The organism is Arthrobacter sp. 10T44, assembly GCF_056393885.1.
The window spans coordinates 731,872-787,479 of the sequence record NZ_JBFTGT010000001.1; the positions used below are offsets into that span (position 1 = coordinate 731,872).

At 67.5% G+C, this 55,608-nt stretch carries 55 protein-coding genes (1 of these 55 only partly in view); 30 read left to right on the forward strand and 25 right to left on the reverse strand.

Annotation, left to right across the window (positions count from 1 at the left end):
• The 4 genes from AC1DBL_RS03440 to AC1DBL_RS03455 all read left to right on the forward strand — a co-directional run.
• Nucleotides 1-944, forward strand: partial view of a CaiB/BaiF CoA transferase family protein gene (locus AC1DBL_RS03440; RefSeq protein WP_476925466.1) — the 3' portion only. The gene continues 298 nt to the left of window position 1, outside the view; 944 of the gene's 1,242 nt are visible here — the last part of the coding sequence; its start codon lies off the left edge, out of view; it ends in the stop codon at nt 942-944.
• Between the two features lies 1 nt (nt 945).
• Nucleotides 946-2,463, forward strand: coding sequence for a carboxyl transferase domain-containing protein (locus AC1DBL_RS03445; protein WP_476909307.1), 1,518 nt, complete (start codon nt 946-948; stop codon nt 2,461-2,463).
• Nucleotides 2,464-2,540: 77 nt separating this feature from the next.
• Nucleotides 2,541-3,512, forward strand: a complete 972-nt coding sequence (locus tag AC1DBL_RS03450) for a CapA family protein (protein WP_441416743.1) — start codon at nt 2,541-2,543, stop codon at nt 3,510-3,512.
• Nucleotides 3,513-3,631: 119 nt separating this feature from the next.
• Entirely contained in the window at nt 3,632-5,089 is a 1,458-nt protein-coding gene (locus AC1DBL_RS03455) for a S8 family peptidase (RefSeq protein ID WP_476909306.1), read from the forward strand.
• A gap of 112 nt (nt 5,090-5,201) precedes the next feature.
• Here AC1DBL_RS03455 and AC1DBL_RS03460 read toward each other — a convergent pair whose 3' ends face one another.
• Complete coding sequence (locus tag AC1DBL_RS03460) at nt 5,202-6,680, reverse strand: purine-cytosine permease family protein (RefSeq protein ID WP_476925467.1); 1,479 nt, start codon at nt 6,678-6,680, stop codon at nt 5,202-5,204.
• 424 nt (nt 6,681-7,104) lie between these two features.
• Here AC1DBL_RS03460 and AC1DBL_RS03465 point away from each other — a divergent pair, with 424 nt between their 5' ends.
• The 4 genes from AC1DBL_RS03465 to AC1DBL_RS03480 all read left to right on the forward strand — a co-directional run bounded on the left by AC1DBL_RS03465 (nt 7,105) and on the right by AC1DBL_RS03480 (nt 11,431).
• A complete protein-coding gene (locus AC1DBL_RS03465) occupies nt 7,105-8,433 on the forward strand; it encodes an ammonium transporter (protein WP_476925468.1) in 1,329 nt (442 codons plus the stop codon).
• A gap of 52 nt (nt 8,434-8,485) precedes the next feature.
• Nucleotides 8,486-10,360 (forward strand): Na+/H+ antiporter, encoded by a 1,875-nt coding sequence (locus AC1DBL_RS03470; protein WP_441416739.1) that lies wholly within the window; start codon nt 8,486-8,488, stop codon nt 10,358-10,360.
• Nucleotides 10,361-10,394: 34 nt separating this feature from the next.
• Nucleotides 10,395-10,712: a DUF6221 family protein gene (locus AC1DBL_RS03475; RefSeq protein WP_175323884.1), complete on the forward strand. Its 318-nt coding sequence runs from the start codon at nt 10,395-10,397 to the stop codon at nt 10,710-10,712.
• A gap of 68 nt (nt 10,713-10,780) precedes the next feature.
• Complete coding sequence (locus AC1DBL_RS03480; protein WP_441416738.1) at nt 10,781-11,431, forward strand: NADPH-dependent F420 reductase; 651 nt, start codon at nt 10,781-10,783, stop codon at nt 11,429-11,431.
• Between the two features lie 82 nt (nt 11,432-11,513).
• On the opposite strand, the gene AC1DBL_RS03485 is transcribed toward AC1DBL_RS03480, so the two are convergent.
• Complete coding sequence (locus AC1DBL_RS03485) at nt 11,514-12,281, reverse strand: hypothetical protein (RefSeq protein WP_476925469.1); 768 nt, start codon at nt 12,279-12,281, stop codon at nt 11,514-11,516.
• A 91-nt stretch (nt 12,282-12,372) separates the two neighbouring features.
• The gene (locus tag AC1DBL_RS03490; RefSeq protein ID WP_476925470.1) at nt 12,373-12,969 is read right to left on the reverse strand and encodes a DnaJ family domain-containing protein; all 597 of its coding nucleotides are present in this window, start codon (nt 12,967-12,969) and stop codon (nt 12,373-12,375) included.
• A 201-nt stretch (nt 12,970-13,170) separates the two neighbouring features.
• Here AC1DBL_RS03490 and AC1DBL_RS03495 point away from each other — a divergent pair, with 201 nt between their 5' ends.
• Both AC1DBL_RS03495 and AC1DBL_RS03500 read left to right on the forward strand, forming a co-directional pair.
• Nucleotides 13,171-13,404, forward strand: coding sequence for a hypothetical protein (locus AC1DBL_RS03495; protein ID WP_476909300.1), 234 nt, complete (start codon nt 13,171-13,173; stop codon nt 13,402-13,404).
• Nucleotides 13,405-13,566: 162 nt separating this feature from the next.
• Nucleotides 13,567-15,600 (forward strand): glycosyltransferase family 2 protein, encoded by a 2,034-nt coding sequence (locus tag AC1DBL_RS03500; protein WP_476925471.1) that lies wholly within the window; start codon nt 13,567-13,569, stop codon nt 15,598-15,600.
• A 97-nt stretch (nt 15,601-15,697) separates the two neighbouring features.
• Here the strand turns inward: AC1DBL_RS03500 and AC1DBL_RS03505 are convergent, their stop codons facing one another.
• The 3 genes from AC1DBL_RS03505 to AC1DBL_RS03515 form a co-directional block, all read right to left on the reverse strand.
• Nucleotides 15,698-16,609 (reverse strand): MBL fold metallo-hydrolase, encoded by a 912-nt coding sequence (locus AC1DBL_RS03505; protein WP_476925472.1) that lies wholly within the window; start codon nt 16,607-16,609, stop codon nt 15,698-15,700.
• Between the two features lie 2 nt (nt 16,610-16,611).
• The gene (locus tag AC1DBL_RS03510; protein WP_476925473.1) at nt 16,612-18,300 is read right to left on the reverse strand and encodes a long-chain-fatty-acid--CoA ligase; all 1,689 of its coding nucleotides are present in this window, start codon (nt 18,298-18,300) and stop codon (nt 16,612-16,614) included.
• A 123-nt stretch (nt 18,301-18,423) separates the two neighbouring features.
• Complete coding sequence (locus AC1DBL_RS03515) at nt 18,424-19,203, reverse strand: SDR family NAD(P)-dependent oxidoreductase (RefSeq protein ID WP_476925474.1); 780 nt, start codon at nt 19,201-19,203, stop codon at nt 18,424-18,426.
• A gap of 93 nt (nt 19,204-19,296) precedes the next feature.
• Between AC1DBL_RS03515 and AC1DBL_RS03520 the strand changes: the two genes are divergently transcribed.
• A complete protein-coding gene (locus AC1DBL_RS03520) occupies nt 19,297-19,836 on the forward strand; it encodes a TspO/MBR family protein (RefSeq protein ID WP_476925475.1) in 540 nt (179 codons plus the stop codon).
• Between the two features lie 78 nt (nt 19,837-19,914).
• Here the strand turns inward: AC1DBL_RS03520 and AC1DBL_RS03525 are convergent, their stop codons facing one another.
• From AC1DBL_RS03525 to AC1DBL_RS03540, 4 genes are all read right to left on the reverse strand, one after another.
• Complete coding sequence (locus tag AC1DBL_RS03525; RefSeq protein WP_441416729.1) at nt 19,915-20,412, reverse strand: SRPBCC family protein; 498 nt, start codon at nt 20,410-20,412, stop codon at nt 19,915-19,917.
• Nucleotides 20,413-20,424: 12 nt separating this feature from the next.
• Nucleotides 20,425-20,814: an ArsR/SmtB family transcription factor gene (locus AC1DBL_RS03530; RefSeq protein ID WP_476909295.1), complete on the reverse strand. Its 390-nt coding sequence runs from the start codon at nt 20,812-20,814 to the stop codon at nt 20,425-20,427.
• Nucleotides 20,815-20,867: 53 nt separating this feature from the next.
• On the reverse strand, nt 20,868-22,820 hold the full coding sequence (locus AC1DBL_RS03535; RefSeq protein WP_476925476.1) for an ATP-binding protein: 1,953 nt from the start codon (nt 22,818-22,820) through the stop codon (nt 20,868-20,870).
• Nucleotides 22,821-22,948: 128 nt separating this feature from the next.
• Entirely contained in the window at nt 22,949-23,380 is a 432-nt protein-coding gene (locus AC1DBL_RS03540; protein WP_441416726.1) for a DUF7793 family protein, read from the reverse strand.
• A gap of 196 nt (nt 23,381-23,576) precedes the next feature.
• Between AC1DBL_RS03540 and AC1DBL_RS03545 the strand changes: the two genes are divergently transcribed.
• From AC1DBL_RS03545 to AC1DBL_RS03555, 3 genes are all read left to right on the forward strand, one after another.
• Entirely contained in the window at nt 23,577-24,605 is a 1,029-nt protein-coding gene (locus AC1DBL_RS03545) for a DUF6454 family protein (RefSeq protein WP_476925477.1), read from the forward strand.
• A 28-nt stretch (nt 24,606-24,633) separates the two neighbouring features.
• Entirely contained in the window at nt 24,634-26,355 is a 1,722-nt protein-coding gene (locus AC1DBL_RS03550; protein WP_476925478.1) for a phospholipase C, read from the forward strand.
• Between the two features lie 133 nt (nt 26,356-26,488).
• Entirely contained in the window at nt 26,489-27,058 is a 570-nt protein-coding gene (locus AC1DBL_RS03555) for a hypothetical protein (protein WP_476925479.1), read from the forward strand.
• Between the two features lie 30 nt (nt 27,059-27,088).
• On the opposite strand, the gene AC1DBL_RS03560 is transcribed toward AC1DBL_RS03555, so the two are convergent.
• The 3 genes from AC1DBL_RS03560 to AC1DBL_RS03570 form a co-directional block, all read right to left on the reverse strand.
• The gene (locus AC1DBL_RS03560) at nt 27,089-27,469 is read right to left on the reverse strand and encodes a hypothetical protein (protein ID WP_476925480.1); all 381 of its coding nucleotides are present in this window, start codon (nt 27,467-27,469) and stop codon (nt 27,089-27,091) included.
• A gap of 74 nt (nt 27,470-27,543) precedes the next feature.
• Nucleotides 27,544-27,894 carry a DUF3846 domain-containing protein gene (locus tag AC1DBL_RS03565; protein WP_441416721.1) on the reverse strand — a complete coding sequence of 117 codons (351 nt, stop codon included), beginning with the start codon at nt 27,892-27,894 and terminating at the stop codon, nt 27,544-27,546.
• 166 nt (nt 27,895-28,060) lie between these two features.
• Nucleotides 28,061-29,404, reverse strand: coding sequence for an MFS transporter (locus AC1DBL_RS03570; RefSeq protein ID WP_441416720.1), 1,344 nt, complete (start codon nt 29,402-29,404; stop codon nt 28,061-28,063).
• A gap of 265 nt (nt 29,405-29,669) precedes the next feature.
• Here AC1DBL_RS03570 and AC1DBL_RS03575 point away from each other — a divergent pair, with 265 nt between their 5' ends.
• The 4 genes from AC1DBL_RS03575 to AC1DBL_RS03590 all read left to right on the forward strand — a co-directional run bounded on the left by AC1DBL_RS03575 (nt 29,670) and on the right by AC1DBL_RS03590 (nt 33,625).
• A complete protein-coding gene (locus tag AC1DBL_RS03575) occupies nt 29,670-30,251 on the forward strand; it encodes a PadR family transcriptional regulator (RefSeq protein WP_441416719.1) in 582 nt (193 codons plus the stop codon).
• A 154-nt stretch (nt 30,252-30,405) separates the two neighbouring features.
• Complete coding sequence (locus AC1DBL_RS03580; RefSeq protein WP_476925481.1) at nt 30,406-31,503, forward strand: aromatic ring-hydroxylating oxygenase subunit alpha; 1,098 nt, start codon at nt 30,406-30,408, stop codon at nt 31,501-31,503.
• A 60-nt stretch (nt 31,504-31,563) separates the two neighbouring features.
• Complete coding sequence (locus AC1DBL_RS03585) at nt 31,564-32,568, forward strand: PDR/VanB family oxidoreductase (protein WP_441416717.1); 1,005 nt, start codon at nt 31,564-31,566, stop codon at nt 32,566-32,568.
• A gap of 115 nt (nt 32,569-32,683) precedes the next feature.
• Nucleotides 32,684-33,625 (forward strand): alpha/beta fold hydrolase, encoded by a 942-nt coding sequence (locus AC1DBL_RS03590; protein ID WP_476925482.1) that lies wholly within the window; start codon nt 32,684-32,686, stop codon nt 33,623-33,625.
• Here the strand turns inward: AC1DBL_RS03590 and AC1DBL_RS03595 are convergent.
• Nucleotides 33,601-34,050: an RDD family protein gene (locus AC1DBL_RS03595; protein WP_476925483.1), complete on the reverse strand. Its 450-nt coding sequence runs from the start codon at nt 34,048-34,050 to the stop codon at nt 33,601-33,603. The genes AC1DBL_RS03590 and AC1DBL_RS03595 overlap by 25 nt on opposite strands.
• 394 nt (nt 34,051-34,444) lie before the next feature.
• On the opposite strand from AC1DBL_RS03595, the gene AC1DBL_RS03600 reads away from it, so the two are divergent.
• A complete protein-coding gene (locus AC1DBL_RS03600) occupies nt 34,445-34,648 on the forward strand; it encodes a hypothetical protein (protein ID WP_476925484.1) in 204 nt (67 codons plus the stop codon).
• Nucleotides 34,649-34,738: 90 nt separating this feature from the next.
• Here the strand turns inward: AC1DBL_RS03600 and AC1DBL_RS03605 are convergent, their stop codons facing one another.
• From AC1DBL_RS03605 to AC1DBL_RS03625, 5 genes are all read right to left on the reverse strand, one after another.
• A complete protein-coding gene (locus AC1DBL_RS03605) occupies nt 34,739-35,860 on the reverse strand; it encodes an NAD(P)/FAD-dependent oxidoreductase (RefSeq protein ID WP_476891968.1) in 1,122 nt (373 codons plus the stop codon).
• Between the two features lie 72 nt (nt 35,861-35,932).
• Nucleotides 35,933-36,973, reverse strand: coding sequence for a Gfo/Idh/MocA family protein (locus AC1DBL_RS03610; protein WP_476925485.1), 1,041 nt, complete (start codon nt 36,971-36,973; stop codon nt 35,933-35,935).
• Nucleotides 36,973-37,752: an amino acid ABC transporter ATP-binding protein gene (locus AC1DBL_RS03615; RefSeq protein ID WP_476925486.1), complete on the reverse strand. Its 780-nt coding sequence runs from the start codon at nt 37,750-37,752 to the stop codon at nt 36,973-36,975. Before AC1DBL_RS03615 ends, AC1DBL_RS03610 begins: the two co-directional genes overlap by 1 nt.
• Complete coding sequence (locus AC1DBL_RS03620; protein ID WP_175323740.1) at nt 37,749-38,537, reverse strand: amino acid ABC transporter permease; 789 nt, start codon at nt 38,535-38,537, stop codon at nt 37,749-37,751. The genes AC1DBL_RS03615 and AC1DBL_RS03620 overlap by 4 nt, the downstream gene beginning before the upstream one ends.
• Nucleotides 38,538-38,644: 107 nt before the next feature.
• The gene (locus AC1DBL_RS03625; protein ID WP_441416711.1) at nt 38,645-39,532 is read right to left on the reverse strand and encodes an ABC transporter substrate-binding protein; all 888 of its coding nucleotides are present in this window, start codon (nt 39,530-39,532) and stop codon (nt 38,645-38,647) included.
• A gap of 172 nt (nt 39,533-39,704) precedes the next feature.
• Here AC1DBL_RS03625 and AC1DBL_RS03630 point away from each other — a divergent pair, with 172 nt between their 5' ends.
• Nucleotides 39,705-40,775, forward strand: a complete 1,071-nt coding sequence (locus AC1DBL_RS03630) for a LacI family DNA-binding transcriptional regulator (RefSeq protein ID WP_441416710.1) — start codon at nt 39,705-39,707, stop codon at nt 40,773-40,775.
• Here AC1DBL_RS03630 and AC1DBL_RS03635 read toward each other — a convergent pair.
• Together AC1DBL_RS03635 and AC1DBL_RS03640 are read right to left on the reverse strand one after the other, a co-directional pair.
• A complete protein-coding gene (locus tag AC1DBL_RS03635) occupies nt 40,772-41,758 on the reverse strand; it encodes a diguanylate cyclase (RefSeq protein WP_476925487.1) in 987 nt (328 codons plus the stop codon). The genes AC1DBL_RS03630 and AC1DBL_RS03635 overlap by 4 nt on opposite strands.
• On the reverse strand, nt 41,755-42,540 hold the full coding sequence (locus tag AC1DBL_RS03640) for an alpha/beta fold hydrolase (protein ID WP_476925488.1): 786 nt from the start codon (nt 42,538-42,540) through the stop codon (nt 41,755-41,757). The genes AC1DBL_RS03635 and AC1DBL_RS03640 overlap by 4 nt, the downstream gene beginning before the upstream one ends.
• A gap of 307 nt (nt 42,541-42,847) precedes the next feature.
• On the opposite strand from AC1DBL_RS03640, the gene AC1DBL_RS03645 reads away from it, so the two are divergent.
• Nucleotides 42,848-43,744, forward strand: coding sequence for an NYN domain-containing protein (locus tag AC1DBL_RS03645; RefSeq protein ID WP_476925489.1), 897 nt, complete (start codon nt 42,848-42,850; stop codon nt 43,742-43,744).
• A 47-nt stretch (nt 43,745-43,791) separates the two neighbouring features.
• Here AC1DBL_RS03645 and AC1DBL_RS03650 read toward each other — a convergent pair whose 3' ends face one another.
• Nucleotides 43,792-44,091, reverse strand: a complete 300-nt coding sequence (locus AC1DBL_RS03650) for a hypothetical protein (RefSeq protein WP_476925490.1) — start codon at nt 44,089-44,091, stop codon at nt 43,792-43,794.
• Between the two features lie 217 nt (nt 44,092-44,308).
• Between AC1DBL_RS03650 and AC1DBL_RS03655 the strand changes: the two genes are divergently transcribed.
• Entirely contained in the window at nt 44,309-44,656 is a 348-nt protein-coding gene (locus tag AC1DBL_RS03655) for a cupin domain-containing protein (RefSeq protein WP_441416706.1), read from the forward strand.
• A 40-nt stretch (nt 44,657-44,696) separates the two neighbouring features.
• Here the strand turns inward: AC1DBL_RS03655 and AC1DBL_RS03660 are convergent, their stop codons facing one another.
• A complete protein-coding gene (locus AC1DBL_RS03660) occupies nt 44,697-45,536 on the reverse strand; it encodes a GOLPH3/VPS74 family protein (protein WP_476925491.1) in 840 nt (279 codons plus the stop codon).
• Between the two features lie 157 nt (nt 45,537-45,693).
• Here AC1DBL_RS03660 and AC1DBL_RS03665 point away from each other — a divergent pair, with 157 nt between their 5' ends.
• The 8 genes from AC1DBL_RS03665 to AC1DBL_RS03700 all read left to right on the forward strand — a co-directional run bounded on the left by AC1DBL_RS03665 (nt 45,694) and on the right by AC1DBL_RS03700 (nt 54,718).
• A complete protein-coding gene (locus tag AC1DBL_RS03665) occupies nt 45,694-46,341 on the forward strand; it encodes a M15 family metallopeptidase (RefSeq protein ID WP_476925492.1) in 648 nt (215 codons plus the stop codon).
• A gap of 43 nt (nt 46,342-46,384) precedes the next feature.
• Nucleotides 46,385-46,957, forward strand: coding sequence for an MOSC domain-containing protein (locus AC1DBL_RS03670; protein WP_441416703.1), 573 nt, complete (start codon nt 46,385-46,387; stop codon nt 46,955-46,957).
• A 211-nt stretch (nt 46,958-47,168) separates the two neighbouring features.
• Entirely contained in the window at nt 47,169-47,945 is a 777-nt protein-coding gene (locus AC1DBL_RS03675) for an electron transfer flavoprotein subunit beta/FixA family protein (RefSeq protein WP_441416702.1), read from the forward strand.
• 10 nt (nt 47,946-47,955) lie between these two features.
• On the forward strand, nt 47,956-48,939 hold the full coding sequence (locus AC1DBL_RS03680) for an electron transfer flavoprotein subunit alpha/FixB family protein (RefSeq protein ID WP_441416701.1): 984 nt from the start codon (nt 47,956-47,958) through the stop codon (nt 48,937-48,939).
• Nucleotides 48,940-48,941: 2 nt separating this feature from the next.
• On the forward strand, nt 48,942-50,600 hold the full coding sequence (locus AC1DBL_RS03685) for a cytochrome b/b6 domain-containing protein (protein ID WP_476925493.1): 1,659 nt from the start codon (nt 48,942-48,944) through the stop codon (nt 50,598-50,600).
• A 762-nt stretch (nt 50,601-51,362) separates the two neighbouring features.
• Nucleotides 51,363-52,175 carry an alpha/beta fold hydrolase gene (locus AC1DBL_RS03690; protein WP_441416699.1) on the forward strand — a complete coding sequence of 271 codons (813 nt, stop codon included), beginning with the start codon at nt 51,363-51,365 and terminating at the stop codon, nt 52,173-52,175.
• A gap of 109 nt (nt 52,176-52,284) precedes the next feature.
• The gene (locus tag AC1DBL_RS03695; RefSeq protein ID WP_441416698.1) at nt 52,285-53,229 is read left to right on the forward strand and encodes a hypothetical protein; all 945 of its coding nucleotides are present in this window, start codon (nt 52,285-52,287) and stop codon (nt 53,227-53,229) included.
• Between the two features lie 79 nt (nt 53,230-53,308).
• Nucleotides 53,309-54,718, forward strand: coding sequence for an MFS transporter (locus AC1DBL_RS03700; protein WP_441416697.1), 1,410 nt, complete (start codon nt 53,309-53,311; stop codon nt 54,716-54,718).
• On the opposite strand, the gene AC1DBL_RS03705 is transcribed toward AC1DBL_RS03700, so the two are convergent.
• Nucleotides 54,715-55,062, reverse strand: coding sequence for a YqfO family protein (locus tag AC1DBL_RS03705; RefSeq protein ID WP_441416696.1), 348 nt, complete (start codon nt 55,060-55,062; stop codon nt 54,715-54,717). The genes AC1DBL_RS03700 and AC1DBL_RS03705 overlap by 4 nt on opposite strands.
• A 53-nt stretch (nt 55,063-55,115) precedes the next feature.
• Nucleotides 55,116-55,457 carry a YciI family protein gene (locus AC1DBL_RS03710; RefSeq protein WP_441416695.1) on the reverse strand — a complete coding sequence of 114 codons (342 nt, stop codon included), beginning with the start codon at nt 55,455-55,457 and terminating at the stop codon, nt 55,116-55,118.
• Between the last annotated feature and the right edge of the window lie 151 nt (nt 55,458-55,608).

Consider the following 55,608-nt stretch of genomic DNA (forward strand, 5'->3'; position numbering starts at 1 on the left):
CGAAGGCCGACGTCGTGGTGGAGAACTTCCGCCCCGGCGTCCTGGACCGGCTCGGATTCTCGACGTCGGAAATGCATGCGTTGAACCCGGCACTCGTGATCCTGTCGATCACCGGCTTTGGGCATGACGGGCCGGAGGCCGCCCGCAGCGGCTACGACCAGATCCTGCAGGGTGAGGCCGGGCTGATGTCCCTCACCGGTTCCGGGCCTGACGATCCGCAGCGGGTGGGGGTGCCGATCGCCGACCTGCTCTCCGGGATGTACGGGGCCTTCGGCACCCTCGCCGCACTGCTGCAGCGCGAAAGGACGGGCAAGGGGCAGATCGTCCGGACCTCCCTGCTTTCGGCCCTGATCGGGGTGCATGCGTTCCAGGGCACGCGGCAGACCGTCGCCGGGGACTTGCCGCAGGCACAGGGTAACCACCACCCATCCATCGCCCCCTACGGGCTGTTCCATTGCCGCCAGGGCAAGGTGCAGATCAGTGTGGGCAGCGAGAAGCTGTGGAAGAGCTTCGCCGGCGCGTTCGGGATCGACACCACCCGGCCGGAGTTCGCCACCAACGCTGACCGGGTGCGCAACCGCGAAAAGGTCATTGACGCGGTCGAGGACGCCTTTGCCGGCTATGAAGCCGAGCCCCTGCTGGCCAGGCTGAACGAGGTGGGCATCCCGGCCGGAAAGGTACGGACCCTGGACGAGGTCTACCAGTGGGAGCAGGTCCACTCGCAGGGCCTGGTGATCGACGTCGACCACCAGGTCCTGGGAAAAATCAGCCTGCCCGGCCCCCCGCTGCGGTTCTTCGACCCGGGCGACGCACGGGAGACCACCCTGACATCGCACAGCGCCCCACCCCTGCTGGACCAGGACGGAGGCAACATCCGCCGCTGGCTGGACAGCGCTTCGGGCGTCCCGACGGCGGCCGGCGCCCAGGGCCGGGGCGGGCACTGACATGCTGGCAGAGCAGAAGGTCCGGCACCTCGATGCCACTGCGCTGATAGCCACGGTGCTGGACCCGGGCTCCTACCGCAGCTGGGACAAACCGGTGACTGACCCGGATCCAAGCCCCGCCTACCGGGCGGAGCTGGCGGCGGCCCGTGAGAAATCCGGCGTGGACGAATCAGTCCTCACCGGTGAAGGGTTGATCCGCGGCCGCCGGGTCGCCGTGATCGTCAGCGAATTCCGTTTCCTCGCGGGTTCGATCGGGGCCGCCGCGGCCGAACGAATCGTCCTGGCTGTCGAAAGGGCCACCGCGGAAGGCCTGCCTCTGCTGGCGGGACCTGCGTCCGGCGGCACGCGGATGCAGGAGGGGACGCTGGCGTTCCTGTCGATGATCAAGATCACCGCCGCCGTCCGCGCACACCGGCAGGCAGGCTTTCCCTACCTCGTGTATCTGCGCCACCCCACCACCGGCGGCGTGATGGCTTCCTGGGGTTCGCTCGGCCACATCACCGTGGCGGAACCAGCCGCGCTTCTGGGGTTTCTTGGCCCGCGGGTCTACGAGGCGCTGCACGGCACGCCCTTCCCGGAGAACGTCCAGGTGGCGGAGAACCTCTTCGACAAAGGACTCGTCGACGCGGTGGTTCCGCCGGGGCAACTGCCCGATATCGTCAACCGTGCGCTGGATATCCTCAGCCCCGGCTCCCCGGCGCCGGTGGGTCCGCCGCCGACTCTCAGCGTGGCCCCCTCGGACGCCGGGGCCTGGACCTCGATTGAGATTTCGCGGAATCCCCGCCGGCCCGACCTCCGCCAGCTCCTGGCCCACGGGGCACGGGACGTCCTGCCGCTCAACGGCACCGGCCAGGGCGAGAAGGACCCCGGGCTGCTGCTGGCCTTGGCCCGTTTTGGCGAGAGGTCCTGCGTCGTACTCGGCCACTCGCGGCCGAGGCCGTCGCAGCAGACGGCCATGGGACCGGCTTCCCTCCGTGAGGCGCGGCGCGGCATGCGGCTGGCGGAGGAGCTGGGCCTGCCCCTGCTGACGGTCATCGACACCGGCGGCGCGGCGCTGTCCAAGGAAGCCGAAGAAGGCGGCTTGGCCGGCGAAATTGCCCGGTCCCTCCATGACCTCATCGGCTTGCGGTCGCCCTCCGTCTCGGTGCTGCTGGGGCAGGGCGCCGGAGGCGGTGCGTTGGCGCTGCTGCCGGCCGACCGGACCGTGGCAGCCCAGCATGCCTGGCTGTCCCCGCTGCCGCCCGAGGGAGCAAGCGCCATCGTGCACCGCAGCACCGAGTTTGCGCCGGCGATGTCCGCATCCCAGGGCGTCAACGTCGCGGCCCTGCACGCCAACGGACTAATAGACCACATCGTTGACGAACGCCCCGACGCCGCGTTGGAGGCCCGGGCGTTCTGCCGGCGGATGGGACAGGCAATTGAATACGAGCTCTCCCTGGTCTCGGCCTCCGGGATCGGCGAACTCATTCCGCGCCGGCTCGAAAAGTACGCGAATCTGGGCCGCAGCCTCCGCGCCTAGGGCATCGCGAGGGGACGACGGGGGAATGTTCCGCCGTCGTCCTTTCGCTTGCCCGGCCGGCGGTCCATGCTGGTGCCATGCAGATCGCGTTCCTGGGCGACGTCATGCTCGGCCGGCTGGTCAACGACTACCTGAAGACCGCCGGTCCCGCCTATCCCTGGGGTGACACGCTGCCGGTCCTGCGGCGGGCGGACGTGAGGATCGCCAACCTGGAATGCGTGCTGGCCGACGGCGGCAGACCCGAGCCCGGCAAGGTCTTCACCTTCCGCAGCGACCTGAAGAACGTGCGCAGCCTGGTCTCCGCGCAGATCGACCTGGTGTCGCTCGCCAACAACCACGTCCTCGATTACGGTCCGGACGCCCTGCGGGAAATGCTGCCTGCACTGGACCGGCACGGGATCCTGCATGCGGGCGCTGGCACGGACCCGGCCTCGGCCCGGCGCCCGGCCGTCCGCAGGGTCGGCGGCACCGCCGTCGGGTTCGTGGCGTTTACGGACAACCAGCCGGACTGGGAGGCAGCGCCCGGGTCCCCAGGCGTGTACTACGTCCCTGTTGCAGACCGCGGGGAGCGGGTCGGGCAGCTGCTCGAGTTGGTGGAGCGGACCAAGTCGCGTGTCCAGCTGCTCGTCGTTTCGGCGCATTGGGGCGGCAACTGGGGCTCCGGCGCCCCGCCCGAGCATCGCGCACTGGCGCGGCAGCTGGTCGACGCGGGCGCCGACGTCGTGTTCGGGCATTCGCCGCATATCTTCCGCGGCGTCGAGGTGTACCGGAACCGGCCGATCATCTACGGCGCCGGGGACTTCGTCGATGACTATGCGGTGGACCCCGAGGAGCGCAACGACTTTTCCTTCATCTTCCTGCTGGAGGCCGACGGCGGGGCGCCGCGGCAGCTGCGCTTGTTTCCCACCCTCATCGCCGACTTCCAGGCCCGGTTGGCAGTCCGAGACGCCCGGGATGTCGCGGACCGGATGTCCCGGCTGTGCGGGGAGCTGGGCACCGGAAGCAGCTGGAATGCCGGCGAAAGGTGCCTGGAAATCCCTCTGGCGTAGCCGCCGCTGCCGCCGGCCGCCGGACGCGGAGTCCGATAGCCCCTGATTAATCCACGCTGCAGGGCCTACCATATGGACGGGGGGCACTCGAAAAGCACCATGCTTACTGGGAGGCCACGATGTTTACCACTATCCGCAATCTTTTCCCGCACGTGCAAAAAACATTCGTGGATCCCGGCTGGCGCCGTCCCCGGCCCGGCGCTGCTGCTCCCCCGCCGGACGGCACACGGCCGCGGCGCTTCGTGGGCGGCCTGGCAGCCCTCCTGCTGGTAACGGGCGGGGGCCTGGCGGCCGCTGCGCCTTCTGCCGCCGCCGAACCGGCACAAAGCTACATTGTCGTGCTCAAGGACGGCACCGGCGATGCCGGGGCCTTGGCCGCGGCCCAGCAGGCCAAGTTCGGTTTCAGTGGCTCCAACGTGTACCGGAGCGCTGTGAGCGGCTACGCCGGCACCATGACGGCCAGCCAGGCCAAGAACCTCGCCGCCGATCCCAGCGTCGATTTCGTCACGCTCGGCCGGCACTTCGAGGAGCCCGAAGAGCCCACCACACCCAACACCGAGATCGCTCCGTTGTGGTGGCAACGGATCGGCGGCGATCCGGAAGCGGCCAAGGACGCCGTACGTGCCGGCACTGGCAATGAAAATGGCTCCGCAGTCAATGTGGCGGTCATCGACAGCGGCATCGACGGCAAGCACCCCGACCTGAACGTCCAGGGAGGGATCGACTGCACCTCCGGGAAACCGGTCGAAGTGACGCCCATTGACGTGCTTGGCCACGGCACGTCGGTGGCCGGTGTCATCGGTGCCCGCAACAACGGCTCCGGCATCATCGGCGTGGCACCGGGCACCCCGCTCTGGTCCGTACGGGTCGTCTCCAACACCGGTTCCATCACCGAGGAGAGCCTGATCTGCGCCATTGACTGGGTGACCTCAACCCACAAGGACGACAACGAGGACAACGACATCGCCGTCGCCAATATCAGCATCGGCGGCCCGGGCTCCGACACCGCCAACTGCGGCAAGGGCACCGACCCGATGCACTACGCGATCTGCCGCTCGGTCAGGGCCGGCGTGGCGTACGCCGTCGCAGCCGGAAACTCGGCCGCGGACCTCGCCGGGACGGTCCCCGCGGCCTACCACGAGGTGCTGACCGCGACCGCCATGGCGGACTTCGACGGAAAGCCCGACGGACTCGCTGCCAGCCTGTGCGGCCGTGATGACTGGCGGCGCCTCGGACAGTTGGACGACCGGCCGGCGTTCTTCTCGAACTTCGCCGTCAACGCCAGGGACATGGAGCACACGGTCGCCGCGCCGGGTGTGTGCATCCTGTCCACCGTGCCCGGTGGCTACGGCGTGAACCATGGCACCAGCTTCGCCAGTCCGGCAGTGGCAGGCGCAGTGGCCCTGTGCATCGACCAGGGAGCCTGCCAAGGATCGGGCGCGGAGGTCACCCAGCAGTTCCTGGACACCGCCGAGTCGTACAACAGCCGGCACCCGGACTTCGGGTTCATTGGAGATCCGCTCCGGCCGGCCGGTGCGAAGTACTACGGCTATCTGACTCAAATCACCCGGCTCTGAGGCGCCGCCGCAGCCACGCTGTCCGTTTCGACGGTTCCCTGCCGAATCGACGTTTGGATACGTCGAGGGTGCACGGAACCGTCGAAACGGCGGAGCGGGAGCCGACGGCGGGTCAGGCCACCGGAGCGCCTGCGAGCCGTCCGGCCGGCGGCTCCGCCGCGACGCCGGCGTCGTTCGGATAGATCATCTCTGCGGGCGCGTTGGAGTTGCGCTTGGCCAGGGGGTAGAACACCAGGGCGGTGACCACAAGGCCCACCAGCCACGAGATGTCGGATCCACCCAGCACCTTGGTCATCGGGCCGGTGTAGAGCGTCTGCGCCAGGAACGGAATCTGGGCGGCGATGCCGATCGCGTAGGAGATCAGCGCCGTCTTGTTCCACCGCCCGTAGCGGCCGTTCGGGTCGTACAGGGCCGGGATGTCGACCTTTTCCTTGGAGATCAGGTAGTAATCCACGAGGTTGATGGAGCTCCAGGGGATGAAGACCATAAGCAGCAGCAGCACGAAGTTCTTGAAGTTGGCGAGGAAGTCCGGGGAGGCCAGCATGGCGATCAGCACGGTGAGTCCGATGAAGCCGATCACGTAGGCGAACCGGGTCCGCGACGGGGCGGCGGTCTTGCGGGTGAAGGCCGTGACGGACGTCAGCATGGTCATGTAGCCGCCGTAGGCGTTCAGGGTGTTGACTGTCAGCTTCCCGGTCACAATGACCAGGTAGATGACGACGGCGATCAGGCCGCCGCCGCTGAGGTTGCCCAGGAAGGCAACCTGGCCGTCCAGGAACCGCTGGCCCTTGGGCAGCGCCAGCGACGCGAACAGCGCGCCGAGCGTCATGGACCACTGGGAGCCCAGCACGGTGCCGAGGAAAGCGGCCAGGAAGGTCTTCCGTGCCGGGGTTTTCGAGGGCAGGTAGCGCGAGTAGTCCGCGACGTAGGGACCGTAGGTCAGCTGCCAGCCGGCGCCCAGCGAGATGGCGAGCAGAAAAGTGGGGAACTCGAAGGTGCCGGAGGCGAGAAGGGCCCCGACGTCCTGGCTCGCGAAGAGCCGGATGCCAAGGTAGGTGAAACCCAGTACGCCGATGACGGTCGAGATGCGGCCCAGCACGTGGATGTACTTGTAGCCCAGCGTGGCCACAAGCACCGTTAGCGCGCCGAAGATCACCATGCCCACGGCGGGGGTTCCGGTGCGGGTGATTTGATCAATGGCCTGGCCTGCGAGGACGGTACCGGTCGCCGCGAAGCCGAGGTACATGATGATGACGAGCACCAGCGGAATCACCGCCCCGAAGACGCCGAACTGAGCCCGGCTGGAGATCATCTGCGGCAGGCCGAGCTTCGGTCCCTGGGCCGCGTGCAGAGCCATCACCGCGCCGCCGAGCAGATTGCCGATCAGAAGCCCCAGAATTGCCCAGAGCGCATCGGCGCCGAACAGCACGGCAAGGGCGCCGTCGACGATCGCCGTAATCTGCATGTTCGCCCCGAACCACAGCGTGAACTGCTGCCCGGGAGATCCGTGGCGTTCATTTTCCGGAACGAAGTCGATGGAGCGGCGCTCGACGCGCCGCCCGGCGGTTTCCGTTCGTGTCGAAGCTTGCATGCTCGTCCTCACTAGAGATCTGGGTGGGTTTGTCCGTCCATCTGAGCACGTCCCGTGATCTGCATCACGGGGGTAGCCGGCGCTTGTGTCCGGGATTCCGGACAGTTGGCAGACTGATGCCCACGCTCCCGCCCGATTCTTCCGCAGCCGGCCGGCACCCGTTTCGACGGTTCCCTGCCGGTTCGACGCTAGGAAACGTCCGGTGTGCACGGAACCGTCGAAACGGCGGGGGAACCGCGCCGGATAGCCGCCGTTTACCTCCCGGAAACAAACCCGACACGCGCCCTTCACGAAGGGACGATTTCTGTAACTTCCCCGCAACGTTGCGCCCGACTGCCTGAAACACGCCGCCGGGAGGATTGAACCCGGTTGGGGACCGGCGGCGAGGTGTCCCGGTACGGCGATTTGTTGGAAGGGAACGCAGGTGGAACTCACCGCGGGAAACGTCTGGATCATGTTCTCGGCAGCCCTAGTGCTGCTGATGACCCCCGCCCTCGGGCTCTTTTACGGCGGCATGACCCGGGCCAAGGCCTCCCTGAACATGATCATGATGAGCTTCGTCTCGGCCGGCATCGTGGGTGTCGTTTGGGTACTCTGGGGCTACTCGATGACCACCGGCAAGGGCTTCCTGGGCATCTTCGGGGATCCCTTCGCCAACTTCGGGCTGGCCAGGCTCATGGGCTCCCCCGACCTCCTCAAGGCCGGCTTCAGCGCAACCTTCGCGATCATCACCGTCGCCCTGATCAGCGGCGCCATCGCCGACCGCGCCAAGTTCACCGCCTGGGCGCTCTTCGTTCCGGTTTGGATCACCGTCGTCTACTGCCCGCTGGCCTTCATGGTCTGGGGCGGCGGGCTGATGAGCGCCGGCGGTGCCGTGAGTTCCGTCTTCGGCCAGGTGATCGACTTCGCCGGCGGCACCGTGGTGGAAATCAGCTCCGGCACCGCCGCCCTGGTCCTGGTCCTGATCCTGGGCAACCGCCACGGCTTCGGCAAGGACCCGGCACACCGCCCGCACAACATCCCGTTCATCATGCTCGGCGCCGGGATCCTCTGGTTCGGCTGGTTCGGCTTCAACGCCGGTGCCGCGACGACGGTGGAACAGGCGGGCCTGATCTGGGTCAACACCCTCGCCGCCCCCGCGGCCGCCATGCTGAGCTGGCTCGTGGTCGAAAAGGTCCGCCACGGCCACCCCACCTCGCTCGGTGCGGCCTCCGGCGTGGTGGCCGGCCTCGTCGCGATCACTCCCTCCTGCGCCAACGTCAGCCCGCTCGCCGCCGTCGGACTGGGCCTGGTGGCCGGCGCCGCCTGCTGCGTGTTCGTGGACTTGAAGTACAAGTTCGGCTTCGATGACTCGCTCGACGTCGTCGGCGTCCACCTCGGCGGCGGGCTGATCGGCACGCTCGCGCTCGGCCTCATCGCCCTGCCGGCGGACGGACATGGCGGAGGGCTCTTCTACGGCGGCGGCCTGCACCAGCTGGTCGCCCAGACGGTCGCCGTGCTGATCACTTTCACGCTGTCCGGCCTGGCCACGGCGGTCATCGGGCTCGCGATCCACAAGGCCGTCGGTTTCCGTGTCAGCCACGAAGCCGAGGTGGCCGGCGTGGACCGCTCCGAGCACGCCGAAACCGCCTACGAATTCGACGGCCTGGCCCACAGCCGCTTCAACCCGTTCGGCCACCACGCCCAGGCGCACCACGCCGCCGCTGCACCGCACGGCCAGCAGGAGCGCGTCAAGGAAGACAGCCTCGCCTAAGCGCGGCCGGGCACGGAGCACGGCCGAATCAACCGCCTGACAGAATGGCCTCATGGAACTCGCCCTCGGACTGCTGGTTCTCGTGGCCGTTGTCTGTGCCGGCAGCGCACTGGGCCGGAAGCTCAACGTTTCCGTTCCCCTGCTGCTGGTGCTGGCCGGCGTCGCGGGGTCCTTCCTCCCCTTTGTCCCGCGCATTGAGCTGAACCCGGAGCTGGTCCTCGTCGGGCTGTTGCCCCCACTGCTTTACGCCGCCGCCTTGCGGACCTCGCTCTTCGATTTCGGTTCCAACCGCCGCGCCATCGCGCTGCTCTCGGTGGGCTACGTCATCTTCGGAACCCTCGCCGTCGGCTTCGTGGTCTGGTGGCTGTTCCCGGAAATCCCGCTGGCCGCCGCGATCGCCCTGGGCGCCGTCGTCGCACCGCCGGATGCCGTGGCCGCGACGGCCATCGCCCGGAAGGTGGGCATGCCCCGCCGGATTGTTACCATCCTGGAGGGCGAATCCCTGGTCAACGACGCCACCGCGCTGGTCTGCCTGCGCGCCGCCATCGCGGCGATCGCCGGGACCGTGTCCGCGGCCGGGATCGCCGGCGGCTTCCTGCTCGCGGCCGGCGGCGGGCTGGTGGTCGGCCTGGCTGCCGCCTACGTGCTGACCGAGCTCCGCAAGCGGATCCGCAACGTCGCGATCAACACCTCGACATCGCTGATGGCCCCGTTCGTCGCCTACCTTCCGGCCGAGGCGATCCACGCTTCCGGTGTCCTCGCCGTCGTCGTCACCGGGCTCGTAATGGGAACCAAAGCGCCGTCCATGCCCAACGGCGCGGCCCGGCTGAGCCAGCGAAGTAACTGGAACACGGTGCAGTTCCTGCTGGAAAACTCCGTGTTCCTGCTGATCGGACTGCAGGTCCGGACCATCATCGAGGGCATCCAGGACGACTCGCTTGGCGCCGGCCGGATCTGGGCGGGCTGCGCGGTGATTCTGCTGGCGGTGTTGCTGCTCCGGCCGGTGTGGGTCTTCCCGGCGACATACCTGCCCCGGCTGATTCCGAGCGTGCGGCGCGATGACCCGGCGCCGCCGTGGCAGTTCGCCGCGATCGTGTCCTGGGCCGGGATGCGCGGGGTGGTGACGCTGGCCGCGGTGCTGGTGCTGCCCGCGGACCTGGAGCACCGGTCCGTGCTGATCCTGGCCGCGATGGTGGTGGTCGGCGGGACGCTGGCGTTGCAGGGCTTCACCCTGCCGGCACTGGTCCGGCTGCTCCGGGTCCAGGGCCCGGACCAGCGCGAGGATGCCCTGAACCAGGCGTCCCTGATGCAGCTGGCTACCGCGGCCGGGGTGGAGCGGCTGCAGGAACTGCGCACCGACAACGACCCGCCGGAGGTGGTGGCCATGCTCAAGCGGCGCACCCAGGAGCGCGGGCTGGCGGCCTGGGAGCGGCTCGGCCGGCCGACCTCGGAGGCCGCAACCCCCAGCCAGCGCTATGCCCAGCTGCGGCTCGCCATGCTGGAAGCCGAACGGGCCAAGGTGCTGGAACTGCGGCGCGGCGGCGCCTACGCCCACGAGGTTCTCAGCGAGGTTCTGGACCGGCTGGACGTTGAGGAATCCATGCTGGACATCTCGCTTGAGGAGCTGGACACCCCCGCCGAGGGCGGCGGCGAAGGGATCGCGAGGCCCGGCGGGGTATGCGGCCACCTCGAGTCCGCACCCGACCCCGACGTTCCGCACGAGCCCTTCTGCGCGGACTGCCGCCGCGAAGGCACGACGCCGGTACACCTCAGGATGTGCCTGGCGTGCGGGAACGTGGGCTGCTGCGATTCCTCCCCCGGCACGCACGCCTCCCGGCACTTCGAAGCGACCGGCCACCCCGTCATGCGCAGCATCGAACCGGGCGAGGACTGGCGCTGGTGCTACGAGGACGACCTGCTCGGGTGATGCCAAGTCCGCCCGCCGCGCGTACCCTCGGTTTGTGGACATTGTTGAGTTTCTGTCCGAGCGCATTTCCGAGGACGAGGCGGCAGCCCGGACACTCCTCAGCGACCGGACCGTCTCCAAATCCGGCGAATGGTACGAACAACGGCTGCTGCTCGAATGCGAGGCAAAGCGGAGGCTGATCGGCGTCGTCGAAGCGGCTCGGCAGTCGGCGCTGGCCTCGATGGTCAGCGACTCACTCCAGGAGGCCCACTGGGCGCCGCGGTCGCTGGACTGGATGGAGCGCTCCCTGCAGGCCTTGGCGTTGCCCTATTACGACCACCCGGACTTCGAGCAAGGCTGGTTGCACCCCTGAACTGCGGCCCGCCACGCCCGGCCCGCGTCCCCTGAAATATCCGCGGCCGGGATGCCGTTAGCCCGGATATGACAACAATCGGAATCATCGGTGCAGGACACATTGGCAGCCAGCTCGCCCGGAAGGCGGTCCAGCTCGGCTACGACGTCGTGATCAGCAACTCCCGGGGGCCGGAAACCCTGGCGGAACTCGTCGCCGAACTGGGCCCGCATGCCCGCGCGGCAACCGCGGCGGAGGCTGCGGCGGCCGGCGATTTCGCCGTCGTCACGGTCCCGCTGAAGAACATCAAGGACATCCCGGCGGAACCGCTTGCGGGCAAGATCGTGGTCGACACGAACAACTACTACTGGGAGCGCGACGGACGGTTCCCGGCGCTCGACAACGGCGAGGCCACCACCTCGGGGCTGCTCCAGGAGCACTTGCCCAAATCCAAGGTCGCCAAGGGCTTCAACCACATCATGTCCACCCAGATCGCCACCGACGGCACCCCGGCCGGCACGGAGAACCGCCGCGCACTGGCCACCGCGAGCGACTTCCCGGAGGCGGCGGAGCTTGTGACGCGGCTCTACGACGAGTTCGGCTTCGACACCGTCAACATCGGCCCGCTCTCCGAAAGCTGGCGCGTGGAACGGGACCGCCCGGCCTACGTCGTCCGCCAGAATGCGGCCGAACTGCGGGAAAACCTGGCGAAGGCGCCGCGCACCGTCCGCGCGCACTAGCCCGCCGAGGTGACAGTTCACGGCAGTGTTCCGCCTGGACACTGCCGTGAACTGCCACTTCGCGCAGCCTGAACCGCCGGGTTCACCGTGGCGTGCGGCCGAGGGACGGCGCCCGCTTCGGCCAGGCAACAACCAGCAGCCACACGGACCACACCAGGATCAGGGCTATTCCTGCCAGCGTGGGAATGGTGTTTGCCGCCGAGAATCCCTCGGAGCCGATGATCCAGCCCTGGGCAAGGTAGGCCAGCCCGGAGACCGCCATCGGATATCCGGCCAGTCGCGCGGACCCGCCCGCGCCGACAACCACGGCGCCGGTCAGGACCAGCGCGGCGCCCAGCACATAGCTCTGGTAGCTCCGCATGCCCCACTCCAGCCACCGGACACCCTCGGCGGTCGCAAAGCGGGCTGCCTTCTCCGGTTCCGCCGCGGCAGCCCAGGCGTCCACGGCCTGCTTGAGGGCCACCCCGTCGACGGCCTGCAGCGCGGCGTACAGCGCCAGCGCGGTCACGGCCGCAACAGCACCGAACCGCGCCGCCCAGGCAATCGGCCCCTCCGGCGCCTTCAGCATCATCAGCAGGACCAGCAACCCGGCGACCAGAAGCGCCATACCGGCGAACTGACCCAGGTGGACCGCGGTCCAGATGCCGCTTCGGGCGTACTCGGCGAAGGTCGCCGGGTGGTCGTTCGCGCTGGCCGAATCGGCATGAAACAGCCCGGCAACCACGGAGACCGCGAAGCCGGCAAACGCCAAGGCGGAGCCCAGGCGCAACCGGGCAGGTGGCGGCTGCCCCGGTTCGGCCGAATCCGCCGGCCGCGGGCTTTGGCTGCCCTCGGTTCCCAACTTTTTCATGGGCATCGCCCGCCTCGTGCCGACGCGCAATTGCGCGATGGGTTCTTCTAATCGCAGGCTACGCTGGTTGGACGCTCGGGACCACAGCGTTCTAGCTGCGCTTCCAGAGCCGGCGCCACCAAGGCCGTTGCGGTTCCGGCTCGGCCGGGGCCACGACGGCGGCCCGGGCCGCCCGGCGGTCGCGCCAGCGGGCCACCTCGGCGTCGACGTCACGGGTCTTGGTGATGACCGGCGGCCCGCCTTGAAGCTGCCGGCGGGCGTCGACCACGCGGGCGTTGAAGTCGGCCAGGATATCGCGCACCTGTTTCTCCGTGAACTGGGCATCCAGGCGGGCGTCGAGTCCGGCGTCCTCCGTGCGGAGCAGGATCGCCGTCGGGCCCAGGCCGGTGATGTTCTCGCGCTGGAGCAAACCCTTCACCCACCAGTCCGGGTCGTAGACTTCGCCGAGGCCCGGGATGGGTTTGCCCGCGTACTTCAGGTTGTCGAACTTCCCCTGCGCCATGGCGTCGCGGATCAGGTATTCGGCCTTGGCCGCGTCGTCTACCTTTGCGCGTTTTTGCCTGAGTTCCTCCTCGGCGGCGCTCAACTCGTCGTTCTCCTGAACCGTGCTGCCGCTGGCCCGGATGGAGCGCAACTCGGCCGCCCGTTCCACCCGGCGCCGGAACGCCGAGCCTCCCCCGCCGCTCATGAGCCACCGTCCTTCCCGGCTGCCGGAATCCCAAATCTGGGTTCAAGTATGCGCAAATCAAGGCGGCGGCAAAAGGTGCGGCAGCGATGAGACGGGAACCTAACCCCCCGGTAACGCGGCGTTAATCCGCCCGTGCGAGGCTGGTGACTTCGGATTAGCACAGAACCCTTCCTGCACAGCAGATCCCAAGGAGTCTCAGCCGTGAACAGCCAAGAGCACAATCCGTCCGACAGCCCCCTGCCCTCCAGCGGCGGCGCTTCGCCCCACGAGCTGAGCAGCACGCACGTCACCCATGTCCGGGAAGACGTGGCCATGGCCGGCCGCTGCGCCAACGTCCATCTGCCCACCGGGCGCACCTGCACCCTGCCGGTCCGCCATCCGGGCGCGTGCAGCTTTGTCGAGCCCGAGGAAGCGGAGACCATCGCAGTTCACTAGGCTCGCAACCGCGCGGGCACCCCGCGAAAACGGCCCCGCAAAAACGGCCCGCCCGCGGCACAGCCGCAGTTTTCTGCAAGGAAAAACGGCACCCTCAGCCGGGCGCGCCGCCCCGCAGCTATGATCAGATTTTTAGCAGCCGATCTAGCTGAGGGAGATCAGGTGCCCCGTGAGGCCCTGCGGCTGCGCTCCGAAAGCGCGCCGTCTGAAGAACCACCCGCCGCCAACACCAGTGCGGCACCGCCATCCCGCCCTGCGCCACTCGACGCCACGTCGCTGACCCGAGCGGGTATTGCAGGCTGGGCCGCCCGGCTGGGACCCCCCGGGCCGGAGGCGCCCAGGTCCCGTCGGCTGGCCCACGTGGGCGGCATCGCCGCCATCGTTGCCCTGGTCCTGTACCTGGCCTGGCGCCTGCTGTTCACGCTGCCGTCTGGCGAGTGGAACCTGACCATCGCCTGGATTCTGTTGACCTTCGAGGCCCTGCCGCTGGCTGGCCTGATCCTGAAGGCGTGGTCCGTGTGGAACATCGACAGCCACCCGCCGGCCCCTGTGGCCGAAGCCCCCAACGGCATGCGGGTGGCAGTCCTGATCCCCACGTACAACGAGCCCATCGAAGTCCTAACGCCCACGGTGGCGGCGGCCTGTGAGCTTGCCCCGGCGCACGAAACGTGGGTTCTCGACGACGGTGACCGGCCCTGGGTGGAGGAAATGTGCGCGGCCTACGGCGCCCGGTATGTCCGCCGCGAGGTCCACGACCATGCCAAGGCCGGCAACATGAACCACGCCCTGGGCCTGATGGCCGCAGACCGTGCCGCGGGCGGCCCCGGCATAGACATCATTGCGGTGCTCGACTGCGATCATGTTCCGCTTCCGACTTTCCTCACCGCTACCCTGGGCTGGTTCGAGGACCCAGAGGTCGCCCTGATCCAGGGTCCGCAGTCGTTCTACAACGGCGGCGCGTTCGACGACGATGGCATCACCGGCGAGCAGGGCACTTTCTTCAACGTCCTCATGGCCTCCCGTAACGTCCTCGGCGCAGGACCGTTCTGGTGCGGGTCGACGTCGTTGTTGCGTGTGAGTGCGCTGGAAGAGGTGGGCGGCGTCGCCACCGAAACCATCACCGAGGACATGCACACCACGCTGAAACTCATCCGGCGCGGCTGGCGGACCGTCTACCACCACCAGACCCTCGCCGTCGGGCTTGCACCGGCGACGCCGGACCAGTACCTGCTGCAGCGCCGGCGCTGGGGCATGGGGGCGATGCAGATCCTCGTGCACGAGAAGTTGTGGGCTGCAAAGGGCTGGATGTCGTGGCGGAATTACCACGAGTACCTCAACGGCACGCTGTGGTGGCTGGAGGGCATCGCAACGCTTGTGGCCTTCCTGATTCCGGTCCTGATCATGGTTTCCGGGGCGCAGACCTCCACCGCCGGGCCCCTTTTGTTCCTCGGGGTCTTCCTGGTCATGTTCACAGTGCGGCTTTGGGGTTCGAAGCAACTCATGCGGAACGAAATCCACTGGCCCACAGCCTTCGCTTTGCGGATCTTCCGCGTACCGGTGGGCCTGGCATGTTTCTGGTGGCTTATGTCCCGCAACGTCCTCGAGTTCCAGGTCACACCTAAGGGAGCCGCGGATTCACGGCTCCGCGGCCGCACGCCACGCATCCTAATCGTGATGGTTGTCCTGATCACCGCAGTCATTCTCTACGCTGCGGCCGGGCTGGCCGGACTGGTTCCCTGGCGCACCACGGCAGGTTCCACGGTGGCGTCGGGCGCGTGGCTGGTGCTGGCCGGCGCTGTTCTGGTTCTGGGCACACGGCGGATCCGGGCCGTCGAATTCGCCACCTCCCGCCGCAACGCCTATCGCGTGGAAGTCGCGGCGCCGGTGGAGGCAGCGGGCACCAGGGGTGAACTTCTGGACATTTCAGTGGGTGGCGCGGCCGTCCGTTTCCCGCACGGAACACTTCCAGCGTCCGGCGTGATCATGCTCCGGCTGCCGGAGGCGGACCCGGTCCCGCTGCGGGTCGTCAGGCTCACGGAGCAACCGGACGGATCCCAGGTCGCCTCCCTGCGGGCAGCCGACGACGACTGGGCCGTCCACCGTGCGCTCTCGCTGTGGATCTTCCACACGCCCGCCGGGGCGCTGCCCGAATTCCCGCCCGGAGTACCCGCTGCCGCGTCCCTGCGGGGGCGCTGACAACAGGCCCCTTGGCCCCTCGCCGCGCGCAGCGAGATTACAGTTCGCGGCAGTGTTGCGCCCAAACATTGCCGCGAGGTGCCATCTCGGGGGCTTTTCAGTTGTTCAGGCAGAGCACGAAGCCGGGGAAGACATGGCGGCCGGGACGCCCGCCGACGACGTCGATCGCCCGGCCGAGCTCCTGTAGCTGCTCCACCGACATCTGCAGCGGCGGTTCGTCCGGCTGGTGGGTGGTGTAGATCGGGTAGTCGACGCCGGGTTCCCGAGACATTTCGATGTGGCAGCCGATGACATGGCTGACGGGGTGCGCGGCGCAGAACCGGATCAGCCGGTCGATCGTGTCCACAAACGCCGGCCAGTCGTGGATGTAGAGGCGCCCGGGGTAAACGGTGTCTCCGGTGAGCAGGATGCCGGTGTACGGGTCGTAGAACGTGACGGCGGCGCTGTGGTGTCCCGGGCTGGGCCAGCACTCCAGGACCCGGCCGCCCAGATCCACCCGGGACCGCCGGTCTGCGCGACCGCCTGTGGGACCGCCGGCGGGACCGCCGTCGTCGTCCTCAAATCCGAAGAACTCCCACGCGCTGCGCTGCTCAGCATCCACCACAAGGGTGCCCGGCCGGCCCGCGAACTGGGCATCGCCCGCAACATGGTCACCGTGCGGATGGGTGTGCAGGACCAGCAGCCCATAGTCCTCACGGGGGTGCTCGGCCAGCCAGGCGTCGATCAGTCCGTCGACGACGCGGCGCAGCGGGAAGAACTCCGCGGAGGCCGTGGCGCCGGTGTCGATCAGCACGGCCCGGGCGTCGCCGAACAGCAGGAACATGAACGGCGCCTCGTAGTTGACCGCCATGTTCTGGCGCAGCACGAAGGTGTGCTCGTCATAGGCGTGCACCTGGAGGTCGGGGTCCGTGTTGTGTTTCGCCGACTCCGAGCCGTGGATCCATGACACGTTGAGGTCACCGGGACGGGGCACTTCGGAGGTGAAGTCGATCGCTGCGGAGGCTCCCATGGCTACAGTCCCGGCACGACTTGTTCGCGGACCTGCTTGCGGAGGATTTTGCCGAGCATGGAGCGGGGAAGATCCGGCACCGGGACGATCCGGCGCGGGACCTTGTAGCCGGCGAGGTGCTCGCGGCAGTGGGCGCGGAGGGCGTCTTCGTCCAGTGCGGTGCCCGGTTCAAGTTCGACGGCGGCCACCACCATTTCTCCGCCGCGCTCCAGCGGCTTGCCCACGACGGCGGCGTCCCTGACATCCGGGTGCAGGCGCAGCACCGCTTCCACCTCGGTGGGCGACACGTTGAAACCGCCGGTGATGATGAGTTCCTTGGCCCGGTCCACCACGGTGGTGAAGCCGTCCGGGTCCACGGTCACGACGTCGCCGGTGCGCAGCCAGCCGTCGGCGGTGAGGGTTTTCGCGGTTTCCTCGGGGTTGTTCCAGTAGCCCTGGAAGACCTGTGGCCCCTTGATCAGCAGCTCGCCCGGCTGGCCCTGGGGGACCTCCACGGTCGGGTCGTCGACGTCGACGACCTTCATCAGGGTCGACGGGAACGGGACGCCGATGGTCCCGGTGCGGCGGGTGGGGTGGAAGGGGTTGCCGAGCGCCACGGGGGAGGATTCGGTCATGCCGTAGCCCTCCACCAGCAGGCCGCCGGAGACGGATTCCCAGAGCTCCACGACATGGTCCGGCAAGTTCATGGCGCCGGAGATGCAGTACTTGCAGGAGCGCAGCGAGACGCCCTTCTCCTTCGCGGCCATCGCGGTGCGCTCGTAGATCGGCGGGACCGCGCAGTACACGGTGGCGGGCGACTTCTTCATCGCGTCCAGCACCAGGTCCGGGTCGAACTTGGGGAACAGGACCAGCAGGCCCTGCTTGCGGATGCCGTAGGTCAGATACAGCGTCATGCCGAAGGCGTGGAACATCGGCAGGATCGCGTAGAACACTTCCTTGCGGTACTCCGCGCCGGCCATCCAGGCTTCCCCCTGCAGGGCGTTGGAGTACAGGTTGAAGTGAGTGAGCATCGCACCCTTGGGCCGCCCGGTGGTGCCCGAGGTGTACTGGATCGCGGCGAGGTCGTTCACCGAGGGACGCGGGTGCGCGGGGTCGATCCTGCCGTGGCCCAGGAGCTGCTTCCACGGCGTGGTTCCTGGCGCTGGGGCGGTCAGCGAGGCCCGCGCTTCGCGCAGCTTCTGGACCGGCAGGGCCAAGGCCAGGCGCTTAGCCGCAGGGAACGCCTCAAGCAGGTTGACCGAGACCACGTGGTCGATTTCGATGTCTGCGGGGAACTCGCGGATGGCGGCGGCGGCCTTGTCCCAGGCGATCACGACGCGGGCCTGGTGGTCCTCGAACTGGTGCCGCAGTTCGCGGGAGGTGTACAGCGGGTTATGTTCGACGACGACGGCGCCCAGGCGCAGCACCGCGTAAAAGGCGACGACGTGCTGTGGGCAGTTCGGCAGGATCAGCGCGACCCGGTCGCCGGCCCGGACACCAAGTCGGCGAAGCCCCTCGGCGGCCCGGTCCACCTGCTCGCCGAGCTCCGAGTAGCTGGTCCGGCGGCCGAAGAATTCCAGCGCGGGGGCGGTTCCGGCCTCGGCCACGGACCGCTCCAGCATCGCGACGAGCGACTCCGTGGGCAATTCGATCTCGGCCGGGACGCCCGGCTGGTAGTTCTTCACCCAGGGCTGCTGGTCGGTATGCTCCATGCCCACATCATTTCGCGAACTTCGGGCTGAGGGCGAATCCCGGGCCCCGCCCACCCAACTAGCTGGCAGTTGTTGTCGTTATGAGCCCTCAAAACGACAACTACTGCCAGTCAGTTGGGCGTCCTACAGCGCGGACCAGCCGCCGTCGGACGCAAGGATGGCACCGTTGACGTTGGTGCCGTCGTCGCCGAGCAGGAAGGTGATCGAGGCCGCCAGCTGCGCCGCTGTGGCCGGGGTCGGGATGTTGGCGCCCATCAGCGGGCCCAGCCGCTCGGCGGCCAGCTGGGAGCCCCAGTCGGCGACGATGTTGGTGATCGTTGCCCCGGGCGCCACCGCGTTGAAGCGCAGCCCCTTCGGCCCGTACATCACCGTGGAGTTCTTGGTCAGGCCGACGACGGCGTGCTTGGACGCGGTATAGGCGGCGCCGGCGGCGGACCCCCGCAGGCCGGCCTCGGAAGTCACATTGACCACGGAGCCGGTGCCGGCCTCGAGCATCAGCGGCACAACGGCGCGGGTCAGGCGCATCAGGGCGGTGACGTTGATCCGGAAGACCCGCTCCCAGACGGCGTCGTCCACCTCGTGGATCGGGGCGAAGTTGTCCATGATGCCTGCGACGTTCGCGAGCGCGTCCACGCGGCCGCCCGCGGCGGCCACGACGGCGGCGACCGTTTCCTCGGTGGAGATGTCGCCGGCCACCGGCACAAGATCCAGACCCGCGTTCCGGGTCACGAGGTCATCCAGACGTTCCTTGCTGATGTCCGCCGCGATGACCTTGCCGCCCTCCTTCGCGACGCGCAGCGCGGTGGCCAGGCCGATGCCGGAGCCGGCGCCCGTGACGATAACGGTCCTGCCGGCAAAACGGCCCGGAGTGATGGTTTCCTGCCATGAAGCTTCGTTGCCCATGATGTCCTTCCAGACGTAGATGACGGTGACGACTGCGCAAGGTCCCGCCGTCGTAGTTTGACGGGAGGGCGCACGGTTGTCCACAGTGGGTCAGTGCTCTTGAACGTTGAACAAAGCGCCCCGGGCACCCGTGCCCCCGGCACCCGCCCGCCGCGGCAGCAGATTGCGGCCCTCATCGGTTTTCTGGCGGCTTCCTTGGCCGTATCGCTAATCGGTTCGCTGCCGATCAGGATGAACAGCGACTGGTACGCGGCCGCGGACACGGCGCCGTGGACCCCGCCGGGGTGGATGTTCGGCTCGGCGTGGCTGGTACTTTACGCGGCCATGGCCGTGGCGGCGTGGCTGGTGTGGCGGCAACGGCTCTTCCCGCGCCGCGAGGCGCTCAGAGTCTACGGCGGGCTGCTGCTGCTGAACCTTTTGTGGCCGCTGATGTTCTTCGGCCTCTATCCGGTGATGGGCACCGCGGCCCTGTGGCTGGCGCTGCTTGTGATCGCCGCCCACGCCGCGTTTGCGACCGTGGCCGTGCTGCACTTCGGGCCGATCAGCACGACTGCCGGGGTGCTGATGCTGCCCTACGTTTCGTGGCTGGTGTTCTCGGCCAGCCTGAACCTGTACGCGGCCTTGAACAACTAGTTCAAAGCCAGAGGACGACGGCGGGCTGAGTTCCGCCGTCGTCCTCCTGGTTAATGCTCTGGCACGTTCGCCCGTCGCTCAGGCGTTGGCGTGCTCGGCGAGGATCGCGTCCACCTGGCCGAGGGCGCCCTTCATGCCCTCCTCCATGCCCATGGCGACGATCTTCTCCATCTGCTCCTCCGTCTCGAAGGTGGACAGCACGGTCATCCGGGTGCGGTCGCCGGTCGGCTCCAGCGTCACGACGCCATGGATCGTGCCCATCTCGGCCACCGGCTCGCCATTGTCGTCCGAGAAGCCGTCGTCGAACTCCAGGCCGCGAGGGGCATCGATGGCGACGAAGCGCCACCAGCCGCGGGCTTTCTCCCCGTCCGGTCCCGTCATGTAGTAGCTCGCCTCGCCGCCGGGGACAAAGTCGTGCTTCTCGAAGGTGGCCGGCCAGGTGGGCGGGCCCCACCAGCGCTCGAGCTGGCGCGGATCCGCCCAGATCTGCCAGACGCGCTCGACGCCGGCGTCGAACTCCGCGACGACGCTGAGGCTCAGGGCCTCAAGATTCTTGACTGAACTGATGACTGTCATGTCGAACCCTTCCTATGCTTCTGCTCCGCTGGTTTCTGCCTTGCCTGCTGACTTCTCGTTGGCTTGTGGATCCGCTTGGCCCAGCAAGTCGGCGATCCGTTCGGTCCGCTGCCGCCAAATGACCTCGTACTCATCGAGCAGACTGCGGGCCTTGTACAAGCCCGCGTGGTTGGCCCGCACAATCTGCTCCCTTCCGCGCTTCTCCTTGGTCACCAGGGAAGCGCGTTCCAGCACCGCCACATGCTTCTGTACGGCGGCGAAACTCATGGCGTAGAGCGCGGCGAGCCCGGAAACGGAGTACTCCCCCACCGTCACGCGGCGCACGATGTCGCGGCGGGTCGAGTCGGCGAACGCCTGGAACAAGCGGTCGACTGCTTCGTCACTCAACTGATCTACAACCATTTGGTTGTAGAATAGGCCCGCGCCAAAGGAGTGTCAATGGGTGGCCGTGCGCCTCACCCCAGGAACGTCCGGTGGATGTCGCTGCCGTAGCGGCCGATGATGTCCCGCTTGGCTCTCCTGAAAGCTTCGAGGTCTCCGGCGTGGCCGTGCTGCTCCACGCGGCGCCGGGCTAGCTCGTCCGCGATCACGTCCAGGAAGAGTTCGGCCAACAAAAGGCGCGCCGAATCGCGGAAGCGTCCGCGGCCGTCAACGTACAGCTGGACCGTGGGCGCAGCGGTATTGATGATGACCTTCCGTTCGTCCACGCTGTAGACGGCACGGTCGGCACTGTTGTGCAGGCTGCGAAACTCGTAGCCGGTGAAGAGGTCGACGCCGTGGTCCCGGCTCGGGCGGCGGGCCTCCGGGTGCGCCGCCGGCTGCACCGGCGCATCGGCGGGCACCGCATGATGCGGGGGCTGGTCGGCACTGCGGTGCGAGGCGTGTTCGGCGATGACGATTTCGCACAACGCCCAGTAGTCGCCGGCCCGGACGGTCACCTGGCCCCGTTCGTCCGGCCGCTCCCCCGTCACGGTCCATTCGAGCCGCCGCGCCTCCCCCAGCGCGCCGACGGCGATCGGGACAGGTTCCGGTTCGATCCGCAGCGTGCCGGGCAGGTCCACCTCGAACGTGAGCATTCCGTCGGGCAACCGGGCCGGATCCAGCAGCAGGGAAACACGGAACGGATGCCCCGGCGGACGGTAGTAGAAGGGGGTGGTGAAGCGCAACGCCGCGGGCCGCTCCCCCGCAGGGGAGCCGCCACCGGGCGCCGGGGAGGTTTCCAGCCCCAGGTCGACGACGGCGGCCTCGTTCATGTGCTGCAGCAGGTGCTCGATCATTTCGGCGGTGCGCCCGGAGGTGGTGGCGCGCTCAAGATGCGTGAGCTTTTCCTTCTCGGCCTGCACGGCGCCGGCGATCATCCGGCTGACCGCCTCGGAAAACGCCGCCACAAAGGGGTCCCGGGGGTTCAGTCCCTCGCGTTCGTCGCTGATGATCGCCCGGCCGCGGCCCAGCATCCCGGTCAGCGCGTCACAGGATACGACGCCGAAGAGGTATTCGGTGCCCACCTGGTTTTCGAACGCGAACAGCTGGCAATCCAGTGCGGCCATCCCGGACAGAACGACGAGGCCGTTGGTGCGCTCGTCTCCCTTGAGTGTCAGCTCGGTCCCTGTGGCACGTTTCAACGTCAGGGTGAACGGATACGCCCGGCCTTCAAAGCTGACGCTTCCGCCCTGGTCCGGGCCGAGCAGCAGGTCCGCAGGCGGCTCCTGGAACCTTACCGGCTCACTTCTGTGCTCGCCCGATCCGGGCTGGCCGTGCTCCAGCTCCACGCTGCGCCGGCCCAGCACCGCACGCAGGTAGAAGTTGTCGGACAGGGACTGCAGCAGGGTGCTGTACTGGGTGATCCGGACGCGGGGATTGTCGACGACGATGCTCACCCGGGTGCCGCTGGCAGCCGGTGCTTCGTCGATCCCCAGCCGGGCGTAGTCGGCCGGGAACGCGCGGCGGTCCTCGCCGCCGTCGTCGTAGAGGTAGCCGCCGTTCTCGCCGCGGAAGACGTCGATCCGGGTGAAGCGGCCGCCCTGGATGGTCTCGATCCAACCGTGGCCCAGGCCGAAGATCGCTTGCTTGAGGCCGCGGCCGAAGTAGCCGCGGCCATCACCCTCGCCGCGCGCGAGCGGGCTGTGCGCGCCGCCGTAGCTGAGGATCCGGCCGGCCTGATCGAAGGACATCCCTTCCGCCTGGTCGCTGACCATCAGCACGGCCCCGGTGAGGTGCCGCTCGTACCGGAGATGGATCCGGCCACTGACGTGGGCGCCGGCCTTTTCGAGCCGCGCGTAGCTGTCGTCGCTGTTGGTAATCAGCTCCACGAGCGCTTTCTCCACCGAGGCGAAGCGCCGCGAGTCGATCCCGATCACGCGCTGGTCCACTTGGATTTCGGCAACCGTCATGCTGATTCCCTCGCTCACAACTGAAGTTGCTGCCGGCCGTTCCTCAACCCGTAGCCGCAGGTCCGGCCCGATACGTGGAGCGTAGCAGTTCCGGGCTATTTGGCGCGGGTGTGCGAAATCGAGGCAGCGGCGAGGGCGGTCGGCTGCTAGTGCGAGGCGGGCCTGGGAACCGAGGCTTCCAGGTCGTCCGTCCCAAGTTCTGCCGGGCTCTCGATAAAGCCGCTCAGCCACGCGACGGCGTCGGGCCGAGAGGTGAAGAATTCGTGAGGGTATTTTGTGTCCCGGCTCGTGGCAGCGGCCACGACGCGGTCGACAGCGCTGGAGCCAAGGACCGCAATGGCGAGAACGTCGACAGACTTGGCGAACTCGTACCGGGCGGCGGCGCTGATTTCCACGTCAGTCATGACGGAGAGCATCGGCATCTGCCGGCCCTGGCTGATCAACTCGGTGGCCCGCATGGCATCCCGGGCGTCACCGACGTCGACAAACGAGCCGGGGGCCCAGACGGACTCGATGATGCCGTCGCTGATGCGGAGGGAATTCTTCCCGTTCGCGGCGCGGATTGGTTCTGGCATCATCTGGCCAATTCTAGGCGCGCTCAGTCCGCTCGCGTGGACAACACGGCGCAGAAGAGTGCCTCCATCCTCGACCGTTTGCCGGCAAAGCGGCCGCCATGGGGGAAGCCGGCTGTTTACCAGCCCTCCATCAAGGGTTCATTACCGATAAGTAACTTGGGGTGGTCCTGTTGAGAACCATCCATTGAGAGGCTCCCCCATGAGCGCGACTCGAACCCGAGGCATCCTCACGGCCGCCGCAGCCTTCGTCCTGGCGGCGTCCGCAATCGGCGGCACGGCGGCAGCCCAGGCCGCCGGCACCAACGATCGGCCCAACGCAAACAACGCCGGTTCCGGCAGCCACCGCGAAACGGACAGCGCGCTGGCCGAGGCCTTTAACGGCGTCGACCGCAGCACGAACTGGCAGCAGACCGGCAAGCTGAAGCTGAAGTTTCCGACGTACCACACGGAAGGAATCGCTTTCAGCCAGGACCACATCTTCCTCTCGGCCGTGCAGATCATCGAGCCGACCACAAAGTTCCCGTCCCCGCAGGGAGGATTCGACCGCACGGCGGGCAAGGGCGTCGGCCACTTGTTCGTCATGGACAAGGCCGGGAATCTGCAGAAGGACATCATCCTGGGCGAGGGCGACATGTACCACCCCGGCGGCATCGACTTCGACGGCGCCAACGTCTGGGTTCCTGTTGCCCAGTACCGGCCCAGCAGCGGCGCCATCATCTACCGGGTGGACGCAAAAACCCTCGACGTGCACAAGCAGTTCGAGGTGAAAGACCACTTCGGAGGCATCGTCATGGACAAGCAGACCGGCCACCTCGTGGGCAACACCTGGGGATCGCGGCGCTTCGCCGAATGGGACCTGCGCGGCAGGCAGCTCTCCACCTGGCAGAACCCGAACTACTTCATCGACTACCAGGACTGCCAGTACGTGCCGACCTCGAAGATGCTCTGTGGGGGCATCACCAACCTCCCGCAGGCCCCCGGAGCTGGCGGCCCCGGCGCCAGCTACGAACTCGGCGGGATGGCCATGATCGATCTCAAGTCCCGCAGCGTGACCCGCGACGTCCCGTTCCAGCAGTGGTCCACCGCCGGGCACGTGGGAACACGCAACCCGTTCAAAATGACCGCCGACGGGAACCACCTCACCTTGAAGCTGGCCCCGGACAACGGTGACGAGGGCAACGGCACCGAGATCCTCACCTACGAAGCCACCGTCGCCCCCGCCAAGTAGCGCGCCCAACGCCTTGGAAAAGAAACGATTGGATACCCCCTTGCAGCACTTCTCCCCTAACCGCTTCACCCGTAAACGCTTCGTTGCCGCCACGAGCGCCACCGCTCTGGCGGCATCGGCGCTGGCCGCCGGCCTGATCGGCGTTGGCGTGGGCCCGGCATCCGCCGGCGAAAAACACGAAGGAACCGCAACGCCGATCAAGCATGTGGTGGTGATCTTCCAGGAAAACGTCTCGTTCGACCACTACTTCGCCACCTATCCGAAGGCCGCCAACATTCCCGGTGAAACCCAGCAGGGCACCGGCACCAAGGCGGCTGCGTTCACCGCGGCCAAGAACACGCCGAAGAAGATCAACACGCTCGCCACCGCGGGCCTGCTGGCTCCGGACAACCCGAACGCCGCGCAGCCGGCCCGGCTTTCGCCCATGCAGGCCGTCACCTGCGACCAGGACCACAACTACGGCGCCGAGCAGAAGGCCTACAACGGCGGCGCGATGGACAAATTCGTTGAGTACACCAGCCGGGACTCCTGCGGTACCAACCAGTACGGCCGCCCCGGGTTGACGATGGACTACTACGACGGAAACACCGTCACGGGCATCTGGAACTACGCCCAGAACTACGCCATGAGCGACAACCACTTCAGCACCGTTTTCGGGCCCTCCACCCCGGGCGCGCTCAACCTGGTCTCCGGCCAGACCCACGGGGCCACCGAATACACTGCGGCCGGGCAGCCCGTGGCCACGCCGGCGGGCGGCAGCAGCACTGTCCGCCAGCCAGACGCGAACGGCGTTGGCACGGTCATCAACGACCCGGACCCGGTCTATGACGATTGCTCGAACAACAGCCACGCCAAGGCTGGCAACCTGGCCGGCATGAACGGCAAGAACATCGGCGACCTGCTCAGCGCAAAGGGCACGTCCTGGGGCTGGTTCCAGGGCGGCTTCACACCGACCACGCCCGCGACCGGAACCACCCCGGCGTCGTGCCTGTCCAGCCACACGAACGCCGCCGGCGCCAGCGTCGTTGACTACTCCCCCCACCACCAGCCGTTCCAGTACTACGCGTCCACCGCCAACCCGCACCACGTGGCGCCGGCGTCGGACGCAGAGATCGGCCACAACGGCAGGGCCAACCACCAGTACGACCTCACCGATTTCAACAAGGTGGTCAATACCGACAACATGCCGGCCGTCTCCTTCCTGAAGGCGGGGATGTACCAGGACGGCCACGCCGCCTACTCCGACCCGGTCGACGAGCAGAAGTTCATCACCAACACCGTCAACCAGATCCAGAAGTCCAAGAACTGGGAGAACACGGCCGTGGTGCTCGCCTACGACGACTCGGACGGCTGGTACGACCACGTCGCCGCCAAGGTGAAGAACTCTTCCAACAGTGCCGACGACGCCGCGTGGTGCCAGGGCGCCGCGGCCAGCGGCGTCCCGATGGCCGGCGGTTATGCCGACCGCTGCGGCCCGGGCCCGCGCCAGCCGCTGGTCGTTATTTCCCCCTTTGCGAAAAAGAACTTCGTGGACCACACCGAGACTGACCAGGCCTCGATCCTGCGTTTCATCGAGGACAACTGGCACACCGGCCGGATCGGCGACGCCTCCGCCGACGCCACCGCCGGCTCGGTGAATGGCATGTTCAACTTCAACAAGCAGCGCACCGGCAAGGTGCTGCTCGATGAACAGACCGGCGCGGTTGCGTCGATCACCAACAACGACGGCGACCCCAGCCGGCGGAGGTAACACGCGCCGCGACCTGCCGAAGGCGGGCGGCCATCCAGAGACGCCACCCGGCGATGGCCGGGTGGCGTCTCTGTGCTGGCTCATGGAAGCGCAATACCCGCCTCCAGGAATCAAACACCCTAGGATCTTCGACATGGAGACCTTCCTCTGGCCAGGCTGCGCGTCCGATCCCCAAGGTGAACCCAAGGTCGCCGTGCTTGTCCCGGGGGCGGGCTACAAAGTCGAATCTCCCCTGCTGTTCTGGCCCGCGGAGCAGCTGAAGGACCGCGGATGGCAAGTTCACGGAATCCGCTGGACCGAGGACGACGAGCCCGGCGATGATCCCCGCGGCTTCGCCGCCCGGGCGGTCGAACAAGCGTTATCCGGGGCCCCGCGCGCCGCCGAACGGCTCATCGTGGCCAAATCATTTGGAACCCTCGCTATTCCTTGGGCAGAAGAGGCTCAAGTACCGGGTGTTTGGCTTACGCCTATCCTCACGGATGGGGTGATTCGGAGAACGCTTACCGGCACTCGGAAACGTGATCTGCTGATCGGCGGCTCCAAAGACAAGCTATGGGTTATCGACGGCTTATCCGAGACTGCAGGCACGTTCGTCGAAATCCCGGGTGCCGACCACTCCCTGCAAATTCCGAACGATTGGCGCGCTTCCTTGTCGGCCCAGGTCCAGGCGTTCACTGCTGTCGAGAGCTTTCTGGCCGGCTAAGGCCGACGCCCTGGCCCAGCCCCGCGCAGCTCAGCCCAGGGCTACCAGGAACGCCAGGCCGGCCAGCACAAGGGACACCGGGACCATGACACGCCGTTCGTCCTTGCTCTTTGAGGCAAGGTTGGGCAGGACGCTGGACAGCAAATAGGCCGCGATCACCCACATTGCCACCACCGCAATGGAGGGCGCCGGCAGGACCGAAATCAATTCCGCCCGGTCCAGGGCAATCAGCGCAAAGGCAGCGTAAACGACGATCGACACGGCACTTCCGACGCGGAGCCGCGCCGGAAGCACCGCGCGTTGGCCGCCCCAGGCAAACCGGCCGAGCGGCAGCCCGACGATCAGCAGCAACTGAAACACGGCAAGTGCGCCGAGCACTGCACAGAACGCGAGGGGGATTTCCGGCACCATGAGCTGAAGACTAGCGGGCTGGACGGAGCGGCCGTGGTTACGGCGCGACCGTCAGCCGCGCTGCCGGTCCCTGCTCAGGCGATCAGCCGGGTGTCAAAGAACTCTTCCGCGAGCCGGATCAGGTGCTCAGGGACGTCGGCGTCCTCGCCATGGCCACCATGGCCGAGGATCACGGCGGTGCCCCGCGCGACGCCGGCAAGGTCCAGGCCGCAGTCGTTCATCAGTTGGGCGGCGCGCAGGTTCGCCGGGAGCTGGGTAATCACGCCTTCGGCGTTGAGGTAGACGTGCCAGTTTCCGCGGCTGACTCTTTCAAGGTCTCCGCCCACCAGCCCTTGTAGGGTTCGCTGGTCGGTTTCGATGGTTTCCACCCGGACAGGTTCGCTGATCCGGGCCGGGATTATCAGTGCTGTATATCTCTTAGTCATTTTAGGTCCGCTGTTAATAACAACGGCGTAGTTCGCCGTGTTCCCGGGGGCTGGAGGCAGCCCCGCCGCCCCGGGAGACCCTCAAAACGCAGGCGGACGACGGCGGGAGCTTCCCGCCGTCGTCCGCTTGCGTGGTTTGCCGGCAACCGCGCCGGCCGAATTCCGGTCAGACGGACAGCGGGACTTCCTCCGCCACGTCGTCCTGCGCAACCGGCTCCTGCCGCGCCGGGCGCATCGCCGCTACGGCGCCGCCCGCCACGAGAACCACGGCGCCGACGCCCATGTACAGCATGGAAGCTGTCCAGTGCGCGTCCAGCAGGGCGCCTGTGATGAGCGGGGCGACGATGGCGCCGACGCGGCCGATTCCGATCGCCCAGCCGACGCCGGTGCTCCGGACGGACGCGCCGTACAGGGCGGGGGTGATGGTGTACATGCCGGCGATGCAGCCGTTGATCAGCATGCCGACGACGCCGCCCGCGACGAACGCCAGGGCGAGGATGCCCGCGGTGGAAATGAACATCACCATGGTGGCGGCCGAGAGGACCGCAAACGCGATCATCACCTTGCGGCTGTTCCAGCGGATGGTGAGCAGGCCGTAGAGCAGGGAGCCGAAGGTGCCACCCAGGGTGAGCATGAGGCCGCCGATCACGCCCTGACTCTCGGTCATGCCGGCGGTGACGAGCAGCCGCGGCGTCCAGCTGTTCACGAAGTAGAACCCGAACATGGTGGCAAAGAAGGCCAGCCAGACGAGCCAGGTGGAACGGCGGTTGCCGGCGGTGAAGAGTTCGGAAAGCTTGTTCCTGTGCAGCGCCACTGCGGCGGACGCGGGGATCTGGGTCAGTTCGGGCTGGCCGATCTTGCGGGCAATCTTGTTGAGGCGATCGAGGACGTTGCGCGGGCGACGGCTGGTCAGGAAGTCCACCGATTCAGGCAGCAGGACCGCCAGCAGGACCAGGACGACGCCGGTGCAAATGCCGCCGAACACGAAGACCGAGCGCCAGCCGAAGTTTGCCTGGAGGGAGACCGCGGCAGCGCCGCCCAGCGTCGCGCCGATGCCGTAGCCGGCCGTGTAGATGCTGATGGCCAGCCCGCGCCAACGTTTGGAGGAGTATTCGCTGGCGATCACGTTGGTGCAGGCCAGGATGCCGCCGATGCCCAGGCCCGTGACGACGCGCCAGATCCCCAACTCCACTGCCGAATGTGCAAGTGAGGCGAGCAGCATGCCGGCGGTGGCAAGGCCAACGGAGACCAGGACCATGGGCCGGCGGCCGATGACGTCGGCGAACGGTGCAAGGCCCAGCGACCCGATGGCCATGCCGACCAGGCCGGAGCTCAGCAGGATGCCCAGCTCGGCCCCGCTGAGGCCGAACTCGCGCGTGACGCTGTTGGCCGTGAAAGCCATGGCCAGAACGTCGAAGCCGTCGAGGGCGTTAAGGATGATGCACAATCCGACGATCAGCCATTGGTACAGGGACATGCGGGACGCGTCGATGCGTTCTTGGAGTTGCATGAGACTACTTTCTGGAGGCCGCGGACAGTCCGGGCGGGTACAAAGTTGCGTGCCGAACGGCGGGTGTGCGCCTTCGGTGCCAAAGCCCGCCGCCGGGGATCGTCGTCGAACTCCCGGTAGCCGGACAACTATCTATACTGATAGCTAGATGTGGCGTGAGACACAGCCTAACTATGAACATAGTTAGTTGACAAGAGTTTTGATGAAGCAGGGCCCGTATGTCGCGATGCGGCCGACGGGCCCGATGGAAAGGACCGGTGGCGAGGTGAGTCTGCGCTACGCCCTGCTTGCCCTGCTGACGTCCCAGCCCCTGACGGGCTACGACGTATTCAAGCAGTTCGAACAATCCGTCGGCTACGTCTGGCACGCTCCGGACTCGCAGATCTACCCGGAGCTCCGCCGCATGGAAAAGGACGGCCTGCTGCGCGGCGTCGAGGAAGCCTGGGGGAAGAAGGGCAAGAAGAAGCGCTACCACATCACCCCGGAGGGCGTTGAGGCCTTCCGCGCCTGGATCAACACCACCCTCGACTACACCCGCGAGCGGGACCCGATCCACCTCAAGGCGGCATACCTGGAGTGGGCCGAGCCGGATGCCGCGCGGGCGCAGATGCAGGCGCACATCGCCTACCACTCCTCGCGCGCACAGCAGTGGCAGGAGATGATTGCCGCCCTGGAGGACCGGAGCAATCCCATCCTGGCAACCCGCCTGGAGGCGGCGCCTGAAGCCGATAGGGCCAAGATTGCCGGCTACAAGATCTTCACCTACGAGGGCATGATCGAGCGCGCCAACGCCGAAATCCAGTGGGCCAGGCGCGGCTTGGAACTGATCGACAAACTGGAATCCTGACCGGAGAACGGCCCGGAAGCCGCAGGGCTTCCGGGCCTTTCGCATGCCCCGGCACGCCCGCCGTCGGAAACTCACCCCTTGCCACTACCTATGAACATAGTTATGCTGTGACGCAGACCACTACCTATGTAGATAGATATAGCGAAGGAATGACATGACCGCGATGATGCAGTCCGTTAGTTCGACAACCAACAAGGTGCTGGGGTACCCGCTTAATGCCTGGTATGTAGCCGCCTGGGACCATGAAGTGACCCGGAAGCCGATGTCCCGGCGGATCGCGGACCGCCCGCTCGCCCTGTACCGCACGGAGGACGGCAAGGCCGTGGCGCTGGCGGACGCATGCTGGCACCGGCTGGCTCCGCTGTCCATGGGCAAGACGCTTGCCGGGGATGAGATCCAGTGCCCGTATCACGGCATCGTTTACAACTCCGCCGGCCGCTGTGTCTCGATGCCGGCGCAGGAAACCATCAACCCCAGCGCCACGGTCCCGTCCTTCCCGGTAATCGAAAGGTACCGGTATGTCTGGGTCTGGCTGGGCGATCCGACCCAGGCCGACCCCACATTGGTCCCGGACATGCACCAGATGAGCTCGGATGAATGGGCCGGCGACGGCGAGACCATCTTTGCCCCGTGCAACTTCCAATTGGTGCTGGATAACCTGATGGACCTCACCCACGAGGAGTTCGTCCATTCGTCCTCGATCGGGCAGGACGAACTGAGCGAGTCCGATTTTAAGGTGACCCAGGACGGCAACACCGTCACCGTGTCCCGCTGGATGCTCGACATCGACGCGCCGCCGTTCTGGCTCAAGAACATGCGCGACAAGTTCCCTGGCTTCGAGGGCAAGGTGGACCGCTGGCAGATCATCACCTTCCAGTCGCCGTCGACGATCAACATCGACGTCGGCGTCGCGAAGGCGGGCACCGGGGCGCCGGAGGGCGACCGCAGCCAGGGCGTGAACGGCTTCGTCATGAACACCATCTCCCCCGAAACCGCCAAGACCTGCCACTACTTCTGGGCTTTCATGCGCAACTACCGGCTGGAGAGCCAGCTGATCACCACCCAGCTTCGCAACGGCGTCCACGGCGTCTTCGGCGAGGACGAGGCCATGCTCAAGGCGCAGCAGGAGGCGATCGACGCGAACCCGGACTACGAGTTCTACAACCTCAACATCGACGCCGGCGGGATGTGGGTCCGCAGGCTGATCGAGCGCCAGCTCGCCGCCGAGGGCCGGCTCATTCCCGCCGTCTGACCGACCCCAGACCCGTCCAGCCCGGACCCCTCCAGCCCAGCGAGAAGTTAGAAGAAAGTCATGGCAGCAAGCAACATCGAAGTCTGGCAGACCGGAACCGTCGTCGAGGCGGAGTCCGTCACCGCCGAAACCCGGCGCCTGGTCCTGTCCCAGTCGCTACCGAAGAAGGCGGAGCCCGGCTCGCATATCGACGTCATGGTCACGATCAACGGGGAACGCCACAAGCGCTCCTACTCCGTGGTGGATTCCAGCGAGGATGGCCGGCGCGTGGCCATCAGCGTCTTCCGGGCGCCGCAGTCCCGGGGCGGCTCGGTCTTCATGCAGGGCCTGGAAGTCGGGGACCAACTGGAGATCACCCAGCCGCTGCAGAACTTCCCGCTCCGGGTGGGCGCCCCGCGCTACGTGCTGCTGGCCGGGGGCATCGGGATCACCGCGATGGTCAACATGGCGCGGGTGCTGCGCAACATCAAGGCGGACTACACCCTGGTCTACGCCGGCCGCAGCCGCGCCGCCATGGCCTACCTGCCCCAGCTGGAAGCGCTGCACGGTGACGCGCTGCGGGTGCACGTGGATGACGAGGGCACGGCGCTGAAGGTCGATGAGTTGCTGGCCGGGGTGGATCCGGAGACGGAGCTCTACATGTGCGGACCGATCCGGCTCATGGACGCGGTGAAACGCGGCTGGGACACGCGAGGCCTGAGCGTGCCGAACCTGAGGTACGAGACCTTCGGCAACAGCGGGTGGTTCGACCCGGAGGAGTTCGTCGTCCGCGTCCCCCGGCTGGGCGTGGAGACGACCGTCGGTCCCGGCGAGTCCATGCTGGAAGCCCTCGAGGGCGCGGGAGTGGACATGATGTTCGATTGCCGCAAGGGCGAGTGCGGACTCTGTGAAGTGCGGCTGCTGGGCCTGCAGGGCACCGTCGACCACCGCGACGTGTTCTACAGCGAGCGCCAGCAGCAGGCTGCGGCGAAGATGTGCTGCTGCGTCTCACGGGCCGTCAGCTCGGAAACCGGAGCGCGGGCGGATGCAACAGGGGAACGCGCCGTCGTCACCATCGACGTCTGAGGTCACCCGGCGCCTGTTGCCTGCCGCCCATTCGATCGGTTCGATAGGCGCCGCGCGTCCGGTCCGGCACCAGCTCGGCTCCGAATCAACATGGAGACCGAAAGCAGAGGGGCCCATGCGCGTTCAGCAGGAAACGACTGCCGCCGAGGCAACAATGCTGTGGCGGCATGTCCTCCCGACGGAACTGGGTCCCTGCACTGTGCATGTCCAGTCGGGCCTCAAGCAACGAGGGCCGGCGTCGGCTACTGCGGACGTGTACCTTCACGGCGCCGCGGGATCCTGGACCACCTTCCAGCCCTTGCTCGCCGGAGTGCCGGACCGGGCGCGGGTGCTGATCGACCTGCCGGGCTGGGGTGGATCCACCGAAAATGCCCGGATGGAACACTTCAGCATCGATGCCGCGGGCCGGGCTGTCGCGGGGATCCTCGACTCGCTCGGGTACCGTCGGTGGAATCTGGTGGGGCACTCCATGGGAGGCTTCCTCGCGCTGCATATCGCCGCGGCCTGGCCCGAGCAGGTGGTCAGCGTCGCCGCCATTTCGGCTACCACCTTCGGTGTGTCCGAGGCGGCCCGGAACCCGCTGCGCGGCCTCGTCAGGCTCCCGGCGTTCGTGGGCATGCTCCTGCTCATGCGCACCCTGGCGGCCCTCGGCCCGGCCGGGTCAGCGCTGGTACGTGCGACCGGCAGGGCTCCCGTGATGCGGCCACTGATGTCCCCGTTTTTCGCAGCTCCCGCAGCCATCCCCGCAGGGGTTGTGCGCGGGCTTGGCGATGACGCCCGCCCGGCAAGCTTCTCCGCCGCCGCCCGGGCCGCGGCCCACTACGACTTGAACCGGTGGCGCAGCATCCGCTGCCCGGTGCTGGCGACCCGCGGGGACGTGGATGTCTTCACCCCGCAGTCCGATCTGCACCGTTTGGGCGAAGTGGTCCCGCACGCCCAACTGGTGACGATCCCGCGCTGCGGCCACTTCGCCACCTTCGAGCGCCCGCTGCAAGTAATGCGCCTGCTCGATGGTCTTTGGGGCCGCCGGATTCAACCCGCCCAGCGTTCCCAGTAGTCGTCCGCGGACTGCAGGAAGCGCCTGCGCCGGATTCGTTCTCCGAAGAGGGGGTGGCTTTCCGGCCTGCCCAGCGGGCTGGACGCATTGCCACTCGGGGTGAAGCTGACGGCGATGACTGCGGCAATTACGAATATGGACAGGAAGGTCAGCGCTGTGAGGATCAGCCCGTAGGCCGGCCCCGGCGGCTGGCCATGGCGGGTACGAAGCCGGAAGCCGCCAAGGTAGCTGCCAAGCGAAGTCCCGCGGGCATAGAGCGCCCAGTTGGTGGCCAAGGCGGTGAAGAGGATCAAGACAAGAGGGATCCAGCGGCCGGGCGCGAGTACGAACAGCACTACGGTCGGAGCCCAGACCAGAAGCGAATCGATAAGAAGCGCGAACAGCAGCGAAGGCCAGTCGACGATCGCTGGTTCGGGGGTATTCACGCAGTGATTCTTGCACGCGGCAATCGGTGGTCCGCCCATGCGACACCGGATCCGATCAGATTTGTTCAACGCCGCGCCCATCCGGCACCTGCCGTCTGCGTCTGTGACCAGTCTCACCCGCAATAATCGCCCTCTGGCTTGAGCCGGCCACTCGGCGCTGTGCATCATGAAAAGGCAGGCAGGGGCTCGAATCCCCGCCCGCGCAGCCCCGAGGTTCGCTCCGACGCTCCGCGTCCGAATCGAATCAGGGGCACCATCCTGGTGGACGCAATGAGGCCAAACCGGTGAGCTCGCAGAGCTGCCCACGGTCTCAGGCGTTCCTGGTTTGGCCTACGGCGGCTCCGCATCGGTGCGGCAGCCGGACACCCGGATTCATGAATGGAAGCACTGAACAATGACGTTTGAAACTGCCAACGCTGTCACCCACAAGCTCTGGGACCGCTCCACGATGCATCACGAGCTGGACGCCCTGGTCCACGATCTCTCGGTCCGGCACAACACCGCGAAGTCCAACATCGCGGTCCACGCCAGCGGCCCGAACACCTTCACGCTCAGCCTGAACCACGGCGCGGCCAACCTGGACTCGGCCTCCGCCTAAGAACACAACGCAGCACTAAACGACGACGACGACGGGAGGCTCCCGCCGTCGTCGTCGCGTTTCCGAGCGGGCGGCTCAGCCGCCCACCGGTCAGGAGAACCTGGCCGGCCGGAAGGTGGCGAGCATGGGGTGCTTCTTCCCGGTCATGATCTCGCCCGCGAGGAGTTCGCCGGCAATAAGGCCAAGCGTCGCCCCCGAGTGGGTGAAGGCCACGAAGCAACCTGGCACCTGGCCGAGCTCCCCAAGGACCGGTTCGCCGTCGCCCGGGATGGGCTTGTACCCGATCTTCCACGAGGCCGGCTTGAGCTCAGGATGGCCGGCGATCAGCTTGGACGCTTCATCGGCGAGTTCCTGAACCACGTCGTCGGAAATGCTGAAGGTACCGTCGGCGTGTTCGCTGATGTGCTCTTCGTACCAGTCGTGGTCCAGGGCCAGGGCGTTTCCGGGGTTTGGCCGCACGGCCGCCCGCGGGGTGTTCAGCACGGCCTTCAGTCCGTGATCCACTGGCTTGGTCAGAACCAGCATGGAGACCGGGGAAGCGTTGGGGATGTCAACGCCCAGGGGAGCGACGACTGCGGGCGTCGCGGCGCCGCACGCCACCAGGATGGCATCCGCTGCGTAAGTATCGCCAGCGGCCGTCTGCACGCCGCTGGCCCGCCCGGCGTCGACCGCGACGGAGACCTTGCCGGCATTGAGCACCAGTTCCCCGCCCAGCTCGTGGAACTCCTCCATCAGAAACTCCACCAGTTCAGGCAGGCTGACCCACCCCTCGCCGGGGTTGAAGATGGCACTCTCGGGCACGGCATCCGGGTCGACGCCGGGAACGGCTGAAGGGAGTTGTTCGGGCGCCAGCAGTTTGGAGTTGTAGCCGATGGACTCCTCGTAGTCATGGCGGGCGAGGGTGGCAGCCTGCTGTCCCGCGGCGTGCCACATGAGGCCGCCGCCGAACTGCAGCCAGTCCCGGTCCGGATCCGCAGCGAAGAGGGTTCGGTAGCGGTCCACGCCGGCGACCCGGAGTTGGTGGTACGGGGTGGAGCGTTCTCCGGCGGAGTTCAGCCAGGACAGCGAGCGGCCGGTGGCCTCGCTGGCCAGGCCGTGTTCGCTCAGCAGGACCACCGAGGCCCCTTCGCGGAGCAAGTGGACGGCGGTGGAGACGCCGAGGATACCGCCGCCGATGACGGCGACTCGTTTGGTTGAGGGCGTGGAGGACATGGGTCTCCCTTTCGTTCCGTAATGGGTGCTTGAAATTTCGCGCTGGCATTGCCCGGGCGGCGCGAGGTATGGCTAGGCGAAGGCGCGGAGGTTGTCGATAACCCTCAGGACCTCAAGTGACTCCTCGGGGTCGACCGGCAGCGGGCCCTCCCCTCGGAGCGCCGCGGCCAGCCGGGTATAGAACTCGGGGTAAGCGCCCGGCCGGGCAGGCACCGCCTCGGAGGTTCCGTCTACGCCGAGGACCCCCCAAGAGTCCTCGGGCTCCACGCCGTAGGCCGGATCCGACGGCAACATGCCGCCTGCCAGCGCGGGTTCCTGACTGTCCAGTCCCCACTTGGTGTACCCGGCCCTGGAGCCCAGAACGTGGAATCGCGGGCCGACCCGGGCCGCCATGCCGTTCATCCAGAGCCGTGAGCGGACTCCGGATTCGTGGAGCAGGGACACGAAGGCTTCGGTATCGGCGCCGTCTGGGTGTCCGTGGTTGGCGGTCTCCCCATAGCTCTCCGCGACGGGACCGAACAGCTGGACGGCTTGGTCGATCAGGTGGGCGCCCAGGTCGTTGAGGATGCCGCCGCCGTCGGACGCCGCTGCAGTGTCCCGCCAGTTCCCGAATCCGTCCGGCCGCCACCACTCAAAGCGCGACTCGAAGCTGCGGACGTCGCCCAGCGCTCCTTTCCTAACCAGTTCCCGGAGCGTCAGGAAGTCGGCGTCCCAGCGCCGGTTCTGAAAGACCGTGAGCTGCACGCCGGCGTCGGCCGCCCGGGAGATGAGAGCTTCACCGTCGGCCGGGCTGGTGACGAATGGTTTGTCCACCACGAGGTGCAGGCCGCGGTCCATTGCCGTTGCGGCGAGGTCGTAGTGGGTTTGCGGAGGCGTCCCGAGAACAACCAGGTCCAAGCTTCCGGCGAGGGTGAACAGTGCCTCCGGCGTCGGCACGATCCGGGCGTGCGGGTAGAGCCTGGCCGCCTCCCCGGCACGGGCCGGATCCGCGGTGACAATGACGTCCAGAGAGTAGCCGGGATGAGCCGCGATCAGCGGCGCGTGGAAGACCTTGCCGGAGACACCGAAGCCGACGACGGCGGTACGGATGGGCTCCGCTGCGCCGCTGCCCATCACAGCACCTCCGAGAGGAACCGCTGGAGCCGTTCGCTCTGCGGGTTGTCGAAGAGCTGGGCGGGGGTGCCGGATTCGACGACTTCGCCTTCGTCCATAAAGACGACCTGATCGGCGACTTTGCGGGCGAACCCCATCTCGTGCGTGACCACCAACATGGTCATGCCGCGGCGGCCCAGTCCCGCCATGAGGTTCAGCACGCCCTTGACCAGTTCCGGATCCAGCGCGCTGGTGGCCTCGTCGAAGAGCATGACTTCCGGTTCCATGGCCAGGGCGCGGGCGATTGCGACGCGCTGCTGCTGACCGCCGGAGAGGTCCCGGGGACGGTGGTCGGCGCGCTCGGCGAGGCCCACTTCGGCGAGGCGGCGGCGGGCGCGTTCCCGCGCTTCGGCTTTCGGCATTCCCTTTACGCTCCACAGCGCCAGGGCGACGTTCTCAAGGGCGGTGTGGTCCGGAAAGAGGTTGAAGTGCTGGAAGACCATGCCGATGCGGGCCCGCAGGAGATCCGGTTTAACCTCCAGGGCGCTCTCACCGGCCAGGAGCACGTCCCCGCTTTTGGGTTCGTGCAGCCGGTTGACCCCGCGGAGCAGGGTGGACTTGCCGGAGCCGGAGGGCCCGATGATGCAGGTGGTGGTGCCCGGCGCAACGTTGAGGCTGACGTTCCGGAGCACCTCGATGTCCCCGTAGGCCATGGTCAGGTTTCTCAGTTCCAGGCTGGAACCGTGGAAGGTCTCAAGGTCCGGCGCGGTATTGCTGGCGGTGTTGCTTGCGAGGCTCATGTGTTGCTCCCGGTGGTCAGCGGTGAGGCCGCGGCGAGTTCGTTGACTTCCTTGAGGCCGCTGCTGGGGGCGGCTGGGCGGCGTCGGCCGGTGCGGAAGCGGTTGTCGAAGTAGTTGACCAGGTGGGTCAGCGGGACCGTGACCACCAGGTAGAAGATCCCGGCCAGGACCAGCGGGGAGAGGTTGCCGGAGAGGACGGCGGCATCCTGGCCGACGCGGAACAGCTCCCGTTCGGAGACCAGCATGCCCAGGAAGTAGACCAGCGAGGAGTCCTTCACAATGGCGATGAACTGGTTGACCAAGGCGGGCAGGACCCGGCGGACACCCTGCGGGACAACCACCAGGGCCATCGATTTCGCGTAGCTCATGCCCAGCGCCCGGCAGGCTTCGCCCTGGCCTTTGTCCACGCTCTGGATACCGGCGCGGAAGATCTCGCCAATGTAGGCACTGGCAATCAGGCTCAGCGCGATGATTCCCAGGGGGTAGGGCGAGGGGCCGAATATCGACTGGCTGATGCGGGCGAATCCCTGGCCGATCAGCAGGATGGTCAGGATCGCCGGCAGCCCGCGGAACAGGTCCGTGTAGATCCGGGCCGGGACACGGAGCCAGGCGGACGGGGATATCCCCATCACGGCGACGACCATGCCGAGGGCGACACCGAGGATGGTGGCGGCGACGGAGATTATGAGGGTGTTGAGGAGGCCGACTCCCAGAAGCTGGGGCAGCACTTCGGCCATTGCGCCGAAGTCGAAAAAGGTGCGGGTGATGGTGCTTAACCAGTCCATGGTGTCTCTCAGACGTAGGTAGCTTGTGGATCCCGGGCGGGCCGCGTGGTGCGGCCCGCCCGGTCAGGTGGCAGCGGGGCGGCTGCCGGAGGTGTCCGCCGTGCGGCTTACTTGCTGGACGTGGGGCTCGGCGACGGGCTTGCCGCCTGCTCGGCCTTCGGCAGGTACTGCTTGGGCATCGGCGATCCCGGGAACCACTTCTGGTACAGCTTCTTCCAGGTGCCGTCCTCCATGGCGGCGGACAGTCCCTTGTTCAGCGCGTCCTTGAAGGCCGTCTTGCCCTTCGCCACGGCGAACCCGGCGGGGGCGTCGAAGGACGGGATGTCCGCCGCGCTGACCAGTCCGTATTTCTCTTCGTAGGCCTTGGCTGCCTCGTAGTCCAGGAAGTGGGCGTCCACGGATCCGCTGTTGACGGCAGAAATAGCGGTGTTGTTGTCCGGGAAGCGCACCAGGCTGGCCGAGGTGAAGTTCTTGACGGCGTAGGCCTCCTGGAGCGTTCCCTGCACGACCCCGAGGCGTTTTCCGGCGAGCGCGTCAGCGTTGGCGATGCCCGAGTTCTTGGTGGTGATGACGGTCAGGTAGCCCGCCAGGTAGCCATCCGAGAAGTCGACGGTTTGCTTGCGCTTGTCTGTGATGCCGATCGCCGCGACGCCGGCGTCGAACTGGCCGTTGGCGACGGCGGCGAGCAGCCCGGAGAAGTCCTGACCGGTAAAGACGACCTTGTCGATACCGGCGCGGTGGGCGACATCCTTGAAGAGTTCGACGTCGAAGCCGGTGAAGTTACCCTGCGCGTCGGCGAAGGTGTAGGGCTTGGAGTCACCGAGGCTGGCTACACGAATGGTGCCTGGCTCGATCAGACCGTAGGGGTTGTCCGCCGGCGACGACGAGGCGGAGGAGGCTCCGCCGCAGCCGGACAGTGCGAGAACCGCGGCAACAGCAGCGGCAATGAGCGCCCCGGGGCGCAGCTTGTTTCCTGTGTTCACAGCGTTTTCCAATCATGGGGTGGGGAGCGGGTAGGCGGGCAGTGTGCCCCGTAGTGGGTAAGGGCCGATGCGGGTCTTGCTGAGTCCGGTCTCAGTCCCTAGGATTGAGACCGGACTCACATCGATTGCTAGAAATGTAATCGAAGCCACATGGGGCGTCAAGGGTCCGCTACGAAAGGCCGTCATGAAGAGTGATGCTTCCCGGCGCCGCGATGTCACCGTCGCCGACGTCGCCCGGGCTGCCCAGGTGTCCAAGGCCCAGGCGGCCCGTGCCCTGGGCAACTACGGCGCCGTGAGCGAGGACGTGCGCGAGCGGGTGCTGGCCGCCGCCGAGGAGCTTGACTACCGGCCTAATGAGCTCGCCCGCAGCATGAACACGGGAAAGTCGCACACCATCGGGGTGGTGGTGGGCGACATCGAGAACCCCCATTTCGGCCTCGCCACCCGGGGCATTACGGATACCGCCAAGCGCAGCGGCTACAACGTCATCCTGATCAACACCGACGAGGACACAGCCGCGGAAATCGATGCCGTGAGGGTGCTGCTGGACAAGCGCGTGGACGGTTTGATCGTGGCGCCCGCGTCTTCGGTCGAGACGCAACACCTGCGGCGCGTTCACGAGTCGGGCCGTCCGCTGGTCCTGCTGGACCGCAAGGCGCCCGGGCTCGATGTCGACACCATCGCCGTCGACATGGAGGATATCTCCCATGAGTCCACGAGTTACCTGATCAATACCGGCCACCGCAGAATCGCCTTCATCTCCACGCTCCGGACGGACGAGCCGTACCGCGAGGGGATGCCGTTGGATTCGTCCCAGATTTCGGACCGGCGCGCCGGCCTGCAACGCGCGTTCGCGGACGCTGGCCTGCAGCCGCCGGATGATCTGATCCGCCTCAACGCCGGCGATGACGAGTCGATCCGCAAGATCACCCGCGAGCTGCTGCAACGCCCGGACCCGGCGACGGCGATCATCGCCTCCGACGGGTTGATCGGGCTGAGTGTGGTCGAGGCTATCCAGGAGCTCGGCCTGTCGATTCCGGAGGATGTTTCTTTCCTCATGTACGACGACTTCGCCTGGACGCGGCTCACCACGCCTCCACTTACGGTCATCGCGCAGCCAGTGTACGAGATGGGCGTAGCCGCAGCCGCGGCCCTGATCCGGCAGATGGAGGGCCGGAAGGCGCCTGCGGCCGCGCCGGTGTTTACGGCCGAGCTGATCCGCCGGGGCTCCGTCGCGGCACCGGCGCGCGGTTAGGCGACGACGTCGGGAGCCTCGCGCAGGCTGCCGCGCGTTGCGGTCTTGACCCGGTACATGTCCTGGTCGGCGGCGATGAGCAGGGCCTTGGCCAGCTCCTCATACTCGGCCGCCCCGGCGTGCTCGGGCACGGCCGTTTCGGCCCGGCCGACGGACATGCCCAGCCGGAGCTCCGTGCCCGCGACGGTGATGGCCTCAGTGACGCAGTCCCGGACCCGACCGGCCACCGCGTCAAGTTCCCCCGCGTGCTCCAGCCAGGGGATCAGGACCACGAACTCGTCGCCGCTGTAGCGCGTAACCGTGTCCGCGCCGCGCACGGCCCCGGCGAGCATCCGGGCCACGTGCTCCAGGACCTGGTCCCCGGCCGCGTGGCCCAGGGTGTCATTCACCTGCTTGAAGTTGTTGACGTCGCAGAACAGCACGCCCACTCGGATGCGCTGCTCGCCGGCGCGGGCCAGGGCCGCCAGCAGGGTTTCCTGCAGCTGCCGCCGGTTCGGCAGGCCGGTCAGCGGATCGTGGAGCGCCCGGTGGTGCGCTTCCCGGAGAAGCTTCGCGCGCTCCGCCTCGGCGTCCTCGAGCTGCCGGTGCGCGCTGGCCAGTTCGCGCTCGTAGCGGCGACGCTCCGGGGCTGCGAAGAAGATCATCAGGTCCCGCGGTTCGGCCCCGTCCGCGGTCCGGGTCACCGAGAGCAGCACCGGCCGGCGCTGCCCGTCGGGACCCAGGATCTCGATCGAAAGCTCGGCAAGGTGGCCGTCGCGTTCCAGCTTCGGTCCGGCATGCGTCCGGTACATCAGCCGGTCACCGGCCGGCATGAGGTCCAGCACCCGCGTTCCGGCGAGGGCGCCGGCTTCGGCCCCGGTCCAGGCGCACAGCGTGGCGTTCGCGGCCAGGATGGTTCCGTCGGTGGCGGCCATGACGTAGCCGGCGGGCGCCTGGTGGAACAGCTGCCCGTAGTCGACGGCTTCGGTCGTCGCCGGGCTCATGGCTGCTTCAAGTATTCGAGGATGGCGGCGGCGGTCTCCTCCGGCGCGCTGCTTTGCGGGAAGTGGCCGGTGGCCGCGAGCCGGACCAGGGTGCTGTTGGGGAGCTCCTTCTGAAGGTAGGTTCCCACGTGGTCCGGGGTGACGACGTCGTCGGTGCTTTGCAGGACCAGCACGGGGACGGTGACATCGGCCAGCAGGTGCCGGACATCGGAGAGGAACGCCACCCGGGCAAAGTCCCGGGCGATGCGGGGGCTGATCCGGCCGAAGCTGCCCTGGATTTCGCGGTCCAGTTCCGGGGCGTGCGGCGCGTTCATGTAGACCGGCGCCATCTGCTCCGCCCAGACAACGTAGTTGGCGTCCAGGGATTCGAAGACGTCGTCGAGGTCCTGGCTGGTGAACCCTCCTACGTAGCCGTCCTCAGGGTGGTCGAGATAACTGGGCGACGCTGTGAGCAGGACAAGGCGGCCGAAGCGGCGGCCCTGGTCCCGGACGGCTGCGCTGACGGCCATCATGGAGCCGACGCTGTGGCCGACCAGCGTGGCGTCCGCCAAGTCCAGGCCGGCGCAGACCTCCATCAGGTCATCGACGTAGGCATCCAGCGTGGAGTAGGTGGCCGAATCGTAGGCGAACTGGTCCGAGCCCCCGGAGCCCACATGGTCCAGCAGGACCACCCGGTAGCGGTCGGTGAACCAGGGCAGGATCCGGGCCCACATGGTCTGGTCGGTGCCGAAACCGTGGGCAAATACCAGGACCGGGCCGCCTTCAGGCCCGTATGCCCGCACGTTATTGCGTACTGCTGCCCCAGACGCCATCTGCCCACCAAACCTTTTCAACTTCAACCCTTTGACCCCGCCGATTTCGAGCCCGACGGCGGAGGCGCGTCTTCGCGTGTCCTGTCACCACTCAGGCGCGTTCATCGGCTAGCTGTCGCCGGCCGCAGAACATGGCTCTGGCGCAGAAGTAGTCGACGGGTTCACCCCATAGTAGCCCGGCGGGCCCACGGCGCGGGGAAGCGTCGCCGCAGGTCATCGGCGCAACGCGCGCAAACCCTTCTGGTCCGCGCCGCGTTCCTGCTGGCAAACTGAGCCAATGACCGAACCTCTCAATGAGTCCAGACGGCCAGGGATCCGCGCCGCGATGTTTGTGGACTTCGACAACGTCTACACAGGTCTGCAGGCGCTGGACCCGGCGGCTGCGAAGAGATTCGCTGAGGATCCCAAGCACTGGACGGAGGCGCTGGCGGACGGCGTTTCGGGTGATGATTCCCGCCGCTTCCTCATCCGCAATTGCTACCTAAATCCGGTCATCTACTCCAAGTACCGGCCGTATTGGACCCGGGCGGGGTTTCGCGTGATCGACTGCCCCTCCCTCACGCAGCGCGGCAAGAGCAGCACGGACATCAACCTGGTGCTGGATGCGATGGATGCCCTGTCCGGCGCGGCGCATATTGAGGAGTTCTTCGTGGCGTCGGCGGACGCCGATTTCACGTCATTGGTCCAGCGCTTCCGCGCCGCAGACCGGATGACTACGGTGATCGCGGCCGGCGCCGTTGCCTTCGCCTACCGGGAGATGGCGGACGGTGTCGTTGAATCCCACGACTTCGTGGCCCTCCTCAATGGCACCGCAGCCGACGCACCCCGACTGGTGCGCTCGGCCAGACCCGCCGGGAGCCGCCCCGCGGCACCGGTCGCCCCCGGCCCCGCGTCGGCCGCCGTCGCCGAGGTTCTCGCCTTGGTGCGGGCTGCGCCAGGCCCGGTCACGGGTTCGGTGGCGGCGCACCGTGCGCTAATTTCGGACCCTCCCTCAAAACTGACTGGGACGGCCACGGCAAGTTCGGTGCCTGGATCGCGCAGGCCGGCCCCGGCATCGCGTATGCGTCGACACCGTCGCCGGGTTGGGTCTGGGATGCCGAACGGTTTTCACCGGATCTGCTCCCCCGGGCGGCCGAAGCCCGGCCGGCCATCGAGGAACAAGTCATTCGGGTAACCGATGTGCCCGCGCTCTCCTCTGACCAGTACCGGCAGGTCTTTTGGTCACTGGAAGCAAAATTGCGCGACCACCTCCCTAACCGCGCTGAGCTCGCCAAAGCCGTCAGGGACGACTGCGTCGCGGGGGGCCAACCGGTCTCCCGGGCCGCCGTGAACTTCGTCCTCCAGGGCCTTGGATACGCAGGGATTCCGCTCACCGACGAGCTGCCTGCGCCAGAGCTGGCGGCGGCGTAGACGAGGAATGTCGAGGAGTTGTGCCGGGTGGCGCTCATGGAGTTCGACGACGCCGAGAAGCTCGCGCTCAAGCGCTGGACCAGCGGCGGCCTGCTTGAGTAGCTCTGCCACGGCGGCCAGGCGAATGCAGAGCTAGCGCGTCAGTGATTCGTGCTGATGCAGCAGGCCCAGTTCCGCCCGCCGCGGCACAGGGAACCTGTCGCGAACGGCTGTCCCCTCCTGCCGACGACAGTAACGGTCTTGATGCAGCCGCCGCATTCGGAGTAGACCTGCCAGTAAGGCCGACCATCGGCCGCCAACCCACTCGCCTGCGGCAGACAGGGGCAACATGATGAGCCAGGACCACACGGCACCGGAGACCAAAGGTGTTAAGTCGGAGTTGCTTGCCACGGTTGACCTTGGCCCGGAGATCGAGGGCATGGCAGGGCGCCAGCTTCGAATGCGGATGGTGACCATCGAGCCGGGCGGCGTCTTCGGTCCGGTTCACGACCACAAAGGCCGGCCTGGCCTCGTCTACATTCTGCAGGGAACGATCACCGACCACCGGAATGGAGTCGCTACGGACTACGGGCCGGGGGCAGGATGGCCCGAGGATAGGGAAACTCTTCACTGGCTGGAGAACAGAGGAACCGTTCCGGCGGTGGAGATCTCGGTCGACATCGTCAGCCAGGAGTAATCCCGCGTCCTTCACGCCGAGACGCCAGCCATCCGGCGGCCTAGAGGGTTGCGGCTTCTTCCTGGGCCAGTCTGATCATCCGCAGCTCGTCCTCCACGGCTCGGGCGGGCCAGTAGTCCTTGGCCAACTCGTCGGCGCGGACTCGGTCTGCCGCCGGGAAGAGCTTGCCGAACAGGCCGGCCGCTTGCAGCAGGGCAATCAGCGCCGTGGTCCTAGCGTCGGGCGCGGGCGCAGCCGGCGTGCCGGCCCCGGTGGGCGTCCCGGCCACGGGCGTCCCTGCCGCGGACGTCCCGGCGTCGGGCCCCGTCGAAGGAGACGTCCCGGCGTCGGGCACCGTCGAAGGAGACGTCCCGGCGCCGGGCCCCGTCGAAGGAGGCGCCCCGGCGTCGGACGTTTTCGCATCAGGTGCGCCGGGGGCCGGCGGCGGACCGCTGAGGGCGGCCTCGAGCTTCTTCAGAAGCGCAGCTTTCGAAGCGTGGTCCACCTCGGGGTACCGGGTGGACCGGAACACGCCGAGGTGTTTTTCGCCGACATGTTCCACGATGCCCAGTGCCGCCATCCGCTCGTAGACACGCTGCACTTCGGCGCGGCCCTCCAGCATGGCGACCCACCGTTTGGGAGTGTGAGGCCGTGATTTGCCGCGGATGAGCTCCAGCTCGTGCTGGAAATCCGTCGGCGGGGCGGCGCGGGTAGCCCGGACGTTCTTCCCCTGCAGCTCGATGGCACCGATCAGCTCCAGCTCGGCCAAGATTGCCCCCGCCAGCGTGGTTCTGAGTGCAAACACCGGCACCTCCGGTTTGCCGTCTTTGTCGTTCGTTGCCAACAGCAGGAAGGCCTGGGGAAGGTTCAGCTCCGCCGGCTTCGGCGTTTCAGCGTTCATACCAACATGGTGGCGCGGTTGGGCAGCCGCCGCATGAGGATTTCGTCCCGGGTCCCCGGAGATAAATGCCCTCGACTCCCGCCGTGCCGACCGGTAAGGTTCCCCGCATCTGTTCCGGACACTTCTGGAGGCCATGGTGCTCAAGCGAATCAGCAGGATGACAGGCGCACTGGCGGGGCTGCTGCTCACGCTCGGCATGATCGCACCATCAGTGCCGGCTGTAGCCTCGACGGGCTACGACATCGACTCCGCCTCCAGCCTGCAGGTGGTGGTCAACAAACACCGGCCGTTGAACCCCGCCACCTACGTGCCGGCCCGGCTGGTCAGGGTCCAGGGGGAACAGCTGCGGACCGAGGCCGCGGACGCCTACAAACAGTTAGCCAAAGCCGCCAAGTCGGCCGGCGTGAACATCATTCCGGTCAGCGGCTACCGTTCTTACAGCCAGCAGGCAAGCCTCTACGACGGCTACGTGCGCCAGTACGGCCAGGCAACGGCCGATACCCTCGCCGCGCGGCCCGGCTTCAGCGAACACCAGACCGGGCTGGCGATGGACATCGGCAACGCCAGTGGGGTCTGCGCCCTGCAGGCCTGCTTCGCAAACACCCCGGCCGGTAAGTGGGCGGCCGCGAATGCCGCGAGCTATGGATTCATCATCCGCTACCCCGCGGGGGCCGAGGACGTTACCGGCTACACCTACGAGCCTTGGCACCTGCGTTTCGTGGGAAAGGCCATCGCCCAGGAGATGAAGGACTTCCCCACCCTCGAGGATTACTTCGAGCTGGAACCCGCCCCTGATTACCTCTAAGCCAAAGAACGTCCGGGACCCCGCGAGGCGATAACTTGGTGGAATGACGGCTAGCTATAGGTACGACGTCGAAATCCTGCACCTGCTCGTGTCGCCCGCGCACGCCTACTTCGGCCGCGCACGGGAGGGCGCAGCCGACGTCCCCACCGCAGACGCCGAGCAGGCCACGTTCGTGGCCGGCAAGGGCATCGTCGGCGACCGGTTCTTCGGCAAGGCCGCGCACATGGATGCCGCCGTCACCGTGTTCGCCGTCGAGGCCCTCGAAGCCATCGCCGCAGAGCTGGGAACGGCAGCCCTTGACCCACTGCTCACACGTCGCAATGTGCACATCAGGGGAGCCCACCTGGCCCCGCTGCTCGGTCACGAATTCGCGTTGGAATCCGGCGGCGAGCTGGTGCGGCTCAAGGCCGGGCGGCCGGCCCATCCGTGCGCCTGGATGGATGCGATGCTCGCCCCGGGCGCCCACAAAGCTATGCGCGGGCGGGGCGGTGTGCGGTGCCAGGTGCTTTCGGACGGGGTCCTGCACCGCGGCCCGGCAGTGCTGATCAGTCCGGTCCCGCTTGACCCGGACCGCGCGGGCGAACCGACGCTGCTGCGCCCATCGCGCTTGCCCTAGTCCGACGCATGCCGTCGACTCGCCGACGAAACACAGGGGCACGAGCAGACGGTATCCGAACGCCGGGCGGTCCTGACAAAAGAGGGCAAAGTCCCGGCCCGCCGGTTCGCGACACGGGACCGGTCAGCCAGGCCGGGCTTCGCTTTCGTAGACTCTAGGGAGATCCGACGTGTCCCCTCCGGAGACATGCCCGCCACAGGAAGAGTCATCGATGAAGATTATCGTCCTAGTCAAGGAGGTCCCCGACACCTACGGGGACCGAAAACTGAACCTTGAAACAGGCCTCGCCGACCGTGAAGCCAGCGAGACAGTCATTGATGAGATCGGCGAGCGGGCCCTGGAGCTGGCCCTGACGTATGCCGACGCGAACGAGGGCACCGAGGTGACCCTCCTTTCCCTCGCTCCCGAGGGCGCGACGGCCACCATCCGCAAGGGGCTGGCGATGGGTGCGGCGAGCGCCGTCCACGTCTCTGACGAGGCGCTCCGGGGCGCTGACCTGGGGCTTACCGCCGAAACCCTCGCAGCCGCGATCCGCCGCGTCGAGTTTGACCTGGTCATCACCGGCAACGTCTCCACCGATGGATCCGGCGGCATGATTCCCGCGATGCTCGCCGAGCTGCTTGACGTGCCGCTTGCTTCCGGTCTCAGCGCCGTGGAGATCAGCGACGGCGCGGTGTCCGGGACCCGGGGCGTGGAATCCGGCGTGCAGCAGGTATCGGCGAAGCTGCCTGCGGTTATTTCCATTACCGAGGCGCTTCCCGGGCCGCGCTTCCCCAACTTCAAGGGAATCATGGCCGCGAAGAAGAAGCCCCTTGAGGTGCTGACCCTTGGCGACCTCGGGATCTCGGCCGACAACCCGGACGCGGCGCGGTCGATCATGCTGGCGGTGGCCGAGAAGCCCCCGCACGCTGCCGGCGTCAAGATCGTCGACGAGGGTGATGCCGGCGAGAAGCTGGCCGACTTCCTGATCGAAAACCGACTGGCGTAGGAGTAACGACATGACTGAATTCCCTCGTGACGCAATCCTCGTCGTCGTGGAAGCCCTGGCTTCCGGTGAACTTGAGAAGGCTGCGGCCGGGCTCTTCGGCGCTGCCGCCGCGGTGGGCACGCCGGTTGCCCTGGTGCTTGCCGAGCCCGGCGCCGGAACGGCCGCCGCCGCGGAGGCCGCGGACCTGGGGGCCGCCCGCGTGCTGATCGCAGAGTCTACGGATCCGTCCGCGCTGGGCGTGCCGGGCGTCGACGCGCTTGCCGCCGCGGCGGAGCAGGTGCAGCCGGACGCCATCCTGATTTCGCATTCCCTGAACGGACGGGACCTGGCCGGCCGGTACGCCGCCCGGTCACGGGCAGCGGTGTGCGTCGATGCCGTCGGTGTGTCCCGCGATGACGAGGGCGTGGTGGCACACCACTCCGTCTACGGCGGCGCCTACAACGTGACGTCGACGGCCACGTTTGGGGCGCCGGTCATCACGGTCCGCCAGGGCTCCATCGAAGCGCGTGCTGCGGCCCAGCCGCCGGCGTCGGAAACCCTGGCGGTGACGCCCTCCGGGAAGCCGGCAGCGCGGGTCGACTCCTTCGAGGAGGCCGTCGCCGCCACCTCGCGGCCGGAGCTGCGCGGTGCCGCGAAGGTTGTCGCCGGTGGCCGCGGCCTCGGGTCGGCCGAACAGTTCGCCCTCGTTGATCAGCTCGCCGATACGCTCGGCGCTGCCGTTGGTGCTTCGCGTGCCGCGGTGGACGCAGGCTTCGTTCCGCAATCGCAGCAGGTCGGGCAGACCGGGGTTTCGGTGTCCTCCCAGTTGTATATCGCGCTTGGTATTTCCGGCGCGATCCAGCACCGGGCCGGCATGCAGACCGCCAAGACGATCATCGCCATCAACAAGGACGCGGACGCGCCGATCTTCGAGATCGCCGACTTCGGCGTGGTGGGCGACGTGTTCAAGGTTGTCCCTCAGCTGATCAGCGCCCTTGAGGCCCGGAAGAAATAGCGATGGCAACTCATTCCGGGTCCATCCGACGGGGCCTTCCGCGCGTGCCGGGCGGCGAGCCCTGGCCGCCAGCAGGCCAAGCACCCGCGCGCCTGCTTTCCTCCGCGGCTGCTGCGCAGGAAACGGCACCAGATACGACGGCGCTGTCCGCTCCGGTGCCCGCAGTCAGCGCTCCTGCCGTGGACGTCCCGGCAGCAGCTGCGGGCGGGCGGCAGCTTCGCCGGGGCTTGCCGCGGGTGCCGGGCGGCGAGCCCTGGCCGCCCGCCGGCGAGGTCGCGGCACCGGTGGCATCCGTGTCAGAGGCTCCGGCCCCAGGCGGCGAGCCTGCGCCGACGCCGGCCGCGCCGGTCGCGCAAGCGAAGCTCGCCGCTGCGACCCCCCAAACGGAACCAACGGCGACGTCGTCGGCGGCTGCTCCGGTCACCGCACCAGCCGCGCAGACGACGGCGGCGGGGTCCACCCAGCTGCGCCGCGGGCTCCCCCGCGTCCCCGGCGGTGAACCGTGGCCTCCGGCAGGCCCCGCTCCGGCGCGTGCTGCAAGCCCCGCTCCTGTCGCTGCGGTGCAGGCGGCCCCGGAACCTGTTACCGCGGCTCCTGCCCCGGCTGCCGCCGTCGTCATCGCGGAGACCACTGCCCAAGCGGAGCCACCGGCGCCGCCGAACGAACCGGTCCCCGCATCCCCCGCGGCCGCGGCCGCTCCGGCACCCGTGGCAACGCCCGTCGTCGCCGTCGAAAAGCCCGCAAAGCCCGGAAGGCCGAAGGCCGCAGCAAAGCTCTACGGCTCCCGCACCCCGGCCCAGTGGGTCAAGCTCGCCGTCGTCGCCGTGGCCGCCGCCGCAGTTCTTGTCCTCGCCGCGCGCGGAGTGACCACGCTGCCGGGCGTGCCGGAGTTCCTCGAGAGGTACCCCGGCGAATATGGCCTGCCCGACACCGCCGAGACCGGCTTCCCGTGGTGGGCGCAGTGGACGCACTTCCTGAACATTTTCCTGATGGTGCTCATCATCCGCTCCGGCTACCAGGTGCGCACGCAGCAGAAACCGCCCGCGTTCTGGACCCCTAAGCGCGGTGGTAAGAAGATCAGCATCAACCTTTGGCTGCACCAGTCGCTCGACGTCATATGGCTGGCCAACGGGCTCATCTTCGCGGTGCTGCTGTTCGCCTCGGGCCGTTGGATGCGGATCGTCCCGACCAGCTGGGAGGTGTTCCCGAATGCGCTCTCTGCACTCCTGCAGTACATGACACTGGACTGGCCGGTCGAGAACGGCTGGGTGAACTACAACAGCCTGCAGCAGCTGATGTACTTCCTCGTGGTGTTCGTCGCGGCCCCGCTCGCGGCAATCACGGGGGCTCGCATGAGCGAGTTCTGGCCCAAGAACGCGACGACGCTGAACAAGGTCTACCCGGTGGAGGTGGCGCGCGCGCTCCACTTCCCGACAATGCTGTTTTTCGTGCTGTTCATCCTGGTCCACGTGTTCCTGGTGTTCGCGACCGGTGCGCTGCGCAACCTGAACCACATGTTCGCCGGCACCGACGAGATGAACTGGGTGGGGTTCTGGCTCTTCGCGGCCGCCATCGCCATCACCACGGCCGGGTGGTACGCCGCCCGGCCGCTCGTGCTTGCACCCCTCGCCAAGCTGTTCGGCAAGGTGAGCAGCCGGTAGGCGTCAAACGACGGTCTGCCTCGATCGCGAATCGCTATCGAGGCAGACCGTCGAGGCTGGAACTATCGGCCCTGTTCCCTGTTTGCGCTGGATTCCGGAGAACGGGGGCCGGCCGCCGTCCAGCCATTCTGATCATCGAATAGGGGGCGTCTGACGGCCAACAAATGTTGTGCCAGCGCCACATCCGGCTGGCCGGGATACGTTTCCACGAGTCCGCTGAGATGTTGTCTTTCGCGCTCACGCTCCGGGTCGGCGTCCGCCATCAATGCCCCAATGATGGTCATGGCCAGGCGTCGGATCTCCGGCATCCGCTTCTCGCCTGAAGCTCCGGTGGCCCTGTTGCCGTCGGGGCCGGAACACGAAATCCCGGGCCTGCCATGACTGCGTTCCGGAAGCGAAGACGGACTGGTTGGCATCTGGTGTCCCTTATTCCTGTTCCAGTAGAAGCTGGAACGGATCCACGGCCATACGCGCTCCTGGGAGCGGGTGCTCAACGCGGCGGACTCTATCATTATTGTACGCCCGTACCGCAAGGCCCCCGCTTGGGCGACCAGCCAAACCGTGCAGCAGCTCCCGCGTCTTGCCGTGACACAGCCTTCGCCGAGTTCGACGACGAATACCGGCCCATGCCCTCCATTCCGAAGGTGCCAACGTGGAAAGAGAGCCGCGCATCCTGGGTGGTGGACCGCGACATCTTTCCTCGGGTGTACTGGAACCTGATCCTGAAGGGACGCGCGTAGCCCCGCGCTCTACACTGGCTGGATGGAGGCTACGGTCCGCGGTGTTCCTGTGCATTACGTCGAGTCCGGCAGCGGTACGCCGGTTCTCGCATTGCACGGCGTTGGCGTGGACCACCGCGAAATGGCCCACGCCCTCGAACCGGTCTTCACTGCAGCTCCTGGGTTTCGGCGCCTGCACCCTGACCTGCCGGGGATGGGCCTCACGCCGGCGCCAGCGGCCCTCGCCAGCAACGATGATGTCCTGGACCTCCTGCTCGGCTTCATCGACAACACCATCGGGGCTGGACCTCTTCTTGTCATAGGCCACTCCTATGGCGGGTACCTAGCCCGTGCCGTTGCCCAGCACAGACCGGAGCAGGTGATCGGGCTGGCGCTGGTCTGCCCGATGGGGGCCCGCACCGGCAACGTGCCTGAACACAAGATCCTTGTGTCATCGGCCGGCCTTGGCGTCGAGCTCAGCCCGGAACTCGAGGCTTCCTACCGCGGCTACTTCGTGGTCCAGACGGCTGAAACGCTGCGCCGGTTCCGGGACGCCGTGGCCCCGGCGGCGCCGCTCGTTGACGAATCCGCCCTGACGCGGATTTTTTCGCGCTGGGAACTGCAGGAGCGCCCGCAGAGTGTGAAGACCTATCCGCATCCCGTCCTGATCCTGGCGGGACGGCAGGATTCCACCGCCGGTTACGCCGCCCCGGCCGATCTCGCGGGGCAGTACCCGCGCTGCACCCTGGCCGTCCTCGATCACGCCGGCCATGCATTGTTGCATGAGCAGCCCGCCCTGGCTCAAGCCCTGATCGTTGAATGGCTCGCGCGGGTGCGTGAGCACTCCGCGGCCTGATACGCCCCCTCTAGAGTCCACCCGGAGCCGGTTAATCCATTCGGTATAGTATTCCGATGGGCTGGCAGCTCTTGCACCGGTCCCCCTCACCCTCAGACCAAGGAGCCTCGTGGGCCCGCAAGCAACGGAACTGACGGTCTCCGACAACGGGCCGGGCCACGCCCCCGCCCGGGACGCAATGCAGGGCGGGCTGATCGGCATCCTGGCAGGGCTTCTCGGATTGGGCCCCTGGTTAATCACCGGGGCACAACTGCCCCTGCAGAACCTGTGGGCCGCCGACGTCGCTCCGGACCGGATGCCGGCGTCGCTTCTGCCGCTCAGCCAGTACAAGCTCACCACCATCGTCGCCCTCCTCACGGTAGGCGGCGCGGCGGCCGGACTCGCGGTGCGTCTCTGGTCCCCCGCCCGACGCCGACTGGCGACGTGGTGCGCGGCAGCCGGGGTTCTCGGTGTCCAGGTCACCGCGTCCGTCCAGTCCTTCACCGTGCTCGACGGCGGACTCGCGGGCGGAACGATGGCCCGCCTGTACTTCGCCGGCCTGCTGGCGGGCGTGGTCCTGTCCGTCGCGGCGGCCCTCGTCGCCCTCCTGCTGGTCTCGTCGACGTCGCGGGCCCCGGTCGCACTGGGCGTCGGACTCATGGCGGCGCCGTTTGCGTCGTGGCTGGTGGAGTGGGTTGCGGGCGTCGTCGGGCCCCTCAACATCCCGGCAGCCGTGCCGACGGCCGCTCGCTGGATTCCCGCCATCCTGGTCGGCTGCGCTTTGGCGTGGTGCGGCCTTCGCCCTGCGCGTCGTGCCGTGGTGTGGCTGGTGGACCTGGCCCTGTTGTGGGTGGTTCCGGCCCTGTTTATCTCCGTCAATTACGTGCTCGGAACGCGCGTGGCGGCGGGCGACCTGCAGGAGATGCTGTTGATGAGCCGGCAGATCCTGGCGGCCACCCTGGGACCCGCGGGCGGGGCAGGACCCCTCGTCCTGCTGGCCTTCGTCCTCGCCCTGGCAGGGCTGGGTGCCCGGACCGTCGCAGTTCGCCGTCGGCGGGCCCTGCCCGCCGACTGACCCGGCCGTAACAGCGCAGCCTGTATCCGCCGTGCCGCCGCTGTGTTCCTACCGGCCGGTCGTCATTACACTGGGACGCATGACCGAGCACGAACCGGTCCCGCCGCACACCGCTGTGGCCCCCGACGCCGTCGACGCCCCCTTGCGAAGTTCGAAGCAGCGCTCCCGCACCTTCTACGGGATCCTGCTGAACACCGGCCTGGCCAACATCACCACCAGTTACCTGTGGTTTGCGCTGACATTCTGGGTGTATTTGGGGACGCGCAACGTGATCGCCACCGGAGTAGTCGGCGGCGCGTACATGCTGCTGATCGCCCTTTCCAGCATCAGCTTCGGCACGTACGTCGACCGCTACCGCAAGCTGGCCGTCATGCGTTTTGCCGCCGCCTTCACCCTCGCGATGTTCGTGCTTTCGGGGGTGATGTTCCTGCTGACGCCCGCCGACTCGCTGCTGGACCTGACGCAGCCGTGGTTCTGGACATTCATGCTGATCGTCCTGCTCGGCGCCGTGGTGGAGAACATGCGCAACATCGCGCTCGCGGCCACGGTGACTATCCTGATCGACCCGGACCGGCGGGCCAACGCCAACGGGCTGGTCGGGATGGTGCAGGGGCTGATGTTCATCGTCACCTCGGTGTTTTCCGGTGTGTCGGTCGGGCTACTGGGCATGGGCTGGACGATTGTCGTGGCCGTGGTGCTCACCGCGCTGGCCTTCGCCCACGTGCTCACCCTGCGCATGCCCGAGGAGGTCCGCGCTGCCGCCACGGACGCGCAGGGCGGCTTTGACCTGCGGGGCTCCCTCGCCGCCGTCGCCGCCGTTGCCGGACTGTTCGCGCTGATTCTCTTCTCCACGTTCAACAATTTCATCGGCGGCGTCTACATGGCCTTGATGGACCCCTACGGCCTGGAAATGTTCCCGGTAGAACTGTGGGGCACGTTCCTGGCACTGGGTGCCACCGGCTTCATCGTAGGAGGGGCGCTGGTCAACAAATTCGGACTGGGATCCAACCCGTTGCGCACCATGCTCCTCGCAGTGATCCTGATGGGCCTCCTCGGCGCGGTCTTCACGCTCCGGGAGTGGGCCTGGCTGTACGTCGCCGGCATCTGGCTGTACCTGGTCCTGGTGCCTGTCGTCGAGGCCGCCGAGCAGACCGTCATCCAGCGGGTGGTGCCGCTGCAGCGGCAGGGGCGCGTGTTTGGATTTGCCATGGCCTTCGAATCCGCCGCCGCGCCGATCACAGCGTTCCTGATCGCGCCGATCGCCCAGGTCTGGATCATCCCGTACGCGCGGTCCGCTGAGGGGGCCGCCCAACTAGCCCCGCTGCTGGGAGAGGGGACATCCCGCGGTATCGCCCTGGTGTTCCTGATCTCAGGAATCATCCTTATTGCGGCCGCGCTGCTGGCCTTCCTGGCCCCGGTCTACCGCCGGGTCTCGGCGTCGTACGCGGGGACGGATGCCGGTGTATCGCCGTTGGTGGACGGCCGCTAGGACGCGGGACCGGTTCCGTCAGGCAGGCTGGCATCGATTGGAAAGGTCATGAAGGCCGGCGTCTCGTACGGGTGCGCGGACAGTGCCGCGCTGACGACGGCGTTCCGCCGGGACCGCGGATAAATGGCTTCGATCCGCGTTTCCGGGACTTCCTCAGGGGAACCGAGGGCGCCGATGGCCGGGGTCGCGCCCGGCAGCGGCGTGAAGCGCCCGGTCCCTTCGAGGCTGAACGAGCAGTGTGAGTAGTTGCCCAGCCTGCCCGCCCCGGCATCGCCAATGGCCTGCCGGACGGCGTGCGCAGCGTCGGTGGGGACGTAGATGACCAGGCAATCCATAGGCTCCATGGCTGAAAGTCTGGCACGGGGCCGCGTAGGCCGCGCGGATAAGGCTGGCGCCGTCAGCTGGCGGGGTCGTACTGGAAAGCCCGCACCTCCTGCGCGCAACGGCAGGAGGCCGCGATCTTCGCTGCCCACTCCAAGGCCGCCTGGTACGAGGGCAACTCCAGCACCGAATAGCCGCCTTCAAGCTGCGCCGTCTGCGGGTAGGTGCCCTCGCGCACGGTCCCGTCGCCGTCGACCATGACGGGCGGGATGCTCTCGTCGATGCCGCCGCCGAACACCCAGACGCCTGCGTCCTTCGCCTCCTGGACCACCGCGTGCGACGCATCCGCTACGGACTGTAGCTCTTCCTCGGGGAAAACCATGGCGGCACTCGGAAACGAGATCAGGTACTTGGTCATGGCGTCGACTCCTTCTTCGGGGGCGCTATCCGTCGGCTCGTCTGAGTGGCACCGCTCTGGCGCCTAGCCCGATTATGGCCCCGGCGCCCGCCGCGTGGTCAAGGTGGAGCCTCAAGACCGACCGCAGATCGCCTCCGAGGCGTGCAACGGA

Bases quoted from the DNA above. Each gene is read 5' to 3' on its own strand.
- AC1DBL_RS03555 (WP_476925479.1), top strand. From the start codon at position 26,489: ATGGAGACCTTCCTCTGGCCAGGCTGCGCGTCCGATCCCCAAGGTGAA.
- AC1DBL_RS03675 (WP_441416702.1), top strand. From the start codon at position 47,169: ATGAAGATTATCGTCCTAGTCAAGGAGGTCCCCGACACCTACGGGGAC.
- AC1DBL_RS03450 (WP_441416743.1), top strand. From the start codon at position 2,541: ATGCAGATCGCGTTCCTGGGCGACGTCATGCTCGGCCGGCTGGTCAAC.
- AC1DBL_RS03605 (WP_476891968.1), bottom strand. From the start codon at position 35,860: ATGTCCTCCACGCCCTCAACCAAACGAGTCGCCGTCATCGGCGGCGGT.
- AC1DBL_RS03510 (WP_476925473.1), bottom strand. From the start codon at position 18,300: ATGGAGCATACCGACCAGCAGCCCTGGGTGAAGAACTACCAGCCGGGC.
- AC1DBL_RS03620 (WP_175323740.1), bottom strand. From the start codon at position 38,537: ATGGACTGGTTAAGCACCATCACCCGCACCTTTTTCGACTTCGGCGCA.
- AC1DBL_RS03490 (WP_476925470.1), bottom strand. From the start codon at position 12,969: ATGAGCGGCGGGGGAGGCTCGGCGTTCCGGCGCCGGGTGGAACGGGCG.
- AC1DBL_RS03455 (WP_476909306.1), top strand. From the start codon at position 3,632: ATGTTTACCACTATCCGCAATCTTTTCCCGCACGTGCAAAAAACATTC.
- AC1DBL_RS03505 (WP_476925472.1), bottom strand. From the start codon at position 16,609: ATGGGAGCCTCCGCAGCGATCGACTTCACCTCCGAAGTGCCCCGTCCC.
- AC1DBL_RS03685 (WP_476925493.1), top strand. From the start codon at position 48,942: ATGGCAACTCATTCCGGGTCCATCCGACGGGGCCTTCCGCGCGTGCCG.
- AC1DBL_RS03655 (WP_441416706.1), top strand. From the start codon at position 44,309: ATGATGAGCCAGGACCACACGGCACCGGAGACCAAAGGTGTTAAGTCG.
- AC1DBL_RS03515 (WP_476925474.1), bottom strand. From the start codon at position 19,203: ATGGGCAACGAAGCTTCATGGCAGGAAACCATCACTCCGGGCCGTTTT.
- AC1DBL_RS03615 (WP_476925486.1), bottom strand. From the start codon at position 37,752: ATGAGCCTCGCAAGCAACACCGCCAGCAATACCGCGCCGGACCTTGAG.
- AC1DBL_RS03570 (WP_441416720.1), bottom strand. From the start codon at position 29,404: ATGCAACTCCAAGAACGCATCGACGCGTCCCGCATGTCCCTGTACCAA.
- AC1DBL_RS03460 (WP_476925467.1), bottom strand. From the start codon at position 6,680: ATGCAAGCTTCGACACGAACGGAAACCGCCGGGCGGCGCGTCGAGCGC.
- AC1DBL_RS03530 (WP_476909295.1), bottom strand. From the start codon at position 20,814: ATGGTTGTAGATCAGTTGAGTGACGAAGCAGTCGACCGCTTGTTCCAG.
- AC1DBL_RS03660 (WP_476925491.1), bottom strand. From the start codon at position 45,536: ATGAACGCTGAAACGCCGAAGCCGGCGGAGCTGAACCTTCCCCAGGCC.
- AC1DBL_RS03670 (WP_441416703.1), top strand. From the start codon at position 46,385: ATGACGGCTAGCTATAGGTACGACGTCGAAATCCTGCACCTGCTCGTG.
- AC1DBL_RS03540 (WP_441416726.1), bottom strand. From the start codon at position 23,380: ATGATGCCAGAACCAATCCGCGCCGCGAACGGGAAGAATTCCCTCCGC.
- AC1DBL_RS03580 (WP_476925481.1), top strand. From the start codon at position 30,406: ATGACCGCGATGATGCAGTCCGTTAGTTCGACAACCAACAAGGTGCTG.
- AC1DBL_RS03560 (WP_476925480.1), bottom strand. From the start codon at position 27,469: ATGGTGCCGGAAATCCCCCTCGCGTTCTGTGCAGTGCTCGGCGCACTT.
- AC1DBL_RS03545 (WP_476925477.1), top strand. From the start codon at position 23,577: ATGAGCGCGACTCGAACCCGAGGCATCCTCACGGCCGCCGCAGCCTTC.
- AC1DBL_RS03705 (WP_441416696.1), bottom strand. From the start codon at position 55,062: ATGGAGCCTATGGATTGCCTGGTCATCTACGTCCCCACCGACGCTGCG.
- AC1DBL_RS03665 (WP_476925492.1), top strand. From the start codon at position 45,694: ATGACAGGCGCACTGGCGGGGCTGCTGCTCACGCTCGGCATGATCGCA.
- AC1DBL_RS03525 (WP_441416729.1), bottom strand. From the start codon at position 20,412: ATGACAGTCATCAGTTCAGTCAAGAATCTTGAGGCCCTGAGCCTCAGC.
- AC1DBL_RS03645 (WP_476925489.1), top strand. From the start codon at position 42,848: ATGACCGAACCTCTCAATGAGTCCAGACGGCCAGGGATCCGCGCCGCG.
- AC1DBL_RS03445 (WP_476909307.1), top strand. From the start codon at position 946: ATGCTGGCAGAGCAGAAGGTCCGGCACCTCGATGCCACTGCGCTGATA.
- AC1DBL_RS03630 (WP_441416710.1), top strand. From the start codon at position 39,705: ATGAAGAGTGATGCTTCCCGGCGCCGCGATGTCACCGTCGCCGACGTC.
- AC1DBL_RS03600 (WP_476925484.1), top strand. From the start codon at position 34,445: ATGACGTTTGAAACTGCCAACGCTGTCACCCACAAGCTCTGGGACCGC.
- AC1DBL_RS03690 (WP_441416699.1), top strand. From the start codon at position 51,363: ATGGAGGCTACGGTCCGCGGTGTTCCTGTGCATTACGTCGAGTCCGGC.
- AC1DBL_RS03610 (WP_476925485.1), bottom strand. From the start codon at position 36,973: ATGGGCAGCGGCGCAGCGGAGCCCATCCGTACCGCCGTCGTCGGCTTC.
- AC1DBL_RS03590 (WP_476925482.1), top strand. From the start codon at position 32,684: ATGCGCGTTCAGCAGGAAACGACTGCCGCCGAGGCAACAATGCTGTGG.
- AC1DBL_RS03680 (WP_441416701.1), top strand. From the start codon at position 47,956: ATGACTGAATTCCCTCGTGACGCAATCCTCGTCGTCGTGGAAGCCCTG.
- AC1DBL_RS03700 (WP_441416697.1), top strand. From the start codon at position 53,309: ATGACCGAGCACGAACCGGTCCCGCCGCACACCGCTGTGGCCCCCGAC.
- AC1DBL_RS03565 (WP_441416721.1), bottom strand. From the start codon at position 27,894: ATGACTAAGAGATATACAGCACTGATAATCCCGGCCCGGATCAGCGAA.
- AC1DBL_RS03710 (WP_441416695.1), bottom strand. From the start codon at position 55,457: ATGACCAAGTACCTGATCTCGTTTCCGAGTGCCGCCATGGTTTTCCCC.
- AC1DBL_RS03585 (WP_441416717.1), top strand. From the start codon at position 31,564: ATGGCAGCAAGCAACATCGAAGTCTGGCAGACCGGAACCGTCGTCGAG.
- AC1DBL_RS03485 (WP_476925469.1), bottom strand. From the start codon at position 12,281: ATGAAAAAGTTGGGAACCGAGGGCAGCCAAAGCCCGCGGCCGGCGGAT.
- AC1DBL_RS03635 (WP_476925487.1), bottom strand. From the start codon at position 41,758: ATGAGCCCGGCGACGACCGAAGCCGTCGACTACGGGCAGCTGTTCCAC.
- AC1DBL_RS03470 (WP_441416739.1), top strand. From the start codon at position 8,486: ATGGAACTCGCCCTCGGACTGCTGGTTCTCGTGGCCGTTGTCTGTGCC.
- AC1DBL_RS03480 (WP_441416738.1), top strand. From the start codon at position 10,781: ATGACAACAATCGGAATCATCGGTGCAGGACACATTGGCAGCCAGCTC.